The following is a 45,192-nucleotide window of genomic DNA, read 5'->3' on the forward strand; positions in this document are numbered from 1 at the left end:
GGCGAGCAGGGCGGCCGAGGCGAGGGCGAGATGCCGGCGGGTCCCACCGGGCCGCGGCCGGGTCCCTCTGCGGGCCGCGGAAGTGGTCAGGTCGTCGTGCGTCATGAGCGGTCTCCTGTCACCAAGCGTGCTGAGCAAGGAAGAAGCGTTTCCAGAAGTCGAACCGGGGCGGGTCCGCCAGGGGGATCGGGCCGAAGCCCGCACCGACCTCCATGACGGCCGGGGTGTCGGGTGACCACGCGGGCCAGTGCGGCAGGCCCGGGCCGTTGGGGTCACCGGTGGCCGCGAAGTTGGCCCAGTAGCCGCTCATCGTCTCCGCGACGGCGCGGTCCTCGTGGGTCCACTCGGCGTGCCGGGGCTGGAGGTTGCCCCACACGAAGTCGATCTCGGAGCCGTGCGAGGCGCGGCGGGCGCCCTGTCCCGCCGGGGCGGCGTAGGTCCAGAAGTACGTGTACACCGGCCGGACCGCGTGTGCGGTCCAGTCCTTCGCCCACAGCCAGGTGGAGATCCTGGCGTTGTCGCGCACCGCGGCGCAATGGGCGTGCGCCGCTTCGTCGTCCGTGGTCGCGGGGTAGAGCCGGAGGAACTCGTCGGCCATCGCCCCGAACTTGAGCCGGGAGGCGTCGACGTAGTCCTTCCACGTCAGGTGCACCGGCGGCGCGCCCGGCCGCCATGCCTTCCGCCCGAGCGACCGGTACTCCGCGAAGGCGCTCGCGGGCACCGCCCCGCCCTCGTCGAGGTTGTTCCCCGCCAGGTACCAGACGTCGTTCTGCGATCCCTCGGCATACGTCTCCTCGTAGCCGCCCGGAAGCACCCAGCCGTCGACGACCGGACGGAACAACGGGGGTCTGGCGGGGCCGCCCGTGTCGACGGCGCTGTCGACCGCGGAGGCGTCCCCCTCCACCAGCCGCTGCCAGGGCAGCGACCTCAGCTGGTCGAGGGTCCGCGCCCCGCGCCCCGCCGCGTAGCGGGCGCCGGCGGCCTCGGCGTCGGCCAGGGTCCGGTAGGAGGTGCCCAGATACCGCAGGTCGGGGTCGCGTGCGTGGCGGGCGTGGCTCTGCGCGACGGCCCGGTGGAAGAGGCCCTTGGCCAGCGGTGACATGCTCAGGAAGTTCACCGATCCGGCGCCGGCCGACTGCCCGGCGATCGTGACCCGGCCGGGGTCGCCGCCGAAGTGCGCGATGTTGCGCCGGACCCACTTCAGCACCGCGATCTGGTCGAGCAGTCCGTAGTTGCCGGAGGCGCGGTGTCCGGACTCCTCGCTGAGTTCGGGTGTCGCCAGGAAGCCGAAGGCGCCCAGACGGTAGTTGAAGGTGACCACCACGACGCCCTTGCGGGCCAGGGTCTCGCCGTCGTACCGGGCGTCGGCCCCCGTACCGACCCGGAAGCCGCCGCCGTGGATCCACACGAGCACCGGGCGCAGTTGCCCGTCCGGGGGGTTCGCCCCGGTCCAGACGTTGAGGCGCAGGCAGTCCTCGCTCATCGGCAGGCCGTCGCCGTCCGGCCCGGACCCCGGTACCTGCGGGCACATGGGGCCGAATCTGACGGCCTCGTGCACCCCGGACCAGGGCACCGGGGGCCGGGGCGGCCGCCAGCGGAGGTCGCCGACCGGGGGTGCCGCGTAGGGGATGCCGCGGAAGACGGTGATCGACCGGTCCCGCCCCGGTATGCCACCGACCAGTCCCGCTTCGGTCTTCACTGGCTGGTGCATGGTCTCTCTTCCTGGTGGGTGCGGGACGACTCGTCGGTCGGCCCGGCTGGTGGGCCCGGCTGGTGGATCCCGGAGGGTGTCCCAGGTGGCCGGAGGCGCGGCAGGCCGTCGCGGGAGCGCGAGGAGCCGGGCTTCCTCAGCCGTCCGCGGCCGAGGCGGTGCGCTCCTGGTGCGCCCGCAGCAGCAGCGCCCGGCGGGCGGAGGCGACGTGGTGGAACATGGCGGCGACGGCCGCCGGGGGGTTGCGGGTGATGATGGCCAGGAGGATGGCCTGGTGCTCCTCCAGCGATCCGGTGCGCGGGTGCGGGGCGGACAGGTTGCGGTACTGGCGCATCACCAGGGGGTACAGCAGGGTGTCGTAGGCCCGTGCCAGGGTCTGCTGGTGCGCGGCCTCCTTCACCTGCTGGTGGAAGCGCCGGTTTCCTCGGGAGTAACCCGCCGCGTCCCCGCGGGACTTGCAGTCCTCCATCAGCTCCAGCGTCTCGCGCAGCTCGCGGATCTCGTCCTCGGTGGCCCGCTCGGCTGCCTTGCCCGCCAGGGCGGATTCCAGCGTCTCGCGCGCCTCCAGGATGTCCGCGGCCTCCTCGACCGAGAAGCTGCGGGTGCGCACCCCCCGGTTGACCTCACTGGTGACGTAGCCCTCCTGGGTCAGCCGGACCAGGACCGCCCGCATGGTGCTGCGCGAGACGCTGAACATCCGGGTCAGGTCGGCCTCGGTGAGCCGGGTGCCCGGTTCGACGCTGCCCGAGAGCAGCAGCGAGCGCAGCCCTTCGTAGGCCTGGCTCTGCCGGGTCAGCAGCGTCCGGCCCGCGTGGTCGTCGAAACCGTTGGAATCCACCGTGATCACCCTGTAGGTCTGGTCGGAGAGGACGGCTGCCGGCGGGAGGGGTCCGGCGCGTGGCCGGGCCTCGACGACGGCAGGACGGCCGCGGTCGGAGGGTCAGGCGCGGACGAGCCCGGGATACAGTCGCCGGGCCGTGCCCGCGAAGATCTCCTGACGGTCCTGTTCCGGCAGCCCGGCGAGGACGTCCTCGGCGAGGGCGCGAAGTTCGGGCAGGGACTGCTCGGCCGCCGGCAGGTTCGACCCCCAGGCGATCCGCCCCGCGCCGAACGCCTCGACGACCGGCCCGAGGAAGTCACCCGCCCGGTCCCCGGCGTCCCGGAGCCGCTCCAGGTTGCGGTGGGTGAGCTTGAGGTGCAGGCCCGGGTGCACGCCGAGCTCCGCGACCTCGGCGCCGGCGCGGGCGGGCGAGGCGGCGATGTCGGGGTAGCCGATGTGGTCCAGGAGCACCTTGACGCCCGGGAACCGCTCCAGGAGCTCCACCAGTTGCCGGGTGGCCGGGCCGAGGCGCATCTGGAGGCAGACCGGCAGGTCCAGTTCCCCGGCCTGCTCCCAGAAGGGGAACGTCTCCGGGGCGACGAACCACTCGCCCTGGGTGGGTACGGTGCTGCCGCTGGTGAACAGCCGTACCCCGGCCAGGCCGCCCTCGCCGACCGCGGCCTTGAGCGAGGCGGCGGCGTCCGGGCGCAGCGGGTCGACGGTGCCGACGGCGACGAACCGCTCCGGCCGGTGCCGGCTGCTGTCGAGCACGTACGCGTTGTCGTAGCCGTAGTTCGTGGTGGCCTGCACCAGGACGGCCTGGGCTATGCCGGCGTCGTCCATGCGGCTGACCATGCCGTCGGCGGTGACGGGCCGGGTCGCGGCCCACTCCGACTGCTTGCCCCCGATCGGAGCCTTGGGGTAGCGGGTCAGGTCATCGGAGATGATGTGGCAGTGTGCGTCGACGATGTCCACGTCGGGGTGCTCCCTTGTCTTCGGTGGGTGCTGTGCGGGCCGGCTCAGGCGTCCGGGTAGTCGCCCGGCGCGAACAGCGAGGGCAGGTCGGCGGGGAACTCCGGGTCGAGCAGCCCCTGGTCCTTGGCGAAGCGCACCATCGCCGTGAGGCTGGGCTCGTTGGCCGCGATGCCGTAGGGGACGGGGTCGCCGCCGATCTGCTGCCCCTGGCGGGCCAGTCGGGGCACCGCGGACCACGCGGGCTGGGCGGAGAGGTGGCGGCGCTTGCTCTCCGCGAACGCCGCGTACAGCGCGGTCGCCAGAGCGGGGTCGCGTTCCACGAGCTCGGAGCGGAGCGCGATCAGCGAGTGCAGCGGGTAGACGCCGGTGCGCAGGTAGTGGTCCACGGCGAGCGTGCCGGCCTCGGGGAAGAGCGGGTACGGGCCGTCGTCGCCACCGGCCTCCGGTTCGGCCGACGCCGTCCAGCCGGCCCGGGGTGCGCCCGCCCGGCCGGTCCCGGCGTTGCCGGTCAGCGCGGCGTCGATCTCCCCGGCGCGCAGCAGCTCGCCCAACGAGCGCCCGTCGGTGACCCGTTCGACGTTGGCGGGGACACGGCCCTCGACGTGGTCGTCGTCGTCGACCACCCAGGTGATCTTGTCGATGTCGACGCCGTACTCGTCGCGCAGCACGCCGCGCACCCATACGCCGGTGCTGACCGAGTAGGCGCGCACGCCGACCCGGCGTCCCTCCAGGTCGCGCGGCACACGGATGCGGGAGCCGGCGGCGCACTGCACGTCGCCGTGGTGGAAGCGCCGGTTGAGGAACACCGGGACCGCCGTCAGCGCCACGCCCGCCTGGCGTGCCATCAGATAGGAGACCGGTGCCAGTTCGCAGACGTCGAACTCCAGGTCCCGGATCATCCTCCGGTAGGCGCCGATGACCGGTGCGACCTGCACCGGCTCCACCGGGTACCCGTCGATCGCGACGTCGCCGTCCAGCAGCGGCCGCGCGTGCGGGTAGTCTCCGAGAACCACTGTGAGCTTGTCCATGCCTTGTCCTCTTACGTGTGTGTCGTGGGGTCCGGCCGTCCGTGCCGCGGTCGTCAGCCGCCGAGCCGGGACGGCGGCACGCCGAGTGCCGTGCAGGTCCGCTCGACGAGTTCGTCGTAGTCCACCGGCCGCGGGATCACGTCCTGCTCCAGCGCGTAGGCGGCGGCCTTGGTGAACGCGCCGCGCAGTGCTGCGAAGCCCACGGGGTGCGGGGCGACCGGGCCGCCCTCCTCCTGGGCGGTGAGCAGCGACCGCATCGCGTCGTACGCGGCGAGGATCGCGGGACCGTGCTCCGCGGCGGCCGCCTCGGACACCCCGACGACGTGGTTGACCGGGACGAACCCCTGGTCCTTCGACCACTGTTCGGCGACCGCCCGCGCGTCGTCGACGGCGGTGCGGATGCGGTCGTCGGCGGGCAGTTCGTTGCCCATGATCCCGAAGTCCACGTTGCCGGCCAGGAAGTCCGCCGGCAGCTTGGTGCCCTCCGGCGCCCGCCGCACCCAGGACGGGTCCTCGGCGCCCTCCACGTGGTGGCCCTCGTAGGTCGTCCAGTGCGCCTTGCGCAGGTCGATGCCGTACTGCTCGGTGAGGAAGCCGCGCACCCACACGCCGGTGGTCTGGCTCCAGGCGCGGACTCCGACGCTGTGTCCCTCCACGTCGGCGACCGACAGCCCGCCGAGGGTCACCAGGGTCTGGTGCTGGTGGCGTCCGAGGGTGGTGACGGGCAGCAGCAGCACCGGCTTGCCGTGGGCGACGGCTTGCAGGACGGTCACGATGGCCAGTTCGCACAGATCCACGTCCGACGCGTTCACGAAACCGCGGGAGGCCTTGTGCACCGGCTTGATGCCGACCCGCTCCGGGTCCGCGCCCGCTTCGCGGGTCGCCGCCAGGGCGGCCGCCGCGAGATCGTCGCGGCCGAGCACCAACTTCATGTCTCTCTCCTCTTGCGTAGGTACCGGCGTCTCAGGCCTGCCGGCCGGGGTGCGCCGGGCGCGTCCCGTGGTGGCGTTCGTGGTGCTGACGCAGCAGGTCGACGCCGAAGTCGTTGCCGTTGGGGGTACGGACGACGGTGTGGATGTGCCGGCGCGAGTGGTAGTCGTTGTCGAAGAGCACGCCGGGCATGTGCTCGAACTCGACGAGGATCACCGGGCTGTGGAAGCGGTAGTAGAAGGTGCCGTCGGGGTCACCGACCCAGGCGAAACGGGTGTCGCCCTCGTGGGCGCGTACCTCCTCCATGCGCACCCGGGCGTGGTGGTCGCCGGCCCGGTTCACGTAGAGCCCTAGGAGGCGCAGTGCCGTGTCCCTCTGACCGGGCGCCATCTCGCTCAGCCGCAGTCCCTGGTGGTCGAGCTCGAAGTTGTCCCGGAAGGCCCCGACGAACAGTTCCGCCGGCATCGTGTCCGCGATGACCGCCTGTTCCCGCTGCCGGCCGTCGAGCTGGGTGAACAGCTCGTGGCCCAGTGCCTCCTCACCGCGGAAGGCCATGGTCCCGGCGTACTTCCCGGATCCGGCGATCACCGGCTCGGCGCCGAGGAAGGTGGGGGTGAGGACCATCTGGTCCCCGACGAACACGCAGTTGATGTTGACGTGGTGCCCGTCGAGCTGCCAGCCCCACGGGCCGCCGTTCTCCGGCTCGCCGTAGAGGGAGAACCAGTACAGCCACTCGTTGAGGCCGTCCGTGTTGCCGCTCAGTTCACCGATGGTGAGGTTGAGGCGCATCAGGTCGACCATCTGGCGGTACCCGTCCGCGCTGAGGCTCTCGCGGATGACGGTCAGGGCCCGCTCGCGCTGCGCGTCGTCGAACTCCTCGAGCAGCATGCCGTGCCGCAGGAAGTACCGGGCGCCGTTGTTCCAGTGGCGCCAGCTCACGTCGTCCATCGGGAACCGGCCCTCGGCGAGCTGCTTCTCCGTCAGGCCCGCCAGGTAGTCCTCCGCCGCCCGGTACACCGGGCGGACGTCCGCGCCGGTGCCGCGCAGCGGGAACAGTCCCGGCCGGATGCCGTCCGGCGTGGCCACTCCGCGGAAGGGCTCGTTCGCCGCCTTCACCCGCCAGGCGACCTTGTCGAGCAGGTCGGGTGTCCATGTCTCCGGCTTGCGCGTGGGCGGGTTGCCCCGCTTGCGCAGCCCTACCGGCTCTCCCACCGCTGTTCCTCTCTCGATGTTCCTTCACGGGTGCGCCGCCGGGCGGCGCACCGTCGCCGATCGCCTCCTCAGGTGTCGAGGAAGGCCGTCTCCCGCTCGATCGCCGCGACGTCCACCGGCTTGCCGATGAGGTCCTGTTCCAGGGCGTACCGTCCGGCGGTCTCCAGGCAGGCGGTCAGCGACGCGCTCCATCCGGCCGCGACCGCGCGTCCGGCCGGCGAGTCGTCCCGCAGGTGCGCGGTGTCCGCGATCGCCCGCTTCAGGGCCCGGTACACGGCGTGCACGGCATGGGGGCGGTCGCGCAGGACGTCGTCGCGCACCACCACCAGGTGGTTGGCCGGGATCGTCCCGTGCCGCTCGATCCACGCCTCCCCGGCGCCCCGCGCGTCCGCCACGAGCGGGACCAGTCCCGCGCCCTGTCCGCCGATCGCCTTCGGACCGAGCACCGCCGCGCAGACGTCGTGGGAGCGCAGCAGGTCCCCGACCCGCCCGGCCGCCGACCGCTCCACGTACGGGGGGTTGGCGTACTGGGCGACATGGACGTCCTCGGTGGTCACCCAGGTGATGTCGGAGGACTCGACGCCGTACTCCTCGCGCAGCCAGCCGCGCACCCACAGACCGGTGGTCTGGCCGTACGCGCGGACCCCCACGCGCCGGCCGGCGAGGTCCCCGGGGCCGATCGCCGGATCTTCCGGGAGCCGGGTCAGGGAACGGTGGTGGGTGCTTCCCACCAGCACCACCGGCAGCAGCGTCAGCGGGATGCCGGCGTCGCGGGCCTGGAGGTAGGTGGCCATCGGCATCTCGCAGACGTCGTAGGCCAGCTCACGGACCATGCGGGCGAAGGCGGGGGGCAGGGGGGAGGACTCCAGGTGGCGGACGTCCACTCCGTCCACGGGAACGGTCCCGTCCTTCAGCGGCCGGGTGTGCGGGTAGTCGCCCAGCAGGACGGTCAGCGGTGCGCTCGGGTGCCTGTCGCTCATGCCGCTCACACGTCCTCGCCGTACTGGATGCGCCGGTACGGGGTGCTCAGCACCTCACGGGTGATGCGGACGTCGATGACGGTCGGCCGGGGGGCGCGCACGTACTCCGCCAGCGCGTCGCGCAGTTCCTGCGCGGTGCGGACCGTGGCCCCGCCGCCGCCGAGCGCCTGGGCGACCGTGCCCAGTTCGGGGGTGGAGATGGTCGCCAGTTCCGGGTCCAGGCCCTTCGCCTTCGCCTTGTGGTACTCGGCGCCCAGGCCCTGGTCGTTCATCACGACGACCAGCAGCGGGACGTCGTACCGGCACGCCGTCTCGAACTCGGACAGGTGCATGATGAAGCTGGCGTCGCCCTCGACCACGAAGCCGGGCCTGTTGCCCTGCGCGATCAGCTGGCCGAGGGCGATCAGCGGGGCCTGGCCGATGGCGCCGAACATGCCGTAGTTGGAGAGCACGTCACGGGAGCGCTGGAAGAGCATGGTGCCGAAGTCGGTCTGGTGCCCGCTGCCCAGCACCAGTCCCATCTCGCCGGGCAGTTCGTGGTCGAGGATCCAGATCGCCTCGCGCGGGTCGAGGCGTCCGGGCTCGCGGACGTACTCGGCCGGCGGCTGGAGCCGGGCGGTCAGGTGCTGTCGGACGGCGTCGGTGTGGAAGCCCTCCAGCCGGACGGACCGCTCCCGCAGGGCCCGGGTCAGCTCGGTGAGGGCGGTGACCGCGTCGGCCTGGAGGTAGCAGTCCGCGGTCCTGCCGTTCCCCATCACCAGGTGCGGGGCGGTGTCGATCTGGATGTACTTGGCCTCGGGGTAGAGGTAGCCGCTCTCGATGGTGTAGTGGTTCAGGCTGGCGCCCACCGCGATGACGCAGTCGGCCTCCTGGAGCAGCTCCATCGACACCTTGTCGCCGAACAGACCCGACAGGCCGACGTGGAAGTCGGTGCGGTCGCACAGCCAGTTCTTCGCCTGGAGGGTGGTGGCCAGCAGCGCGCCGGTCTGCTCCTGGAGGGCGAGGATCTGCTCGCCCGCGTCCGCCTTGCGCGCGCCCCGCCCCGCGATGACGACCACGCGCTTGGCGTTCTGGACGAGGGCGCAGGCGGCCTCGATGCCGGCCGGGTCCGGCAGCAGCCGCGGCGTCCGGATCAGGGCCGTGGACGGCACGTAGTCCTCGTCGTAGTCGTCGAGTTCGGCGACCTGCACGTCGAAGGGCGCGCTGATCATGACCGGCTTGGACTCGGTGCGGGCCAGGTAGAACGCCTGGCGCACGGTCTCCTGGGCGTTCTCGGGACGGGTCACGTGGAGGAACTCGCACTCGATCGCGGCGGCGAAGCGCCGCTGGTCGAGGTACTGGGTGGCGCCCTCGTCACCGAGGGGGGTCTCACCGCAGAAGGCGACCAGGGGGGTGCCCGCCCGGCTCGCCACGATCATCGAGGTGGCCAGCTGGGAGACGCCGGGACCGCTGGTCGTGGTGACCACGCCGGGCTGTCCGGCGCCGCGGGCCCAGCCGTCCGCCATGCCGAGGCCGGAGCCCTCGTGCCGCACCTCGTACAGCCGCACGCCGCGGTCGGCGAGCGCGGCCATCCAGTGCATGTTGGCGTCGCCCATCATGCCGAAGACATCGGTGGTGCCTTCCTTGACGAACGCCTCGGCGAGTGCTTCGTAGACCTTCACTTCGTGGACTCCTTCACGTTCGCGGCGGCCGTCACGTTCGCGGCGGCCGTCGTCCGCGCCTTCAGGACGCCGTCGAGCCGTGCGAAGACCCGCAGCGCGTTGCCTCCGTAGACCGCCTGCCGGTCGGTGTCGCTCAGGCTGTCGATGGAGTCGAGGGTGTATTTGGTGTCGTCGAACCGACGCCCGGTCTCCGGGTCCACGCTGCGGACGGCGCCGATCATCTCCGAGGCGAACAGCACGTTGCGGGCCGGGATGACGTCCAGCAGCAGTTCCATGCCGCGCTTGTGGTACACGCAGGTGTCGAAGTACACGTTGCGCAGGATCGACTCCTCCAGCGGCGGCCGGCCGCGGTCCTGCATCATGCCGCGGTAGCGGCCCCAGTGGTACGGGACGGCGCCGCCGCCGTGCGGCAGGATCAGCCTCAGCGTCGGGAAGTCCTCGAACAGGTCGGACTCGCACAGCTGCATGAACGCCGCGGTGTCACCGGCGAGGTAGTGGGCGCAGGTCCCCTGCAACGCGGGGTTCCGCGACATCGCGACATGGACCATCGCGGGGACGTCGAGCTCGACCATCTTCTCGTACAGCGGGTAGTACACCCGGTCGGTCAGCGGCGGCGCCTGGTAGTACCCGTCCGAGGGGTCCGGGTTCAGCAGACAGCCGACGAAGCCCAGCTCCTCGACACAGCGCTCCAGTTCGGCCACGGAGTTGCGTACGGAGGCGGCGAGGGCGTCGCCCGGCGACTGCGGGAGCTGGCACACGCCCGCGAACCGCTCGGGGAAGAGCCCGCACACCCGGGAGATCAGGTCGTTGCTGACGCGCGACCAGTCGAGGCTGGTGCGCTCGTCACCGTAGTGGTGGGCCATCTTGCCCGCGCCCGGCGAGAAGACCGTCAGGTCGGTGCCCCGCTCGATCTGGAGCTTCAGCTGCCCGTTCTCGATGGCGGCGCGGATCTCGTCGTCGGTGATGTGCAGTTCGTCGGGCGAGACGCGGGCGCCCGACTCCTCGAACGCCTGGATCTGCCTCTGTCGCCACTCGCCCAGCGCGGGGGGCGCCGTAGTGAAGTGACCATGGCAGTCGATGATCATGAAGTGCTCCGAGACGTGCGTAGCGGTGGTGGCGTGGGGTGCGCCCGGGTCGGCCGGGCGCCGTCGTCAGTCGCGGCCGGTCAGCTCGCGGGCCCTGTCCAGGCCGGGGTAGGTGCGCACCGGCGCCGACATCAGGAACCGGTATCCGTCGTCGAGCACCTGCTTGACGTTGCCGGCCGTGACATGGGGGTGGCCCACGGCGACCCCGCGCTCTCCGCAGATGTCGAGGATCCGGCGCTTGCACTCCAGGACGCGCGGGTGCTCGTACTGGCGGGGAACTCCCAGTTCCTGGCTCATGTCGCCCTCGCCGACGAGGATCAGCCCGATCCCCGGCACCTGGTCGAGGATGTCCGGCAGGTTCTCGATGCCGAGCTGGTCCTCGATCATGAGGCCGACGAGGATCTCCCCGTCCGGGGCGAGCGGCCACACGTCGGCCCTGGAGTAGTACTCGATGTTGGAGATGCCCCAGTAGCGCGTCGCCGCGTGCGGGCCGTCCCCGCGCAGACCGGCGGGTTCGTGGAGCGGGGCGTCGGGCAGTCGGGGGTAGCGGCAGGCGGCGACGGCGTTGCGGGCCTCCTCCACCGTGGCGATGTGCGGCCAGATGATGCCGAACGCGCCCAGGTCCAAGGCCTGCTTGGCGTGCCACTGCGCCTTCTCCGCGCCGTTGGCGGGGATGCGCACGAGCGGGGTGACGGCCGGCGCGAGGCTGTCCGCCTCGAAGATCTGACGTCGGCTCAGCAGATACTGGAAGCTGTCCTTCAGGGCGTTGATGTCCCAGGGCTTGTGCTCCATCTCGAACACCACCGCGTCGTAGTCCGAGGTGCTCAGCTCGGTCGCGGACGCCGGGTCGGCCGCCGAGAAGGTCGCGAAGACGTGCTGTCCCGCGTCCAGAGCGCCGATCACCTTGTTGAACCTGGTCGTTGTCATCGCCGACCTCCTCGGCCGAGAGCGTCACCGGACGTGTTCACCGGGCGGGCCGCCGTCTGCGGCTCCCCTCCTTGGCGCCTGGCGCGCCGCCCTGCCCACCAGGCGCGCAGGCGGGCGAGCAGACCGGCCGGGCGGGACGCGGCCGTGCGCGCACCGGCGGGCGCCGCGGGGCGCGACGCGGTGGAGGCCGAGGGGAGCGCCTCGGTGGACGCCGGGGGGAGCGGCCCGGTGGCTGCCGGCGTGAGGGGCTCGGAGGCTGCTGCCGTGAGGGGCTCGGAGGGCGCCGCGCACAGCGTGACGAGTTCGTCGGTGAACTCCTTCGTCATTCGGGAGACCACCATCCCCGCACCCGACTCGATCAGCTTGGCGAGCTTGCCGTTGAGCTTGATCTCGCCGTCGCAGTAGACCCGTGAGCTGCCGGGGGTCTGCCCCTCGGCGACCCGGAAGGTGGCGCCGGCGCCGAAGCGGGTGGCGCCCTGCCCGTCCGCGCCCCGCGCGGTCAGACGGCCCTCACGTGTGGTTTCGTCCAGGTCCAGGGCGACCCGGGCGGCGAACCTGACCCGGAGACCGCCGAATCTGACGGCCAGGGTCCCGTCGAAGGACCCGTCGTCGTGCGACGCTCCGAGCTCAGCGCCGCCGATGCAGGAAACGACGGCTGAGGGGTCCGAGATGACCTCCCAGACGCGTGCGGGAGGACTCGGTACGGCGATCTCTTCCTTGATCGATATCAAAATCGTGAACCTTACTCGGCGGGGGCATGACGTCACGGGAACCTGGAGGAAGGCATGACGGCATGGCGGCATGGCGGCTTCGGGGTGTGGGCGGATGACCGCGGGTGTCGGACCGGTGGGCCCGCGCGAAGGACGGTTGTCTCCGTGGCAGGCGGCTGCGCTGCGCGGCGGAGCGCGGCTCGGCCGCGTTACGCGGCGGACTTCCGCTCGGCGGCGAAGAGACCCCAGAGGTCGTTGTACAGCTCGGAGAACTCGGGCGATTCGACGAGCGAGCCGATCTGGCGTGGGCGTTCGAAGGGGACGGGGATGATACGGCGGACCGTGCCGGGGCCCTTCGACATCACGATCACCTCGTCGGCCAGGTAGATGGCCTCGTTGAGATCGTGCGTGACGAAGATGAGGGTCCCGTTCTGTTCCCGCCAGATGTTGAGCAGTTCCTGCTGGAGTTCGAGCCGGGTGATGGCGTCGAGCGGCCCGAACGGCTCGTCCATCAACACGATGGACGGGTTGTAGATCAGGGCACGCGCGATCGCGCAGCGCTTCTGCATGCCGCCGGACAGCTCCCGGGGGAAGTGGTTCTCGAAGCCGGCCAGCCCGACGAGGTCGACCCAGTGCGCGACGCGTTCTTCGCGTTCGTCCTTGGCGACCTTGCGGAACTTCAGCGCCAGGCCGATGTTGGCCTTGACGCTCAGCCAGGGCAGCAGGTGCGAATGCTGTGTGACGTACGCGGCGTCGGAGTTGACGCCGGTGACGCGCTCGCCGGCGTAGTGGACCTCGCCCTGGGTGGGGGTGAGCAGTCCGGCGGCCAGGTTGAGGATGGTGCTCTTCCCGCACCCGCTGGGCCCGATCACGGCGACGACCTTGCCGCGATCGACCTTGAACGACACGCCTTCGATCGCCGGCTGATGAGTGCCGGGGAACCGCAGGGTGACGTCGTCGAGGCGGAGTGCCTCCGAGTGAAAGGTGCGCTGACTGGTCGACATAGCTGTCTCCTCGGCTCCCTCACCGCGAAGGGACGAAGTGGGGGCCGTGCGCTCGTGCCGGTGGTGGCGTTGGTGTGTGACGGTGCGTGAATCGCTGACGGCGGGGTGACTGACGCCCTGCGAAGAGCGGCCGGGGTCGGCTGGAACCTTCCGGTGAGACAGCCTCGGCGACACCGTGCGACTCCGAGATTGTCCGACAAGCGGTAATGGGAACGTAACACCACCGACTCCAACGGACAAGAACGCTGCGGAAAAACATCCCGCCCCAGCGAACGGCACCTTCCCTCACCTCGTCATTGTTGGACAACCTGTGTTCGCACCTCGCCGCACAGCCCATGCTGCGGGTGGCCCGAAGCCGCACCCTCGGCCTCAGCCGGCCGATGCGCCCCGCGAGGCGTCGATCCCGCCGGGTGAGGTGGCCACGGCGTCCGGGCCACGGCGTCGGAGGTCGGCGGCAGTTTGCACATACGGGACGCCTGCATGGCTGATTGCCGGACAATGCATCCATGGGAGGCACCGGCCACGCCCCGGCACTTCGAGCTTTTCTGCCGTACTTCTTGCCTGGGCGAGTCTCGCGGGCTATGTTCCCGGCACATCTTGTCGGACAACGTGCGGTTTTCCTGGTGGGCGTGGCCATCACGCGCACCCTCAACGGCGTGTTCCCCGCCTCGACTCGTACGCCCCCGGGCTCCTCGGCCCGGCGGGCCGTCGCCGGCACGGCCACAGGGCTGGAACGCCGGCACCCTGCTCATGAGAAGGGCGTCCTTCGATGAACGATCTCCCCCGGCCCCACCCGCGTACCGACCCGGTCGGCAGCCCGTCCGCACGCCCCTCCCGGAGAACCGTGCTGGCAGCCATGACGGTGTCGCTCGGAGCGGCGGCGCCCCTGCTCTCCGGCGCTCCGGCCACGGCCGCGTCCGGTCTGCGGGAGGACCTGCTCTACATCGGTACCTGGGGACAGGGGCAGGTGCACGCGGTGAGGTTCGACCCCGAGCACGGGACCCTGACCTCCCTGGGGTCCGTGGCCCAGGTCAGCTCGAACTGGGTCGCCGCACACCCCACACGCCCGGTCCTCTACGTCGCGGGCGGTGACCAGGGCGGGCACATACGCGTGTTCCGGATCGACGACGCCTCCGGAGCGCTGCGGCAACTCGACGACGTCGCGACCGAGACCGTCCCGACGGGCAGCGGCGGCCTGTCGTACATCGGCTTGACCGGGGAAGCGGACACCTTGCTGGTCGCCGACTTCGCGGCCGGCTCCGCGGCGACCGTCCCGGTGGACCCGGACGGCCGCCTGCGGGGTGTGGCCTCGGTCGTCCAGGACGTCGGGTCCGGCCCTTCTCCGCGCCAGCTGGGCCCGCACCCTCACCACGTGGTCGTCGACCCGAGCGGCCGGTACGCGTTGGTCGCGGACTTCGGCGCGGACCGGGTGTTCGTCTACGACTACGACCGGGCCACGCACCGCATGTCGGCCGGCTCACCCGACGGGCCGGGTTCCTACGCGACCGCGGCGGGCTCGGGTCCGCGGCGGCTGGCCTTCCATCCGAACGGCCGGACGCTCTATCTGCTGAACGAACTCACCGCGGACATCCAGGTGCTGGGGTGGGACGCGGCAGGGGGCACGTTGACAGCTCGGCAGGTCCTTCCGACCAATGCCCCCGACCACACGGGAGCGACAAGCGCCGCCGAGCTGGCCATCAGCCGCGACGGCCGGCATGTGTACACGTCCAACCGCGGCGAGAACGCCCTGGTCGTCTTCTCCGCGGACCCCGCGACCGGTCTGCTCACCGAGGTCCAGCGCGTCCCCTGCGCCGGCGTCACACCGTGGAGCTTCGCCCTGCACCCCGGCGGACGGTGGCTGTTCGTCGCCAACGAGGCGAGCGGGAGCGTGCACCTCTTCGCGGTCGACCGGGCGTCCGGGCACCTCACGGACACGGGTGCTTCCGTCGCCGTGCCCTACCCCGACTGCATCGCCTTCCGCACCCGGGAGTCCTCTGCCCCGCCCCGGCTCGTGTGACGCACCGGCTGGGAGAGGACGCCCCTGCGGTCGCCAGCCATACTGCTCGGCAGGCGGCAGACATCCCTTCCGAGCCACAGGTGATCATGTGAACCCGAAGCACCACGACGACACGGGCGTCTCCGACAAGAGCCCGTCGACGCGGCACAGTCAGGCCTATGAAGGTCTGCGCTCACTCCTTCAGTCGGGAACCTTCGCACCGGGCACCCGCCTCACCGAAGCGGACCTGACCCAGAGGTTCGGTGTCTCCCGCAGCACCATGCGGGCCGTACTCGTGCAGTTGACGCAGGAGGGGTACGTCACCAGCGAGGTCAACCGGGGTGTCCGTACACGGAACTTCACGGTCGAAGAGGCTCTGGACATCCTGGAGGCGCGGGAAACGCTCGAATCCGCCCTGGCCGGCAAAGCCGCCGAACGCGCGACCGAGGAGGAGGTGGAGGCTCTGCGCCGTACGCTGCAATTCATGGCGGACTGCCAGGCGAGCGGCGACCAGGCGGGATACTCCCAAGGCAACCGGACCTTCCACCAGCAGATCAAGCGCGCCGCTCACCAGCAGACTCTGGCCCGTGCCTACGACACGCTGCTCTACCCCCTCGTCATGAGGCAGTACCGCGACCTCACCGCGCCCCATCCGCGGACCGGGTCGCTCGAGGAACACCAGGCCATCTTCCTGGCGGTGCTCACCCGCAACCCCGACGCGGCCGTCGCCGCGATGCGCCATCACGTCGGCTCCGCCCGCAGGGCTCTGCTGCTGCGGTCGACGCAGGGGGTCGCCGAGTGAGCGGGGACCGCGGCCCGCGGAAGGAGAGCGAACGCGGCCGGCGGCATGCACGTCGAACGCCCGACAGGCGGCCGCCAGCACCCCCCTCGCCGCGATGAGTCGGCGCTGCCGCCGGGCGCAGTGCGCTCGGACGGCGACGCGCCCGCCGTCGCCGGGGACCACCGCGCCGTGCACGAAACTGGACCGCTCGGTAGGTGGGCCCAGGACCGCCCCGCACCGAGGGGACGGCAGCCGGAGGCGGGCCCGGCCCCCCGGCTCCGGCACCGCGTGGACCCCGCTGCCCCGGGCCGCGGCCCGGCACCCGGCGGGCGGGACGCGGGCCCGGCACCCGGGGGCCGGGGCGCCTGTGGCCTCGGCCGGGTGGCCGCGACCATACCGGCCCGGCGGTGCGGATCACCGGCACCGGACCCGCGTTGCCCGCGCCGACCGGCTCCCGCTCCCGTCCGGTCGGCACCAGATCGCCGTACCTGCGACCACGTCACGCCCCGGGCCGGCTCCGCCACCGACGCCCTTCCGGCGTCGGACGCACCCGGGCGGGCGGGTTCAGGCGCCGGTGCGCTCCGCGGTGACCGCCACCGTCGCGTAGTGCATCGGGAAGCTGCCGCCGATGGCGTCGATGGCGGCCCCGGTGGCTTCCAGCACCTCCGCCGTCTTGTCCGCCGGGAGCCGGGGGAAGGCGCCCAGCGTGGGCATCTGGTCCAGCCAGGCCTCGCGGCTGTAGGTCCACTCCCAGTCGAAGCGCCACTGCTCCGGCTCACCGAAGCCGCCCGCCTCATGCCTCGTCGGGGTCGACCCCGAGCACATCGCAGCCGGCCTGCTGGAACTGCCGGGCCACGATGCCGGTGCCGGTGCCGACGTCGAGGACCTCGCGTCCGGAGCTCTTCCCGACGATCCGCTCCACCAGCTTCTGGGGGTAGCGGGCCGGGCCCGGTCGTAGCGTTCGGCGTCCGCGCCGAACGACTCCGCGACCTGCCGCTGCCGGTGGCTTTCGCTCTCCGCAGGAGTGGGCATGCGCCCACTCCAAGTGGGCGCATGCCCACGTATGGCGGTCCCTGGCTGCACGGCAACCGGGAGCCAGGCCTGCGCGGAAAGGGAGGGGCGACGGTGCCGACCGGCACAGCGATCCGTGACGTCTCCCCGCGCCACCGCGGCCGGGCGACGCGGCGTCGCCTGGCTCTGCGTCGACGTGACGGACCAGGGCCTGCGTGGAGGAGTGCTCCGCGGACCGCGGTGCGGCATGCCTCGTCCTGGGAGAACGCTCGCCACGATCTGCGGGTGGACAGTGCCACCGAACGGGACCGGGACGAGTCCGAGACCCAGCGGGTGATCACCGCCGCCCTCGGTCCCACCGCGCGGATCACGTCACTGCACGAGTGCACCGACGGGTTCTTGCACGCCGTCCACGGCGTCGATCTCGCCGACGGCACCCGACTCGCCCTCGAAGCCGCGCCGGCCCCGGATCCGAGCTGCCGCGGTGCGAGGTCGGCCTCATGCGCACCGCGCACGAGTTCTTCCGGCGCGCCGCGGAGGCGGGCGTACCGCTGCCCGCCCTCCGCTGCGCCGACCCCGACGCGGGCTGCCTCCGGCTCGACCGGCTGAACGGCACCAGCCACTCGCACCCGGGTCAGCGGCCTGCCGGCGCCCTGCCGGCCGGCGCTGTGCCGGCACCGGTCGTGGCGGGCAGAAGGGGCACGTCCAGGCGGCCTGCGAGGTCGTCGACGGTGGTGCCGAAGGTCTCCCGCACCGTGACGCCCTGCGGGGTGATGTCGAAGACGGCGAGATCGGTGTAGACGCGGTCGACACAGCCCGGTCCGGTCAGCGGGTAGGTGCACCGGGGCACCAGCTTGGGCGCGCCGGTCTTGGTGAACAGCGTCATCATGACGAAGACCTTCTTGGCGCCGATCGCCAGGTCCATGGCGCCGCCGACGGCGGGGATGGCGTCGGGTGCGCCGGTGTGCCAGTTGGCGAGGTCGCCGGCCGCGGAGACCTGGAAGGCTCCCAGCACGCAGATGTCCAGGTGGCCGCCGCGCATCATGGCGAAGGAGTCGGCGTGGTGGAAGTACGCCGCCCCGGGCGGTTCGGTCACGGGGATCTTGCCGGCGTTGGTGAGATCGGGGTCGATCTCGTCGCCCCGGGCCGCGGGGCCCATGTTGAGCATGCCGTTCTCGGTGTGGAGCACCACGCCGGAGTCGGCCGGCAGGTGGTCGGCGACGAGTGTGGGCTGGCCGATGCCGAGGTTGACGAAGGCGCCGGGCGGGATGTCACGGGCTATGAGGGCGGCGATGCCGTGCTTGTCCAGCGGGGTGCGCGCGGTGCCCGCGGAGGGCCGGTCGGGATTCATGCGGTCGCCTCCTGCACGACGCGGTCGACGTAGATGCTCGGCGTCACCACGGTTTCCGGATCGATCGTGCCGGTCTCGACGATCTCGCGGACCTGTGCGATCACGGTGGCCGCGGCGGTGGCCATGACCGGCCCGAAGTTGCGGGCGGTCTTGCGGTAGACGAGGTTGCCCATGCGGTCGGCCCGGTGGGCGCCGATCAGCGCCACGTCGCCCCTGATCGGGTACTCCAGGACGTAGGTGCGGCCGTCGATGACCCGGGTCTCCTTGCCCTCGGCCAGCAGGGTGCCGACTCCGGTGGGGCAGTAGAAGGCGCCGATGCCGGCCCCGGCCGCCCGGATCCGTTCGGCGAGGTTGCCCTGGGGCACGACCTCCAGCTCGATCCTGCCGGCCCGGTACAGGCCGTCGAAGACGTAGGAGTCGGCCTGGCGGGGGAAGGAGCAGATCACTTTGCGGACCCGTCCCTCGGCCAGCAGCGCGGCGAGCCCGGTGTCGCCGTTGCCGGCGTTGTTGGACACCACGGTCAGGTCCTTGGCGCCCTGGCGGATGAGCGCGTCGATCAGGTCGACCGGCATGCCGGCCATTCCGAAGCCGCCGACGAGCACCGTCGAGCCGTCCTCGATCCCGGCCACCGCCTCGTCGGCGTGGGCGCACAGCTGCGTGGTCATCGGCTCGTCCCCGTGACGTTCTCCAGGACCACGGCGAGCGCCTGGCCCACTCCGATGCAGATGGCCGCGACGCCCCACCGCTCGCCGGACTCCTCGAGCCGGTGGGCCAGCGTGCCGAGGAGCCTGCCGCCGGAGGCGCCCAGCGGGTGGCCGAGCGCGATGGCACCGCCCTTGGCGTTGACGATCCCGGGGTCGATGTCCCAGGCGTCCGCGCAGGCCAGTGCCTGCACGGCGAACGCCTCGTTGAGCTCGACCGCACCGACGTCGGACCAGGTGACGCCCGCGCGCTTCAGGGCCCGGTTCGCCGCCTCCACCGGCGCGAAGCCGAACATCTGCGGGTCCAGCGCGAACACTCCGCGCCCCGCGACACGGGCGAGCGGATCGGCGCCGATGCGCGCCGCGGCGGCCTGCGAGCCGAGCAGCACGGCCGACGCGCCGTCGCTGAGCGGTGAGGCGTTGCCCGCGGTGATCACCCCGTCGGTGCGGAACACCGGCTTGAGCGCGGCGAGCTTGTCGGGGGTGGAGCCGGGCCGGACTCCCTCGTCCCGGGTGAGGGTCGCGCCCTTGTCGTCCACCGCGACCGGTACCACGAGATCGTCGTAGAAGCCGGCGGTCCAGGCGGCGTCGGCGAGGTTGTGGGACCGTGCGGCGAACTCGTCCTGCCGCCGGCGGGGGATGGCGAACCGGTCGGCGAGCTGCTCGTTGGCCTCCCCCAGGGAGACCGTCCACTCCTCCGGCATGCGCTCGTTGACCAGCCGCCAGCCCAGCGTGGTGGACACGGCGGTCACATGGCCGGCGGGGAAGGCGCGGTCGGGCTTGGGCAGCACCCAGGGAGCCCGGGTCATCGACTCCACCCCGCCGGTCAGCACGATGTCGGCGTCACCGCTCTCGATGGCGCGCGAGGCGATGATCGCCGCGTCCAGGGAGGAGCCGCACAGCCGGTTGACGGTCGTGGCGGGAACGGAGGTGGGCAGACCGGCCAGCAGAACGGCCATCCTGCCGACGTTGCGGTTGTCCTCGCCCGCGCCGTTGGCGTTGCCCCACACGACGTCGTCGATCTCGCCCGGGTCGAGCGCCGGCGCCTTGGCCAGGACCCCGTCGACGGCGAGTGCCGCGAGGTCGTCGGGGCGTACGCCGGCGAGGGCGCCGGAGAACCGTCCGAAGGGCGTTCTTGCCGCTGCGTATACGTAGCTGTCGGTCACGCCGTCACGGTAGGGTCGCCCTCTTCATCATGTCCAAGACCTAATGCGACTGCATCAATAAGGGCAGCTTATAAAATGGGGGGATGGAACTCCGTCAGGTCCGTTACTTCCTCGCTCTCGCGGAAGAGTGCCACTTCGGGCGTGCGGCGGCCCGCCTGCATGTCGCCCAGCCCGCTCTGTCCCAGCAGATCAAGCAGCTGGAGCACGAACTGGGCACCGCCCTGTTCCACCGGTCCACCCGGCATGTCGAACTCACCGAGGCCGGCCGGCACCTGACCGGGTACGCCCGCACCCTGGTCGCCGAAGCCGAGCGCGCACGCGTCCACATGACGGAGCTGGCGACCGGCCACTCGGGCCGGGTCTCCGTCGGCTTCATCGGCACCGCCACCTACGACGTACTCCCCCACGTCGCCCGCACCGTGCGGGCCCAGCTGCCCCGCATCACCCTGGACCTGCACGGCGAGCTGCTGACCCCGCGGCTCGTGGACGGCCTGCTCGCCGGCACCTACGACCTGGCGGTGTTCCGCTCCGGCCTCACCGGCACCGAGGGGGTGAGCATCACGCCGCTGCGCACCGAGCCGCTGGTCGCCGTGGTACCGACGCATCATCCGCTGGCCGCCCGCGAGCGGATCTCGCTGCGAGCGCTGGCCGACGAATCCTTCGTCATCCATCCGTCGCAGACCCGGTCCGCCATGTACGACCGTGTCCTGTCGGCCTGCGACCGGGCCGGTTTCCGGCCCTCGTCCCTCGTCGAAGTCGGCGAGACCGCCACCCTCGTCGTCCTCGTGGCCGCCGGACACGGCGTGGCCCTCGTGCCGCAGTCGGTGCGAAGCCTGCGCCTCGACGGCGTGACGTACCTGCCGCTCACCGAGACGGAATCCGTCGACCTCGTCCTGGCCCGCCGGACGGAGCGCAACTCACCGGCGACGCAGCAGGTCGCCTCGGTGATCGAGCAGTGCGTCCACGGTTGAGGCAGCGGTCCCCGACGATCCGGCGAACGGTCAGGCCACCGGGCCCGCCCCGGCACCGTCGGCCGAGCGAGCGGCACCGGGGGGTGCCCGGGGCTCAGGCCTCCGCCACCGGCATGACGACGGTCAGGACACCGCGGTGGTACTCCGCCCTCGCCTCGCCGCCCTTCGCCCCGGCCGGCAGCGGGGTGCAGTGGCCGTAGCGGACGGTGGGGCCGCGTTTCCCCGCGGTCGCCCCGACGCCTCGCTCGGCACGCACGGTCAGGAACCGTTCCGTGACGGTGACCTCCATGTCCTGGGCGGAACTCATCCCCGGCAGCTCCGCCCGCAGCACATACGTCCCGTCCGTCAGGCGTTCCTCGACATGGACGCCGTGCGTCTCCGGAACCGTGTCCATCACGGTGAATCCCGCCTCCGCCCAGTCGGACGGGTCGGGCGGTGCGGGCATCACGGGCGGTGCGGGCCGGCTGGGGAGCCGCTCGATCGTGCTACTCATGGCTTGCCCCTCTGCTTCTCGACTTCCAGTGTCGTCCGGCCGGAGTCCGGGAGCACATGGGCCGTTCGGCCCCCTTCAGCATGCCGTCGGCCCTTGCAGGCTGCTGGACGGACTCGGGCTCGGGCGGCGTGCGGCACAAGAGCCCGCCGAGACCGATCACCTGACCGGCCACCGCACACGGCCATCGGCGGGGGCTGTCCTGGCCGGCAATGACCCTGACACGGGCATAACTACCCTTCGCGACTTGACAATTACTCTAAGTCACCATGTGCTGTGCGGGCCGGTCGCGTCTGTCGCTCGAGCGGTACCTCCTCGATCGGTTCATCTGACTGGTTCGGTGTGCATCGCCTGTGTGCCCACGACGGTCAGCAGCGCGAGCTTCTCGGCGGTGTCGGTCCCGGCGCGTGGGGTGAACCAGAGCAACCGCTGGCGGCCGTCCTCGCTGAAGAGGCTGAGGCAGTTGAGGTCGAGCATGCCCATGGTGGGGTGGACGATCCGCTTGCGCTCGTCTCTGCGCACCCCCACGTCCTGGTCGGCCCAGAGCGCCCGGAACTCCGGCGACTGCTGTAGCAGTTCGTCCACCAGCTCGGTCGCCTCGGCGTCGCCCGGGCTGCGTCGCCCGACTGCCGCGCGCAGGTCGGCGACGAACGAGCGTGACTGCGGAGCGAGGTCCTCCTGCGGGTAGATCCGCCGCGAGGCCGGGTCGGTGAACCATCGGTAGATGAAGCTCGCCGCGCGTCCGTGGTGCGCGGACAGGTCGCCGAGCATCGCGATGGCGAGCGGGTTCTGGACCAGAACGGTGTGCAGGTCGGTGCTCACCATCGCCGGGGTCCCGTCGATCCGTGTCAGCAGGTCGAGCATCGCGGGGTGGACGTGTGACGCCGTCCCGCCCTGGTGCGGGATCGAGCGGTTCGCCAACCGGTACAGATGGTCGCGTTCGTCGCGGCTGAGGCGCAGGGCGCGGGCGAGCGCGGCGAGCATCTGGTCGGAGGGCTGCGAGCCGGCACCGCGCTCGAGCTCGGTGTAGTACTCCACCGAGGCGCCGGCCAGAACGGCGACCTCGTCGCGACGCAGACCGGGGACGCGGCGCCGCGGGCCGGGCGCGAGCCCGACCTCCTCGGGGCGGATCCGCTCGCGTCGCGAACGCAGGAAGCCACCGAGTTCGGAGTACCTCGTGTTCGGCATGGGCACAGCCTCCCCGGGCGGCGCCGTCGGCGCCAGGGGATGTCGTCCCCACCTTCGGCAGCAACTGTCACCGGCCCGCGCCGCGCCACAGAGTGGACGCCATGAACACCGCACTCACTGACACACCCACTGACTCCGGCGCATCGCCGGCCGCCGGAAAGACGGTCCTGATCACCGGTGGCACGAGCGGGATCGGCGCCGCGACCGCTCGGCTCCTGCTCGGGCGTGGCCACCGGGTCGCCGTCACCGGGCGCGACCCTGGTCGGCTCAAGGCCTTCCTCGACGAAGTCGGCCACGCGGACCGCGTCCTGGGGCTGGTAGCAGATGCCTCCGACTGGGACGCCACGAACACGGCGGTCACCAGCGCGGTGGAGCGCTTCGGGTCGCTGGACGCGGCCATCGCGAACGCGGGCGGCGCGTCCGCGGATCACTTCCGGACGGGCGGTGCCGGCGTCCTCGACGACGGCGATCCGGAGCTGTGGGCACCGATGGTGCTCGCCAACGTGCTCGGCCCGGCTCTGCTGGCCAAGGCGACCCTGCCCCACCTCGAGCAGTCCCGCGGCCGGCTGGTGCTCATCGGCAGCGTGGCCGGAATCAAGAACAGCCCGGGCAACCTCTACTCCGCCACGAAGTGGGCAGTGGTCGGCTTCGCCGAGAACCTCCGCCTGCACGCCACGACCCGCGGCATCGGAGTCACGGTCGTGAACCCAGGCATGATCGACACCGCGTTCTGGCACGGCCAGGCTCCCCCCGTCGCGATGAGCCCGGATTCGGTGGCCGAGGCGATCGGCTTCGCGCTCGACCAGCCGGCAGGCGTCGACCTCAACACGGTGACGATCCGTCCGATCGGCCAGCCCGTCTGACCTCGGTCGGGCGGCGTGCTCCGCTCGCGGTGCCGGCCGCGTCCCGCAGGGGCCGGCACCACGTGCCGTGCCACCCCGCCGGACGCTCCGTCAGCCGGCCCCGTCCGTCCCGCTGCCCGTCTTCTCCCGGCCCACGGACGACAGGTGTCGGCGCAGGAAGGCCACTGCCTCGGCACGCTCTCCGGCCAGCGGGAGATCGGCTGGGCGCACGTGCTCGGCGCAGCGCAGGGCGGCGCGGTCGCGTCGGAGGGAGCGCAGGGCGTGGGCTGGAACTCCCAGCCGTATCCGGGGAGCCGTTCGATCCAGCCCTCCACCGCGATGCGGCGCAGGACGTGGGCGAGCTGTCCGGGCATGAGGTCGTAGCGGCGGGCGAGGGCGTTCCCGGTGACCCGGTCGGGGAGCCGGCCGTCGAGGCGGCCGGCCGCGATGCGCAGGCAGACGTCCTCGGTGGCGTCCTCGCCCGGCGGGCACAAGGACGCCCCGGTGAGCTCCGGGCCGGTGAGGGCGACGGTGCAGCCGCCCCGCTCGGCGGCGACCCCCACGCCTTCGTCCGCCGGCAGCCGCAGGGCCTCGCGGACCGGCGAGCGGGACACCTTCAGCTGTTCGGCCAGGGCACGTTCGACCAGGCGGGTGCCGGCGGACAGCCCGTCCGACGCCATGTGCTCCACGATGCGGGCGGCCGTCCGGCGGGTGAGCGGGGTGGGGCCTTGGGCCGTGGGCGCTGTCATCCTCCGGTGCCTCCGCGGGGGACGGAGCCGGACGGAACCGGCCCGCGTCGGCCGGGACCCGGTCGGTCCCGGCCGGCGACGTCAGGGTGCGAGGACGGAGTGTACGTGCTCGACCTGCGGCGGAGCGGCGAAGTGCGGTCCGGCCAGGGCCCGCCACCGGGCGAAGTTCTCCGAGCCGCGGAAGGTGACGGTGTGGTGCTCGACGGTCTCCCAGCGGACCGTCAGCCGGTAGCGCGCGGGGTGTTCGACGCTGCGGTGCAGGTCGACCCCGTGGCAGCCGTCGGCGGCGAGGAAGTACGGCAGGGCCTTGGCGACGGCCTCCTCGAACTCCCGCTCCTGGCCCGGGTGGACTTCGATCTGGGCGATCTCGGTGATCACGTGGTGCTTCTTCCTGGTGTCAGCCGCGCTGGTCGGCGGCGGCCTCGGCGTGTTCGGCGTCGACCCGTGCGGTGACGCCGGTCTCGACGATGGTGCGCGTGGCGTCGACGGTGGCGTAGATCCACAGGATGCGCATCGGCTCGATGGCGGAGGCGTTGCGGAACCGGTGGGGCGTGCCGGCGGGGACGTACGTGGTGTCGAAGCGGGTCACATGGTGCTCGGTGCCGTCGATCTCCACGATGGCGTCGCCTTCGAGGATGGTGACGGACTCCGGGCAGTTGTGGGTGTGCAGGGCGATGCCCGCGCCGCCGTCGAAGAGGGTCTGGCCGGTGAGGAAGACCTCGGCGCCGGCCGCCTTGGTCACCAGGGGGATGGTGCGGGCGCCGCCGCCGCGGCTGAAGGCGGTCAGCTCGGCCGGGCGCAGCACGGCGGGCGGGAAGGAGGCGAAGCAGGGCTCGTCGGTGGGGTGGTCGTGCACGGTGTTCCTCCAGGTGGGCCGGTGTCGGGGGTGGTCAGGCGGCGGGGCCGATCCAGACGGTCTTGGTGTTGACGAACTCGCGGATGCCCTCGGCGCCGAGTTCGCGGCCGTAGCCGGACTTCTTGATGCCGCCGAAGGGCGGGCGCGGGCCAGCGCGAACGCGGTCCGGGCGACCCGTTCGCCGGCCTTCGCGGTGACCTTGCGGATCGAGAATGCGGAGTCCTCGTCGGGCATGAACTCCCCCGCGCCCGCGAACATGTTGCGGTCCGAGTAGAAGCCCTCGGTGTTCTCCCGGACGATGACCAGGTCCATCGGGTCGCGCAGGATGCTCAGGTCGGGGTGGGAGCGGCAGGGGCGGATGTTGGCGTAGAGCTCGAAGCGGGTGCGCAGTTCGGCCGAGGGGTTGACGCCGCCCTCGGCGCGGGGCGGGTAGTCAAGGTGCGAGACCGGGCCGAGGAGTACGCCGTCGGCCTGCGGGACGCGTTCCAGTACGGCGTCCGGCAGGGTCGAACCGGATGCGGCGAGCGACGCGAAACCGACCGCGGCGGGTGCGCGCGAGGGCGCGTGCTCGGCGGAGGCGGAGCGTGCGAGGTCGGACATGGGGCGTCCTCAGGGCGGCTCAGAGGGGATGGGGCGAGGTCGCTGACGGAGATACGGGGCGGCCGTCCCGGACCGTCCAGGGCGAGTGATCGCCGGAGCGGACGGTGATCGCGCCGTGCCCCGGCACGTCACCGCCCGGGATACGTTAAGCACATCGTTTGGTTTTTTGGAAGAGCGTTGTACCAAACGGTGACCGCCGAGTACCGCCCGAGCGCGGCACGTCCGCCACCCCGCCCCCAGCTCGCGCGAGGAGCCGGCACGCCCGCACCGGCACACCCCCGCACCGTCCAGGTCCTCGGCGTCCGGCACAGCCCCGGTCCCGCACTCCCGGACGGCGCCTGCGACACCCACGTACACCTGTTCGGTCCCGCCGACCGCTACCCGTACGCGGCCGGCCGCGGTTACCTGCCGCCCGACACGCTCCCCGCCGACCTGCGGGCACTCCATCGGCACCTGGGGATCAGCCGCACCGCGCTGGTCCAGCCCAGCCCGTACGGCACCGACAACACACGCCTCCCGGACGGCCTGCGCACGCTGGGCCCGTCGGCGCGCGGTGTCGCGGCGATCGCTCCCGACGCCGGTCCCGACGAGCTGCGCGCGATGGACCGGGCCGGTGTCCGCGGAGTCCGCGTCAACCTCGGCGCGCACGCCGTCAACGACCTGACCGGGCGCGCGAGCGCATCGAGGCCACGGGCACGGCGATCGCGCCGCTCGGCCGGCACCTGGACCCGCATCTGGACGCCGCCGCCCTGGCGGCTTTCGAGGGCCTCGTCCCCCGCCTCCCCGTCCCGGTGGTGCTCGACCACTTCGCCGGCTACCGAGCCCGGGCCGGCTCCGGCACCGGGACCGGGTGGCAACACACAGGCTTCTGTGACCTCTCCGCAACACCGCCAGCCCAAAGCCTCCTGCTGCACCGAGACGTCCTGACGCAGTAAAAGAGAAATCTCTCGCGTTTGGCGAGAGGGGTTCTGCCAGGGCCAGGAAGAGGTCGCCCGGCGCGGGCGATACTCGGGCGCATGAGCACGCAAGCGGACGGGCACGCCTCCGCCCCGCAGGCCGAAGCCTGTACCGCCACGGACAGCCGTCCGGACCTCGGCGACATCGGGGAGTTCCTCCGCTCCCGGCGCGCCCGCATCAAGCCCGCCGACGTGGGCCTGCCCGCCCTGGGCCGACGGCGCGTGCCCGGACTGCGGCGCGAGGAACTCGCCCAGCTCGCCGGGGTGAGCATCGACTACTACACCCGCCTGGAACGCGGCCGCGCGCGCAATGTCTCCGACGCCGTCCTCGACGCCGTCGCCGGCGTCCTCCGTCTCGACGACACCGAGCGCGGCCACCTGCGCAATCCGGCCCGGCCCGCACCGTCCCGCCCCCGGCCCCGCACCGCGGACGTCGCTGTCCGGCCGGGGGTGCGGAGGCTGCTGGAGATGATGGAGACCGTCCCGGCATGCGTCCTCGGCCGCCGGACCGACGTCCTGGCCTGGAACGCCCTGGCCGACGCGCTGTACGGCTTCTCGGCCATGCCGCCCGAGCACCGCAACGCGGCCCGGCACACCTTCCTGCACCCCGACGCCGAGACCTTCTACCAGGACCGGCCCGAGGTCGCCGCTTGATGAGCGGCTGCGGCATGCGCAACGGCGAAGCCGCCGCGGTCAACCTGCGCAACATCGTCGCCGACGACGTCTACCGCATCACCGAACAGGTCAACCAGACCACCGGCCGCTATGCCCGGCTCAAGCACAGAAAGACGGGCGACTACCGCGACGTGCCCCTGCCCGCACACGTCAGGCAGAACATCGAGCAGTACGCCGCCACGCACGGCACCGTCGACGGCTACCTGCTCCGCCACCCCCTCGACCCGTCACGAACGTTCCCGCTCTACTACCTCAACAACCAGTGGCGACGGATCAAGAAGCAGGACGGCATCGACATCCCGCAGGGGATGGTCCTCTACAGCTTCCGGCACTTCTTCGCGTCCAACTGCCTCACCCATGGCATCGCCATCACCGACGTCGCCGAATGGATGGGACACAAGAACATCGAAGTCACCTTCGAGATCTACCGACACCTCATGCCCGGGTCCATGAGCAAAGCGGCCACCATCCTCAGCCTGAGCCTCACCACGTAAGCAACGGCCCCCTGACTGCATCCGACCCCGGGTCTTGTGGGCCCGCATGTTGCGGTGTCCGTATTCGCGCTCGACGTCGATGCCGACCGTGGTGCCGTGATCGACGACAGGGTCCTCCGACCGCCCGGCCTTCTCGCGGACCTGCCAGCGCAGCAGGTCGTTCATCTTCACGTCCGCGCCGTCGTCGCGCCAGGGCGCAAAGTAGTCGTACACGGCCGACTCCGGCGGCAGGTCGTGCGGGAGGTGGTCCCACTGGCAGCCGGTCCGGTCCTGGTACAGGAGCGCGTTCACGACTCCCGCAGCTCGTAACGGCCCTGATGTCCCGTCGGGGACGGATGGCCGGCCTTCCATGGCGAGATCGCGGGCTCGGTCAGCTCCCACCGCTCATGAGATCAGTCGCTCTTGTAAGGCTTGCGGTCGCTCACCCAGCCAGCTCAGCAGGACCGAGGAGCCCGACCGGCCGGAACCGCCCGAACCTCCTACACATCATCCGGTCGCAGGTACATCCGATGCCGCACCCTCGCATGCTTCAGCCAGCACCTGCTGTGGCAGCGCAACTGCTAGGGCCTGTTGCGAAAGTCCCGCCTGCCCGACGACGCCATGCACGCACTCTCGCCGCACCGGCCCCTGACCCAAGTACATCCAGTACGAGGGCCAGGGGCCGGCACGCCGAGAGCACGCACCTGACGCCGCCAGGCCCGCCCTCCGGGCGGACGACGGGACTTTCGCAACAGGCCCTAGTGGCTGCAACGGGGATGCACCGAAGGAAGCTTCCAAGATGAGATCGAACCCAGGGCCCTCAGTCACGTTCGGGAGGGGCGTCGAGGGCGGGCCCGGTGGTCGTGGTGGCCGACGGCTGCTGGGCTGTGGTTTCGTGCTTGTGGCGGCCGCGGAGGCTGCGGATCCAGCCTGCCACCGCCACGCACACGGCGGTGATCGCGATCAGCATGTGCCGCCTCCCGCCTGCGCGGGTCGGGGACGCAGACGGCCCTCGGCCCAGTCGCGGGCGGCCGTCGCGTCATCGAACGCCGCTGCCGGGCAACCGAGGATCAGCGGGGCCGCCTTGACGAGCTTCCCCGCCCGCCGCAGGACCGAGGGGTCGGCGACGATCGCCACGCCCCGGCACCGTTCGCCCATCTGCGCGCGATGCCCGCGCAGGAAGCGCACGAGTCCCGACTTGGGAGCCCGCACGGGCTCGTCCTTGGCCACCGCGGGCTGGACGACGACCAAGGCGAAGGGTCCGCTTCGGTCGAGCGCGGTGCGCAGTGCGTCGAGTACGGCGGCGTGGTGCTCAGCCTTCGAGGCGGTCTCTCCGTGCACTTCCACGAGAGGCCACCGGTCCCAGCGGATCTCGGTCGGCATGCGTCACCCGTTTTCCACACTGTCACTGAGAAGGTTAGGCAAACCTAATCTAGCAGACACTGTCCGCAAGTTTGCCCGTCACGACTCCGGCCCCTTCGGCAGGGGCGAGTTGGTCGACGATGGCGGTGTGCCCGGCGGAACCGCCCACGCCGACGCCCCAGAAGTCGCGCAGCAGCGCGCGATGGGCGGGCGACCGGTCGCCGGGCTGGGCGCTGAGGTTCACCGGCATACCCAGCGCCGTGCATCGCCGTTTCAGTTCGGCGGCGTTGTCGAGCAGTTCGACGGCAGGTGACGCGTCCGGTGCGTAGGCCGCGAGGAAGTAGCGCTGCATGTCCTGGACCAGCAGGGCGGCGCGCCGCGGATCGGGGCGCCAGTCGGCGACGTCGGCGGGCAGGTCGGCGGCTTCGGGCATGGGATAGGGCCTGATCGGGGGGATGGGCATGGATCAGTCCCTTTCGAGGTCCTCGGCGGCCGGTCCCCGTTCGAGGTCTTCCGTGGCCAACCCCAGTGCGTCGAGGAGCGTGCGGAACTTCGCTGTGGTCTCGGCGAGTTCACCGGCCGGCGTCGAACCGGGCACGATGCCCGCGCCGGCGTACAGCCGCAGCGACCCGTCCTCGACCTCGGCGCAGCGGAGGGTTACGGCCCATTCCCCGTCGCCGCTCGCGTCGCACCAGCCGACTGCTCCCGCGTAGAAGCCGCGGTCGAAGGGCTCCAGCTCGGCGATCAGGTCCCGTGCCGGGTCGGCGGGGGTGCCGCACACGGCCGGGGTGGGGTGGAGTGCGGTGGCCAGTTCCAGGGACGAGGTCGCGGGGTTGCGCAGGGTCGCGCGCACGGGGGTGCCGAGGTGCCACAGCGTCTCGGTGCGGGTGAGCGAGGGGCGGGCGGGGGTGTGAACGTCCTTGCAGTAGGGGAGCAGGGCGGCGGTGACCGCCTCGACCACGAGTGCGTGTTCGTGGAGGTTCTTCGCCGACGCGAGCAGGGCCTCGGCGCGACGCGCGTCCTCGGCCGGATCGGCGCTGCGGGCCACGGTGCCGGCGAGCGGATGCGAGAGGACTGTACCGCCCTTCTTCGCGACCAGCAGCTCGGGACTCGCGCCGACCAGGGTCCTGGGCCCCGGCAGCGGGGCGGCGAAGACGAACCCGTGGGGGTTTCGGTGCCGTAACGAGGCGACCAGGGCGGGCAGGTCCACAGGGGCGTCGGCGACCAGGCGCAGGGTCCGCGCCAGGACGACCTTGTCCAGCTTCCCGTCGCGCAGCCTGCCCAGTGCTTCCTGGACGGCGGCGAGATAGCGCTCCTCGGGCGGTTCGGGCCGGGCGGTGTGGAAGCGGGGCCGGGGTACGGAAACGGCGGTGGGCGAGTGCGCCGTGGCCGCCCGGAACTTGCGGAGGCTGGCCGTCACGGCGAGCCGGGGCGGTGTGTCGGGGCGGAAGGGCAGCAAGCCGACGGCGGTCGTCTCCGGCCGCCCGGCCTCGGCGGCGGCCCGCAGCCGCTCGACGACCGCGGCGACGGATCGGAGGCCGGTGCCGGAACCGGTGACAGACCGGACGCGGGAACCGATGACAGGCTCGGTGGCGGACCTCGCGCCGGGGCCGATGGTGAAATCGGTGGTGACATCGCCCGCGGGCTCGATCTCGGGCAGTTCGGTCACATGGGTCATCAGTTCCGCGTCGGGCGAGGCGAAGGAGAAGGTCGTCCGGGCGGAGGCGAGGGTTCGAGGGGTCCGGGTATCCCGGACGCGGTCGCCGGGCAGTGGCTTTCCTGGTGCGGACACGGGTCCCTTTCCGGTGGCGGCCGGCTGGCGTCGGCCTGTCGTGCGACGGCCGTTCCGGAGCGCGGGGCGACGCCCCGGAACGGCGTGTCAGGCGCGCAGGGTGGCCCCGCCGTCGACGTACAGGTCGTGCAGGGTGATGTGGCGGGCGCGCACCATGACGACGCGGTCGGTGAACTCGCCGTGGAGACCGTCCGCCGGCGGCGCGCACGCGACGGCCCGTCCGTCCGTCATGGTGCCGCCTGCCCGGCCGAAGCGGCCCCGCCCGGAGCGAGTCGGCGCAGCACCTCGCCCACGAGCCGCTCCTGCTCCTCGACCAGGTAGAAGTGGCCGCCGGGGAAGGTGAACAGCTCGAAGGAGGACGCGGTGTACGACCGCCAGCGTCGGACGCTGTCGAGCGGCGCCTCGGGATCGTCCCGCCCGGTCAGGGCCATGACCGGGGAACGCAGGAGGCGGCCCTCGGCATACCGGTAGGTGTCGAGGAGCCGGAAGTCCCGGCGGATGTCGGGCAGCCAGACCGAGCGCAGCTCCGGGTCTTCGAGGATCTCCGCCGCCGTGCCGCCCAACCGGCGCAGCACGCGGACGAGGTCGTCCTCCGGCCGCAGGTGCAGGCCGTCGGGGCGGTGGTCGCCGGGGGACGGCGCGCCGGAGACGAACAGGGGAAGCGGGGGGTGACCGAGCGCTTCCCAGGAGCGGGCCGTCTCGTAGGCCACCACGGCTCCCAGGCTGTGTCCGAACAGGGCGGAGGGACGCCTGGGGAGGGCGCTCAGTTCCCGGGCGGCGCGGGAGGCGAGGTCGGTCAGGTTCTCCTCGGGACGCGGCGTGTAGCGGACCGTGACGAGTTCGACGTGGGCCGGGAGGGCGTGGGCCCAGGACGAGAAGAAGGTGCCGGGCGCGCCCGCGTGCGGGAAGCAGACGAGCCTCGTCCTGGGCGGCGGCCCGTGGTGGGTGTGGCAGGTCAGCAGGCGTGGGACGGTGGACGCCGACACGGTCATCGCCCGGCCTCCGTCCCGAGTGCGGCCAGACCGGCGACCGTGGTGCGGTCCATCAGGGCCCGCAGCAGGGTGTCGAAGTCGTGCCCGGCGAGTTCGGGAACGTCGGCGCGCAGGCGGCCGACCAGCCGGGTCACCAGCAGTGAGTCACCGCCGAGGGAGAAGAAGTCCCGGTCGCGGGGCACCTCGTGGACCCCCAGGCTGTCGGCCCACAGCGCGGCGACACGTATCTCCAGGTCACCCCTGGGCGGCGTGTGCCTGCGGTCGTCCCCGCCCGCTGCCCCGGCAGCCAGGCGGGCACGCAGCGCGGCGTGGTCGACCTTGCCGTTGGCGGTGAGCGGGATCGCGTCGAGGATCTCCAGCCGTTCGGGGACCATGTGGCCGGGCAGGTGCCGTGCCAGGTGCTCCGACAGCCCGTCCGCCGACAGCTGTGCCCGGTCGGCCTTGAAGCGGGCCGCCAGCATGCTCTGGCCGAGCTGGGCGAGGCCGTCGGACTCGCCGGGGAGGCTGAACACGCCGGTGCCGTCGGCGCGGGCCAGCAGGTCCCGCCACTCGGTGCGGGAGAACAGGAAGCGGTCCGAGCCGGCGCGGACGTCCGTGAAGTCGCCCCCGTGGTCCGCGGCCCCGGCCAGGAACTCCATGGAGATGAGCATCTCCGGTATCTCGTCGGTGAGTTCGGTGAACACGAGGTGGCCCTGCGGGGCGAGCAACTCCCTGAGTCTTACGAGGAGTGCGTCGGCGTCGCGGGTGTTGTGCAGGACGTTCGCGGCCACGACGACGTCGTACGAGCCCGTCCGCAGGCCCTGTGTCCAGGGATCCCGCTCCATGTCGTAGAGCGCGTAGTGCACGAAGTCCCGGTCCGAGAAACGCTGTCGGGCCTCGTCGAGGAAGAACGGCGAGACGTCGGTGAACAGGTACTCGACGTCGTGTCCCGACAGTGCCTCGAAGGCGTCCGCGCTGGTGCCGCCGACGCCGGCTCCGATCTCCAGGATCCGCAGCGGCCCCGGCCCCTCGTGGCGTCGGGCCAGTTCACCGAGGACGGTGGCCACGGCCCGGTTCAGATAGCGGACGATCAGGCTCTCGGTGAAGGCGGCGATCGCGGTCCGTGAACTGCCTTCCGGGAACAGCAGGTGCACCTGGTCGACCTCGCCCCGCATCAGGGCGGGCAGATGACCCGCGCTGGTCCGGAAGAGGCGCAGCACCTCCTCGGGCCACAGCCTCAGGTCGGGAGCCTTCAGTACCTGCTGCCACGCCGCCTCGGCGTCCCGCTCCGACACCGCGCGCAGCGTGTGGTAGCGGCCGTCCTTCTCTTCCCGGAGGAGTACTCCGGCGCGGGTGAGCGCGGCCAGCCAGCGGCGCAGCAGCCGGTGGTGGCGGGGGTCTGCGCCCGACCGTCCGGCTGCCTCGTCGCCGGTGAGCCCCGAAGCTCCGGGGGCGAACTCGCCCGGCAGCAGCTGATTCAGGGCCTCGGCGATGGACAGCAGCACCGCCTTCTTGAGGGTCCGCGCGAAGGTGCGCAGCCCGTCCGTGTCGGTCAGGGACGCGACCCGGGACGCCTCGGTGTGCGCCGTCGTACACAGGGTCGTACTCAGGTCGGTCCCGGTGGCCGCGGCGGCACCGGGCGCCCGCGCCGGTGTCACGAACGCGGCGAGTCGGCGGTCGAAGGCGTCCGTGCCGTCGACCACGAGCCGGGCCTCGGCGACATCGGGGTGCCGTTCGAGTACGGCCTCGATCTCGGCGAGTTCGATACGGTGCCCGCGGATCTTCACCTGGGAGTCGGTACGGCCCAGGAACTCGATGGTCCCGTCGGGCAGATAGCGCCCCAGGTCGCCCGTGCGGTAGAGGCGTTCACCGGTGACCGGGTGGTCCAGGAACCGCTCGGCGGTCTTCTCCGGGTCGCCGAGGTAGCCGAGGGCGACTCCGGTGCCGGCGATGAACAGCTCGCCGGGCACCCACTCAGGGCTGTGCCGCAGCCGGTCGTCCAGGACGTGGAAGCGCTGGTTGGCGAGCGGCTTGCCGTAGGGGATGCTGCGCCAGTCGCGGTCGACCTTGCCGATGGGGTGCTCGATGGACCAGATGGCCGCCTCCGTGGCACCGCCGAGACTGTACAGCGCGAGGGACGGCACCTTGGCGCGGATCGAGTCGGGCAGGGTGACCGGGATCCAGTCGCCGCTGAGGAGCGCCACCCTCGGGCTCGGCAGGATCACTTCGGGGGTGTCGTCGAGGAAGCGGTCGAGCATCAGGAGCTGGGCGGGGACCGAGTTCCACAGCGTGACGCCGTGACGGGATATCAGGTCGGCCCAGTGGGAGGGGTCGCCGCGGCGCTCGGGGTCGGGCAGGACGAGGGCGGCGCCGACCGCGAGCGGGCCGAAGACGTCGTAGACGGACAGGTCGAAGCCGAGTCCGGCGAGGCCGAGCACGCGGTCCTGTCCGTCCACGCCGTAGCGCCGGTTGATGTCCTCGATCGTGTTGACCGCGCTGCGGTGCGAGATCATCACGCCCTTGGGCGTGCCGGTCGAGCCGGAGGTGTAGATCACGTAGGCGAGGTCGTCGGGGGAACATCGGCGGGCGGGCGTGGCCGCGAGGGCGGCCGGGTTCCCGAGGTCGGCCGGGGCGACGGTATCGACCGGTAGGAGCGAACATCGTTCCAGCGCATCGCTGTCGGGGACGGGGAGCCAGGACTGGGTGAGGAGCTGCCGGATCCCGGCGTCGGTGAGCATCCGGTCCCGCCGCTCGGGCGGCTGCTCCGGACCGAGCGGGACGTAGGCGCCGCCCGCCGCGAGGACACCGAGCACCGCGACGACCTGTTCCCAGCCCTTGTCCATGAGGACGCCGATCCGGTCGCCCGGGGCGCAGCCGCCCGCCCGGAGGTGCTCGGCCACGCCCGCCGCCCGCGCCGCCAGTTCGCCGTACGTCAGCACCCGGTCGCCGCTGATCACGGCGGGCCGGTCGGGGGTGTGCCGCGCCTGGGCGAGGACGCCCTCGTGCAGGAGCGCCGAGGGGACGGGGGCGGCGGTGGCGTTGGCCTCCTCGCGCACCCGGAGCTGCCGCTGCGGAAGGGTGGGTACCACGGGGTGGTCCCAGTTCGCGTCCTCGGCGGCCAGTTGCCGCAGCAGGCGCAGATAGGCGTCGAACATGTCGTCGAGGAGGCCCTGGGGGAAGAGTGCGTCGACCGCGTCCCAGACCGCCTCCATGCCCTCGTCGTCCTCGTAGAGCTGGTGGTCCAGCCAGCACTGCGGGGTCTGGGAGATCATCCAGTCGAGCTCGCCGAGGTGGGTGCGGAACCGTTCGTCGACCAGTTCCCGTCCGAGGTTGCTGGCGAACACGACGGGCGCGGTGAACGTGCCGCCATGGCTGCGGGCCAGGTCGCGCAGCACGTCGATGCCGGAGTAGTCGGCGTGGGCGGTGTTCTCCTGGAAGCGCTCCTGTACGCGCCGGGCCTGGCCGGCGAAGCCGTCGTCGCCGGAGAGGTCGATGTCGAGCAGGACCAGGTCGGTGAAGTCGGCCACCATGTGCGGCACCCCGGGGTGGCTGCTGCGCCGGTTGAACAGGGGAAGGTTCAGCAGCAGCCGGGGCCGGCCGCTCCACACCGCGAGGACGTGGGCGAAGGCCGTGGCCACCGCCATGGAGGGGGTGAGGCCGTGGGCACGGGCCCGCTCGCGCAGGCGGTACCACTCGTCCGCCGTCAGCCGGCCCGACCGCCGCACGAACCGGGGCTCGGTGATCCGCCCGGGATCCGTCGCCAGGGGCAGCTGCGGGGCCTGCGGCAGTTCGGGCAGCCGCCGCTGCCAGAAGGCGCGGGCCTTCCCGGGATCGCGCCGGGTCCGCTGGTCCGCCAGGTAAGCGGGGAAGGTGATGCCGATCTCGGGCAGGGCCGTGTCCGGAGCCGCGTACAGGCTCGCCAGGTCGGACAGCACGATCTGCACGCTGAGCACATCGGCCACGAGCAGGTCGACGTCGACGTAGAGCCGGCTGCGGCCCTCGGGCAGCAGGGCGAGCCGCACGCCGAAGACCTCGCCGCGCTCCACCGCCGGGCGCCGGTGGGAGAGCTCGTCGCGCAACTCCGTCAGCCACTGGTCCCGCCGGACCTCGTCGAGGTCGCGCAGGTCGTCGACGGTCAGCCCGGGCCACCGGCCGGGCGGCAGGATCTGCTGCCGCCCGTCGTCGAGGAACGCGGCCCGCAGCATGTCGTGCCGGTCCATCAGCGCGGCCACCGCCCGGTCGAGCCGCTCGGGGTCCACGTCCTGGCAGATGAACTCGAAGTAGGCGTGACAGCCGACTCCGCCCATCTCGACCCCGTCGCGGCGCCCGATCCAGTACGCCTGCTGTACCGGTGTGAGGGGGAAGGGCGCCGCCCGATCCACGTCCTCCCGCGGACCCTCGGGTTCCGCGTCGCCGCTGGTCAGCCGGTGCAGCACCTCGGCCCAGCCGCGCGGGGTGGGCCGCGCCGCCAGGTCCGAGAAGGCGACCTCGATGCCCTGGTTCTGCCAGTGCGCGGCCACCCGCATCATCGCCAGTGAGTCCAGGCCGAGGCCGATGAAGCTGTCGTCGGGCCCGGCGTCGTCGACCGCGCCGTCCACGTACTCGGCCACGGCCCGGCGGACCACGTCCTCCCATGCGGCCCGGTCCCGGGGCATGCTCTGGGTCATATACGTCACTCCAGGGGTACGTCAGGTGGGTGGAGGGGGATGCGCCATCGGCACGAGGGCGCACGGCTCCACGCGGCGGGTGGTGGGGCGGGCGGCGGCCGCGTCGTGGAGCGCGATCCGGGCAAGGCAGGCGGAGGGGAGGAGCAGCTCGGGCGTCGGAAGGGCCGGACGGCAGCTCGGGAGCGGACGGCGGGGCCGTCGGCTCAGCTGTGGTGCGGAGGGGCCGCCGGCGACGTGGTCAGATCGCCTCGCGGCACAACTCGCTTCCGTCCGGGGCCAGTTCGACGCCGTGGGCGCGCAGCCGTGCCAGCTGGACGCGCACCTCGTGAGCGGCCCGGTCGAGGTCGTCGTGGTCCCGGGGGGCCATGGCGAGCCGATCGACGGCCTTCTCCACCGCGATGTTGGTCCACCGGTCGCGGTCGGGCATCAGCTCGTGCTGGTACTGGCGCTGCCACAGCAGGTACACCGCCTTGTCGTTGCGCAGGCGAACCTGGTCCAGCGTGTCGGCCTGCAAACGGTCGGCCTGCGCACTCTCCATCCCGATGTGGGACCACGCCGACGCCGGATCGCTGGGATCGTCGGCCTCGATCCGCAGTTCCTGACGGTCCTGCCACAACGGCATCGTCTCGTCCGTGATGGAGAACCGGCTCAGCTGGAAGTACCCGACGAATTCGTCCACGAGATACGCACGGGTGTCCTCGAACATCTCCGGGGTCTCACCCGGATATCCGACGATGAAGAAGATCTCGTACGACAGCCCACTGCTGCTGAGCAGTTCCATCGCCCGGCGATTCTGTTTGACGCTCACCCGCTTGCTCATCCGTTTGAGCGTGTCGTCGTTCATGGACTCGAAACCGAGATGCAGCTGGACACAGTTCGACTCGACGAGGCTGTCCACGAGTTCGGCCGAACTGATGGTGTTCGCCCTGCTGTATCCCTCCCATCGGGGAACTCCGGAGCCCGGCAGTATTTCCAGGAGCCGGCGCAACCGGGTGGGCGGAATGGTGAACGTCGAGTCCATGGCCGAGATCATGCGGGCGCCGTTCTTGTCGCCGTAGGAGATCCAGTCGTCGCGGATCTTCTCGGCGGATTTGTAACGCCATTTCGGGGAGGCCGCGGGGAAAGAACAGAACTTGCAGTCGAACGGGCAGCCCCGCATGGACTCGTAAGGGACGATCGGCGCCTTTCCCGGAAATCCCGGTGAGGGGAAGGCGTCGATGTCCACGTATTCGACGGGGTTGACTCGGACGCGGTCGCCGTCCCGCCAGACGACGTTGGGGACCAAGGCGAGTCCATCACGGCGCTCCAAGGCGTCGAGGATGTGCGGCAGTGCCTCCTCGCCGTCCCCGCGCACCACGGCGGCGATCTCCGGATGGTCCCTCATCGCCTGCATGAACTTGAGGTTGGTGAATTGGCCGCCGACGATGACGGGCACGTCCGGAAGGTTTTGGGTGATCCAGCGCATGGCGGCGGACAGGATGGACGCGTTCCAGATGTACGTGGTCGACAGCAGAACGGCGTCGAAGTCGCCGGGGGGCGGTTCGGCTTTCTGCTGCCAGACGTCCTGGAGGTTCACGGACGCGAAATCGTGGGCGGAGTCCTGGAGAATGGAGTCGAGCGTGAAGGTGGTGAGATGTGGGATGGAGGTGCGCTGCGGGCGCAGTAGCGCGTACTGCTTTCCGTCACGCGCGAAGGTCAGGTCATCCAGGGAGATGTCCGGATGACCAGCCCTGCGCACCACTTCCTTCACCCGGTCGTTCCGGAGGGATTCGAAGAGTGAACCCCGCAGATAGGCGGAATTGATGTAGGCAGGCCCGAGCCCGCTCAGGAGCAACACACGCATTGCAGGCTCCCCGTATCGACGACGGCGCGAAGGAAAGCGAGAACAGAGCTGAAGATCCGTGAGAACGGGAAGGGAGACGGCCGCGCACCCGGGGCATCCCCGTCCCGAAGCCGGCAACCTGCCGCATGATCGCCGCTCCTGACTCACGGTGGAGGGCTTCACGGGACGAGGAGGAGAGACGTCCGGCGAGCGGCAACGCGTAGTGGGTTGACTGGGGGTGTGCCATCACCGCGGGCAAATCTACGAGATGTGGACGCCGTCCGCAAGTTGCTCGAAGAGCTCTTCCGCCGGACGGATGGTGGCGCCCCCTGACCCGTGTCCGCCCCAGGGGGCGCCCCGCGTCGGCCGGTCGGGTACGTTCCACTTCATGGACCGGCAGGAACATACGCATACCCGAGCCCCACTGCCGTGGGGCACGCTGAACCGGGATCAGATCGTGGTCGCGGCGCTCGGCATCGCCCGGGACGAAGGCCTGGAAGCGCTCAGCATTCGTCGACTGGCGGACCGGCTCGGCGTCTCCCGCATGGCGCTGTACCGCCACATCTCCGACAAGGACGACCTGCTCGACCTGGTGGCCGACGCGATCGCCGACCGCGACCTTGCGGTGCCGGAGGCCCACGAGGGTTCCTGGGAGGAACGGCTGCGCGCGCTGGCCCGCGCGATGCGCTCCCAACTGCTGGCCTACAAAGGTCTGACGGATCTGATCGTCACGCGCGGCAACCGCGGCCCCAGCGTGCTGAAGCTGACCGAGGCGATCCTGTCCATCCTCGACGAGGCGGGCTTCGACGCGCACTGGTCCGCCCGCTACTACCAGTCCGTCGTGGACGTCCTCGTCGGGCGCGTCCACCGCGAGCTGCACTCCGCCCTGACCAGCCCGGAGCGGGCCGAGCGGATGACGGCCGCCGCGCTGGCCCAGCCCGCGGAGGCGTGGCCGCGACTGCGGGAGGTCGGCTCGCATCTCCAGACGGTCACCGCGGACGAGATCTACGAGACGGAGATCGAACTTCTCATCGGAGGCCTGCGCTCGGCCCCCCAGCGCCGCGCCCGCTCCGCCGGGTCCGGCCCGGCCCCGGCCGACCCGGAGCCCCACGATCCCCTCGGCTGTCCGTTGTGCGAGGGCACCTGACCCGACCGTGCGGGAGCGGCGCCCACCGACGACTTCAGACCCGCGTCGTCCCGGGTTCCGCCGTCGGCGCGGTGGCCCTGCGCGGCATGGCCAGGGTGGCGACGAGCGCGGCCACGGCGACGAGCGCGAACAGGACGAAGCCGCGCGTGTAGCCGGACACGTCGGGCAGGGCGGGGACCCTCGGTGAGGGCGAGGCCGCGAGCATCGCTGAGGCGATCTGCGCGCCGAGGGCGCCTCCGACCGTACGGACGATGGTGTTGACGCCGACGGCTACGCCTGTGTGGCGGGGCTCGACCGATTCGACCACCAGATTGCCCAGGGCCGCGAACGCCAGCCCGTAGCCCGCGCCGACCAGCACACCTGTCAGGTAGAAGTCCCACACGCTGCCATGGGCGGCGGCGAGCCAGGCGAACGCCACAGCGGCGCATCCGGCCCCGGCACACAGCGGCACCCGGGGTCCGAACCGCTCGGTCAGCCGGCCGGACAGCGGGCTTGCGATCAGGGTGAGCACACCCACGGGAAGCATCACGAGGCCCGCACCGGCGGCGGAGAGGGTGAAGCCGTAGCCGCTCACCTCGGGCGTCTCGACGAAACGCGGGATCAGCGTGATGGAGCCGAACATCGCGGCGCCGATGATGAAGGCGATCAGGTTGGCGGCGGCGAACGCGCGCACCTTGAGCAGCCGGAGGTCGATCAGCGGGTCCGCCGAGCGAAGTTCGACGGCCGCGAACACACCGAGCAGGACGACCGCGGCGACGAACAGGGACAGGATTCCGGCCGACTTCCAGCCCCAGGTGTTGCCCTCGCTGATACCGAGGAGCAGGCAGACCAGGGCACCCGAGAGGACCACGGCTCCGGCCAGGTCGATCCGGCCGCCGGCCACTCCCCCGGCGGCCGGCAGGGACCGGACCCCCGCGAGCGCGGCAGCCGCGAGACAGACGGTCAGCCAGGACAGCGACTCCGTGCCGAAGGCCTCGACGAGCGGGCCGGCGATCACCATGCCGGCGGCGCCGCCGACGCCGAACATCGCGCTGAGCACGGCCACCACGCGCGGGATGCGGACGGGGTCGACGGCGGTCCGGACGATGCCCATGGCCAGCGGGAAGACACCGCCCGCGACACCCTGGAGAACCCGCCCGGTGATGACCACGCCGAGCGATCCCACGTGGGTGCCCAGCGCCGCCACCAGCGCGCCGACCGCGAACGAGGTCAGACAGCCGGCCAGAACCCGCCGGTAGCCGCGGGCGTCCCCGAGCCGGCCGGCGATCGGCACGGCGATGGCGCTGGCCAGCATGAACGAGGTCAGCACCCAGGCCACGCCGGTCGACGAGGTACCGAGGTCCACCTGCAGGCCGGGCAGGACCGCGACCACCACCGTCTGCGCCAGGCTGGCACCGAACGCCGCCAGCAGCAGCGCGGCCACCACGGCGCGTCCGCCCGACCCGGCTCCGGCCGGGCTCTCCACCTCTGTCCGCTCGGTGCTCACGTCACGTCCTCGATCTCTTGTGCGGCTGTCGGCTCTTCGGCACAGTACGAGGTTGCGGACACTGTCCGCAACCTCGTGTTCAAGCCAGGACGATCAACCGACCCCGTTGCCGCCACGACCGACCGCCGTCAAGGTGTGGCCCGGCTGCACCGTCCCGGCGGGAGAACCGCTTCGACGTCCGGCCGACAGAACCGCCCCGTGCCGTCACGGCCGGGAAGCCGCCCCGTACCCTCCCCGGCCCGCGCGACACGGCGGACCCCGCGCGAAGCGGCCGGGCGTCGCCGACTCCCCCACCCCCAACACCTTCGAGGAGCACGCCATGCGTACCGACGAGAACCCGGGCGAGCGTTTCGCCCACGCCTTCGGCGCCCCCGAGGAGGGAGACCTGCTGGCCCGCCTCTACGCCCTGTCCGACGTCGCCACCCCGTTCGCCGTACGGGTCCTGGCCACCCTGCGGATTCCGGATCTGCTCGACGGCGGGAGCGCTCCGGCCGTCGACCTCGCCGCCCGGACCGGCGCCGACCGCGACGCGCTGGAGCGCGTGCTGCGCCACCTGGTGACCCGGAGGCTGCTGACCGAGCCCGAGCCCGGCGTCTTCGCCATGACCGAGCTCGGCGAACCGCTGCGCGCCGGGCATGCCTCGGGGCTGCGGGACTGGCTCGACCTACGGGGCGGGCTCGGCCGCTCGGACCAGGCGTTCAGCGCTCTGCTCGACTCGGTCCTGACCGGCGGGCCGGCCTTCGACGGGCTCTTCGGCCGCGACTTCTGGCAGGACCTCGCCGCCGAGCCCGAGCGCGGCGCCGCCTTCGCCGCCCTGATGAGCACGCAGTTGCGGGTGGGCGCCGACGAGGTGGCCAAGGCGTACGCCTGGGACGGCGTGCAGCATGTGGTCGACGTCGGCGGCGGCAACGGCCGCCAACTGGCCGCGATCCTGCGGGCCCACCCCGCCCTGCGCGGCACCCTGCTGGACCTGCCCGAGACGACCGCCCAGGCCGCACCCGTGCTGGCCGAGGCCGGGGTGACGGACCGCATCAGCGTCCACCCCGGCAGCTTCTTCGACCCGCTGCCTTCCGGCGCGGACGTCTACCTGCTCTCCCGCGTCCTGCACGACTGGAACGACGAGAAGGCGGCCCAGATCCTCGAACGCTGTGCCCAGGCCCTGGGCGAGGGCGGGAAGCTGCTGATCGTCGAGCCGGTCCTGGACGACGAAGAGGTGGCCTATCCACGCACCGACGTGGACCTGCGCATGCTGGTCACGCTCGGCGGACGGGAGCGTTCACTCGCCGACTTCACCGCGCTGGCGGCGTCGGCCGGCCTGCGGGCCGAGGCGGTGGGGCGTACCCCTTCCGGACGCCAGCTCATGGAATGTACGCCCGAGCCGGTCTCCACAGCCACAACGCCCCTGTGACCGGTCCGGTAGCTGTCCGCCATTGACCGTGTACAGCCAGCTCGCTAAGGTGAACCTGCCATCACCACCTCCCGAGGTCGACGTCGATCTCGTCCGCCCACATCGCCCCGCTCGTTCGGGGCGGCACGGACAAGAGGTGATGCGAGTGCTTCCCGGCTGTCCCAGCTGGCCGCAGGAATTCGCCGAGCGCTACCGGTCAGCAGGATTCTGGGGTGACGACACCCTGGGTTCGGTACTGCGCGACCAAGCCCGGCACCATGGTTCGAAGACGGCCGTGGTGTGCGGGAACCGCAGAGTGTCGTACGCCCGACTCGACCGGCGCGCAGATCAGCTGGCCACCGGACTGCGGCGGCTGGGCGTACGCAGGGAAGACCGGGTCGTCGTACAGCTGCCCAACGTCGCAGAGTTCCATGACGTGTGCTTCGCCCTGTTCCGCATCGGGGCCGTCCCCGTGCTGGCCCTGCCCGCGCTGCGCAGCAGCGAGATCATCCATCTGTCCGCCTCCACCGAGGCGGTCGCCTACGTGGTGGCCGCCTCGGACGGGGCGTTCGACTTCCTCGCGCTGGCCGAGCAGGTGCGGACCGCCGTACCGACCCTCAAGTGGGTGCTCGCCACGGGCGGTTCGCCCGACGACGACCGATGCCGTCCCCTGGAGGACCTGTACGACGACCCCGCGCCGGACGACATGGAGGGCCCCGCCCCGCGTGACGTGGCACTGCTCCAACTCTCCGGCGGCACCACGGCCTTGCCCAAACTCATCCCCCGCACCCACGCCGACTACCTCTACACTGCCCGGGCCTGCGCGGACGCCGCCGGTTTCGACGAGGACAGCGTCTACCTCGCCGCCCTGCCCATGGCCCACAACTTCCCCCTCGTCTCACCGGGTGTCATCGGCGCCGTGGCCGTCGGCGCGACCTGTGTCCTCGCCCCACTGCCCAGCCCGGACGTGGCGTTCGCGCTCATCGCCGCCGAAGGCGTCACCCATACCTCGGTCGTCCCTCCACTGGCCCTGATCTGGCTGGAGGCCGTCTCCGACCGGCACGACCTGTCCAGCCTGCGGGTCCTCCAGGTGGGCGGCGCCAAGTGCAGCGCGGAGGTCGCCCAACGGATCCGGCCCACACTGGGGTGCACCCTGCAGCAGGCGTTCGGCATGGCGGAGGGGCTGATCTGCTTCACACGCCTGGACGACCCCGACGAGGTCATCGTGCACACCCAGGGCCGGCCCATCTCACCGGGCGACGAGTTCCGCGTCGTCGACCCGGAGGGCGGGGAAGTGCCCGAGGGCGAGACCGGCGAGCTTCTGGCCCGGGGTCCGTACACCATCCGCGGCTACTACCGTGCCGAGGAGCACAACGCCAGGGCCTTCACCCCGGACGGCTTCTACCGTACGGGAGACCTGGTCCGGCTGCGTCCCGACGGCTATCTCGTCGTCGAGGGCCGGGCCAAGGACCAGATCAACCGCGGCGGCGAGAAGATCGCCGCCGAGGAGGTGGAGAACCACCTGCTCGCCCACCCCGCCGTGCACGACGCCGCCCTGGTCGCCCTGCCCGACCCCTTCCTCGGCGAGCGCTCCTGCGCCTACGTCATCCCCAGCGGCGCCGCCCCGAGCGCCGCCGACCTCATCGCGTTCCTGCACGCGCGCGGCATCGCCGCCTACAAGGTCCCCGACCGCTTCAAGTTCGTCGACACCTTCCCGCTGACCGGCGTCGGCAAGGTGTCCAAGAAGGACCTGGGCACGCGCACCGTGTCCTCGTAAGGACACCCCGCACCCCGCACCCCGCACCCCGTGTCCTCGTAGGGCACGCCGCACCCCGCACCCCGGCTTCGGCCCTCAGCTCCAGGGAGAGCTCATATGCCCCTGCCCGAAAACCCCTCCTTCGACGTCGTCGTGGTCGGCGGCGGTCCCGGCGGCTCCACCACGGCCGCCCTGGTCGCGATGGCAGGCCACCGCGTGCTGCTGCTGGAGAAGGAGTCCTTCCCCCGCCACCAGATCGGCGAGTCGCTGCTCCCGGCGACGATCCACGGGATCTGCCGCTTCCTCGGCGTCCACGAGGAGATGGAGAAGGCCGGGTTCATGCCCAAGCGCGGCGGGACCTTCCGCTGGGGCTCCAACCCCGAGCCCTGGAACTTCCTGTTCGCCTACTCCCCCCTGATGTCCGGCCCCGCCTCCACGGCCTACCAGGTCGAGCGGATGAAGTTCGACAAGATCCTGCTCGACAACGCCCGCAGGGTCGGCGTCGACGTACGCGAACAATGCGCGGCGGTGGCCACCCTGACCGAGGGCGACCGGGTGACCGGCCTGCGCTGGTCGGACGCGGACGGCCGATTCCACGAAACCACCGCCAGGTTCGTCGTCGACGCCTCCGGCAGCAACAGCAGGCTCGCCCGCGCGGTCGGCAGGCGCAACTACTCCGACTTCTTCCGCAACGTGGCCCTCTACGGCTACTACGAGGGCGGCAAGCGCCTGCCCGGACCCGACGCCGGCAACATCCTGTGCTGCGCGTGGGACGACGGCTGGTTCTGGTACATCCCCCTCACCGACACCCTCACCAGCGTCGGCGCGGTCGTCAACCGCTCCCAGGCCGGCGTCCTCTCGCGTGACCCCGAGGCCGCCATGGACCGGTTCATCGAGCGCGCCCCCATGATCAAGGACTATCTGGCGGACGCCCGGCGGGTCACCGAGGGGCC

Annotated in this window: 40 protein-coding genes and 6 pseudogenes (1 of these 46 only partly in view); 12 read left to right on the top strand and 34 right to left on the bottom strand. The window is 71.8% G+C overall.

Going from position 1 to position 45,192, the window contains the following annotated elements; genetic code table 11:
- The 13 genes from ACZ3KJ_RS19775 to ACZ3KJ_RS19835 all read right to left on the bottom strand — a co-directional run.
- Positions 1-105, bottom strand: the start of a protein-coding gene (locus ACZ3KJ_RS19775; protein WP_467528540.1) for an ABC transporter substrate-binding protein. 990 nt of this gene lie to the left of the window's left edge; only the first 105 of its 1,095 coding nucleotides appear in the window; the start codon lies at positions 103-105; its stop codon lies off the left edge, out of view.
- 13 nt (positions 106-118) lie between these two features.
- A complete protein-coding gene (locus ACZ3KJ_RS19780) occupies positions 119-1,711 on the bottom strand; it encodes a carboxylesterase/lipase family protein (RefSeq protein WP_467528542.1) in 1,593 nt (530 codons plus the stop codon).
- Positions 1,712-1,847: 136 nt separating this feature from the next.
- Positions 1,848-2,549: a GntR family transcriptional regulator gene (locus tag ACZ3KJ_RS19785; protein WP_467528544.1), complete on the bottom strand. Its 702-nt coding sequence runs from the start codon at positions 2,547-2,549 to the stop codon at positions 1,848-1,850.
- 102 nt (positions 2,550-2,651) lie between these two features.
- Positions 2,652-3,506, bottom strand: a complete 855-nt coding sequence (locus ACZ3KJ_RS19790) for an amidohydrolase family protein (RefSeq protein WP_467528546.1) — start codon at positions 3,504-3,506, stop codon at positions 2,652-2,654.
- A 44-nt stretch (positions 3,507-3,550) separates the two neighbouring features.
- Entirely contained in the window at positions 3,551-4,534 is a 984-nt protein-coding gene (locus tag ACZ3KJ_RS19795; RefSeq protein WP_467528548.1) for a substrate-binding domain-containing protein, read from the bottom strand.
- Positions 4,535-4,587: 53 nt separating this feature from the next.
- Positions 4,588-5,466 carry a substrate-binding domain-containing protein gene (locus ACZ3KJ_RS19800; RefSeq protein ID WP_467528550.1) on the bottom strand — a complete coding sequence of 293 codons (879 nt, stop codon included), beginning with the start codon at positions 5,464-5,466 and terminating at the stop codon, positions 4,588-4,590.
- Positions 5,467-5,497: 31 nt separating this feature from the next.
- Positions 5,498-6,676, bottom strand: a complete 1,179-nt coding sequence (locus ACZ3KJ_RS19805; protein ID WP_467528552.1) for a DUF3500 domain-containing protein — start codon at positions 6,674-6,676, stop codon at positions 5,498-5,500.
- Between the two features lie 68 nt (positions 6,677-6,744).
- Positions 6,745-7,656, bottom strand: a complete 912-nt coding sequence (locus ACZ3KJ_RS19810) for a substrate-binding domain-containing protein (RefSeq protein ID WP_467528554.1) — start codon at positions 7,654-7,656, stop codon at positions 6,745-6,747.
- Between the two features lie 5 nt (positions 7,657-7,661).
- Positions 7,662-9,317 carry a thiamine pyrophosphate-binding protein gene (locus tag ACZ3KJ_RS19815; RefSeq protein ID WP_467528556.1) on the bottom strand — a complete coding sequence of 552 codons (1,656 nt, stop codon included), beginning with the start codon at positions 9,315-9,317 and terminating at the stop codon, positions 7,662-7,664.
- Positions 9,314-10,402 carry an amidohydrolase family protein gene (locus ACZ3KJ_RS19820; protein ID WP_467528558.1) on the bottom strand — a complete coding sequence of 363 codons (1,089 nt, stop codon included), beginning with the start codon at positions 10,400-10,402 and terminating at the stop codon, positions 9,314-9,316. The genes ACZ3KJ_RS19815 and ACZ3KJ_RS19820 overlap by 4 nt, the downstream gene beginning before the upstream one ends.
- Before the next feature lie 66 nt (positions 10,403-10,468).
- Positions 10,469-11,329 carry an HpcH/HpaI aldolase family protein gene (locus tag ACZ3KJ_RS19825; protein ID WP_467528559.1) on the bottom strand — a complete coding sequence of 287 codons (861 nt, stop codon included), beginning with the start codon at positions 11,327-11,329 and terminating at the stop codon, positions 10,469-10,471.
- Positions 11,326-12,060, bottom strand: a complete 735-nt coding sequence (locus ACZ3KJ_RS19830) for an SRPBCC domain-containing protein (RefSeq protein ID WP_467528560.1) — start codon at positions 12,058-12,060, stop codon at positions 11,326-11,328. Before ACZ3KJ_RS19830 ends, ACZ3KJ_RS19825 begins: the two co-directional genes overlap by 4 nt.
- 188 nt (positions 12,061-12,248) lie before the next feature.
- Positions 12,249-13,043 carry an ABC transporter ATP-binding protein gene (locus tag ACZ3KJ_RS19835; protein ID WP_467528562.1) on the bottom strand — a complete coding sequence of 265 codons (795 nt, stop codon included), beginning with the start codon at positions 13,041-13,043 and terminating at the stop codon, positions 12,249-12,251.
- A 769-nt stretch (positions 13,044-13,812) separates the two neighbouring features.
- Between ACZ3KJ_RS19835 and ACZ3KJ_RS19840 the strand changes: the two genes are divergently transcribed.
- Positions 13,813-15,060 (top strand): lactonase family protein, encoded by a 1,248-nt coding sequence (locus ACZ3KJ_RS19840; RefSeq protein ID WP_467528564.1) that lies wholly within the window; start codon positions 13,813-13,815, stop codon positions 15,058-15,060.
- 88 nt (positions 15,061-15,148) lie between these two features.
- The gene (locus tag ACZ3KJ_RS19845) at positions 15,149-15,841 is read left to right on the top strand and encodes a GntR family transcriptional regulator (protein WP_389516934.1); all 693 of its coding nucleotides are present in this window, start codon (positions 15,149-15,151) and stop codon (positions 15,839-15,841) included.
- Between the two features lie 543 nt (positions 15,842-16,384).
- Here ACZ3KJ_RS19845 and ACZ3KJ_RS19850 read toward each other — a convergent pair.
- The 4 genes and pseudogenes from ACZ3KJ_RS19850 to ACZ3KJ_RS19865 all read right to left on the bottom strand — a co-directional run bounded on the left by ACZ3KJ_RS19850 (position 16,385) and on the right by ACZ3KJ_RS19865 (position 20,049).
- A pseudogene (locus tag ACZ3KJ_RS19850) lies at positions 16,385-16,852 on the bottom strand (methyltransferase domain-containing protein).
- Positions 16,853-17,465: 613 nt separating this feature from the next.
- Positions 17,466-18,182 carry a 3-oxoacid CoA-transferase subunit B gene (locus ACZ3KJ_RS19855; RefSeq protein WP_467528567.1) on the bottom strand — a complete coding sequence of 239 codons (717 nt, stop codon included), beginning with the start codon at positions 18,180-18,182 and terminating at the stop codon, positions 17,466-17,468.
- Positions 18,179-18,847: a 3-oxoacid CoA-transferase subunit A gene (locus ACZ3KJ_RS19860; RefSeq protein ID WP_389516941.1), complete on the bottom strand. Its 669-nt coding sequence runs from the start codon at positions 18,845-18,847 to the stop codon at positions 18,179-18,181. Before ACZ3KJ_RS19860 ends, ACZ3KJ_RS19855 begins: the two co-directional genes overlap by 4 nt.
- On the bottom strand, positions 18,844-20,049 hold the full coding sequence (locus ACZ3KJ_RS19865; protein ID WP_467528569.1) for a thiolase family protein: 1,206 nt from the start codon (positions 20,047-20,049) through the stop codon (positions 18,844-18,846). Before ACZ3KJ_RS19865 ends, ACZ3KJ_RS19860 begins: the two co-directional genes overlap by 4 nt.
- Before the next feature lie 83 nt (positions 20,050-20,132).
- Between ACZ3KJ_RS19865 and ACZ3KJ_RS19870 the strand changes: the two genes are divergently transcribed.
- Positions 20,133-21,020 carry a LysR substrate-binding domain-containing protein gene (locus ACZ3KJ_RS19870; RefSeq protein WP_467528571.1) on the top strand — a complete coding sequence of 296 codons (888 nt, stop codon included), beginning with the start codon at positions 20,133-20,135 and terminating at the stop codon, positions 21,018-21,020.
- Positions 21,021-21,114: 94 nt separating this feature from the next.
- Here ACZ3KJ_RS19870 and ACZ3KJ_RS19875 read toward each other — a convergent pair whose 3' ends face one another.
- Positions 21,115-21,513, bottom strand: coding sequence for an Hsp20/alpha crystallin family protein (locus ACZ3KJ_RS19875; RefSeq protein WP_467528573.1), 399 nt, complete (start codon positions 21,511-21,513; stop codon positions 21,115-21,117).
- 321 nt (positions 21,514-21,834) lie between these two features.
- On the bottom strand, positions 21,835-22,698 hold the full coding sequence (locus ACZ3KJ_RS19880; protein ID WP_467528574.1) for a helix-turn-helix transcriptional regulator: 864 nt from the start codon (positions 22,696-22,698) through the stop codon (positions 21,835-21,837).
- 101 nt (positions 22,699-22,799) lie between these two features.
- Here ACZ3KJ_RS19880 and ACZ3KJ_RS19885 point away from each other — a divergent pair, with 101 nt between their 5' ends.
- Positions 22,800-23,561: an SDR family oxidoreductase gene (locus ACZ3KJ_RS19885; protein WP_467528576.1), complete on the top strand. Its 762-nt coding sequence runs from the start codon at positions 22,800-22,802 to the stop codon at positions 23,559-23,561.
- Positions 23,562-23,705: 144 nt separating this feature from the next.
- A complete protein-coding gene (locus tag ACZ3KJ_RS19890; protein WP_467528627.1) occupies positions 23,706-23,924 on the top strand; it encodes a hypothetical protein in 219 nt (72 codons plus the stop codon).
- Positions 23,925-24,127: 203 nt separating this feature from the next.
- On the opposite strand, the pseudogene ACZ3KJ_RS19895 reads toward ACZ3KJ_RS19890, so the two are convergent.
- From ACZ3KJ_RS19895 to ACZ3KJ_RS19915, 5 genes and pseudogenes are all read right to left on the bottom strand, one after another.
- Positions 24,128-24,289: pseudogene (locus ACZ3KJ_RS19895) on the bottom strand (GntR family transcriptional regulator); the annotation flags it as partial.
- Between the two features lie 81 nt (positions 24,290-24,370).
- The gene (locus tag ACZ3KJ_RS19900) at positions 24,371-24,667 is read right to left on the bottom strand and encodes an antibiotic biosynthesis monooxygenase family protein (RefSeq protein ID WP_467528578.1); all 297 of its coding nucleotides are present in this window, start codon (positions 24,665-24,667) and stop codon (positions 24,371-24,373) included.
- A 19-nt stretch (positions 24,668-24,686) separates the two neighbouring features.
- Positions 24,687-25,145 (bottom strand): cupin domain-containing protein, encoded by a 459-nt coding sequence (locus ACZ3KJ_RS19905; protein ID WP_467528623.1) that lies wholly within the window; start codon positions 25,143-25,145, stop codon positions 24,687-24,689.
- A gap of 34 nt (positions 25,146-25,179) precedes the next feature.
- Positions 25,180-25,293: pseudogene (locus ACZ3KJ_RS19910) on the bottom strand (aldehyde dehydrogenase family protein); the annotation flags it as partial.
- Between the two features lie 44 nt (positions 25,294-25,337).
- Positions 25,338-25,745 (bottom strand): annotated as a pseudogene (locus tag ACZ3KJ_RS19915) (isocitrate/isopropylmalate family dehydrogenase); the annotation flags it as partial.
- Positions 25,746-25,934: 189 nt separating this feature from the next.
- On the opposite strand from ACZ3KJ_RS19915, the gene ACZ3KJ_RS19920 reads away from it, so the two are divergent.
- The 3 genes and pseudogenes from ACZ3KJ_RS19920 to ACZ3KJ_RS19930 all read left to right on the top strand — a co-directional run bounded on the left by ACZ3KJ_RS19920 (position 25,935) and on the right by ACZ3KJ_RS19930 (position 27,870).
- Complete coding sequence (locus ACZ3KJ_RS19920) at positions 25,935-26,672, top strand: amidohydrolase family protein (protein WP_467528580.1); 738 nt, start codon at positions 25,935-25,937, stop codon at positions 26,670-26,672.
- Positions 26,673-26,761: 89 nt separating this feature from the next.
- Positions 26,762-27,352: pseudogene (locus tag ACZ3KJ_RS19925) on the top strand (helix-turn-helix transcriptional regulator); the annotation flags it as partial.
- A 17-nt stretch (positions 27,353-27,369) separates the two neighbouring features.
- Positions 27,370-27,870 carry a tyrosine-type recombinase/integrase gene (locus ACZ3KJ_RS19930; protein WP_467528581.1) on the top strand — a complete coding sequence of 167 codons (501 nt, stop codon included), beginning with the start codon at positions 27,370-27,372 and terminating at the stop codon, positions 27,868-27,870.
- Positions 27,871-28,104: 234 nt separating this feature from the next.
- Here the strand turns inward: ACZ3KJ_RS19930 and ACZ3KJ_RS19935 are convergent.
- The 9 genes and pseudogenes from ACZ3KJ_RS19935 to ACZ3KJ_RS19975 form a co-directional block, all read right to left on the bottom strand.
- Positions 28,105-28,221 (bottom strand): annotated as a pseudogene (locus ACZ3KJ_RS19935) (IS5/IS1182 family transposase); the annotation flags it as partial.
- Positions 28,222-28,669: 448 nt separating this feature from the next.
- Positions 28,670-28,819, bottom strand: coding sequence for a hypothetical protein (locus tag ACZ3KJ_RS19940; RefSeq protein ID WP_467528583.1), 150 nt, complete (start codon positions 28,817-28,819; stop codon positions 28,670-28,672).
- Positions 28,813-29,232: a hypothetical protein gene (locus tag ACZ3KJ_RS19945; RefSeq protein ID WP_467528584.1), complete on the bottom strand. Its 420-nt coding sequence runs from the start codon at positions 29,230-29,232 to the stop codon at positions 28,813-28,815. The genes ACZ3KJ_RS19940 and ACZ3KJ_RS19945 overlap by 7 nt, the downstream gene beginning before the upstream one ends.
- Before the next feature lie 49 nt (positions 29,233-29,281).
- A complete protein-coding gene (locus tag ACZ3KJ_RS19950; RefSeq protein ID WP_467528585.1) occupies positions 29,282-29,674 on the bottom strand; it encodes an isochorismatase family protein in 393 nt (130 codons plus the stop codon).
- 3 nt (positions 29,675-29,677) lie between these two features.
- A complete protein-coding gene (locus ACZ3KJ_RS19955; RefSeq protein WP_467528587.1) occupies positions 29,678-31,003 on the bottom strand; it encodes an isochorismate synthase in 1,326 nt (441 codons plus the stop codon).
- Between the two features lie 87 nt (positions 31,004-31,090).
- Positions 31,091-31,234: a hypothetical protein gene (locus ACZ3KJ_RS19960; RefSeq protein ID WP_467528589.1), complete on the bottom strand. Its 144-nt coding sequence runs from the start codon at positions 31,232-31,234 to the stop codon at positions 31,091-31,093.
- Positions 31,231-31,995: a thioesterase II family protein gene (locus ACZ3KJ_RS19965; protein WP_467528590.1), complete on the bottom strand. Its 765-nt coding sequence runs from the start codon at positions 31,993-31,995 to the stop codon at positions 31,231-31,233. Before ACZ3KJ_RS19965 ends, ACZ3KJ_RS19960 begins: the two co-directional genes overlap by 4 nt.
- On the bottom strand, positions 31,992-36,641 hold the full coding sequence (locus tag ACZ3KJ_RS19970) for a non-ribosomal peptide synthetase (protein WP_467528592.1): 4,650 nt from the start codon (positions 36,639-36,641) through the stop codon (positions 31,992-31,994). The genes ACZ3KJ_RS19965 and ACZ3KJ_RS19970 overlap by 4 nt, the downstream gene beginning before the upstream one ends.
- Before the next feature lie 238 nt (positions 36,642-36,879).
- Positions 36,880-38,484: a B12-binding domain-containing radical SAM protein gene (locus ACZ3KJ_RS19975; protein ID WP_467528594.1), complete on the bottom strand. Its 1,605-nt coding sequence runs from the start codon at positions 38,482-38,484 to the stop codon at positions 36,880-36,882.
- A gap of 367 nt (positions 38,485-38,851) precedes the next feature.
- Here ACZ3KJ_RS19975 and ACZ3KJ_RS19980 point away from each other — a divergent pair, with 367 nt between their 5' ends.
- Entirely contained in the window at positions 38,852-39,610 is a 759-nt protein-coding gene (locus tag ACZ3KJ_RS19980) for a TetR/AcrR family transcriptional regulator (RefSeq protein WP_467528595.1), read from the top strand.
- Between the two features lie 34 nt (positions 39,611-39,644).
- Here the strand turns inward: ACZ3KJ_RS19980 and ACZ3KJ_RS19985 are convergent, their stop codons facing one another.
- The gene (locus ACZ3KJ_RS19985) at positions 39,645-41,096 is read right to left on the bottom strand and encodes an MFS transporter (protein ID WP_467528596.1); all 1,452 of its coding nucleotides are present in this window, start codon (positions 41,094-41,096) and stop codon (positions 39,645-39,647) included.
- Positions 41,097-41,415: 319 nt separating this feature from the next.
- Here ACZ3KJ_RS19985 and ACZ3KJ_RS19990 point away from each other — a divergent pair, with 319 nt between their 5' ends.
- The 3 genes from ACZ3KJ_RS19990 to ACZ3KJ_RS20000 all read left to right on the top strand — a co-directional run.
- Positions 41,416-42,504, top strand: a complete 1,089-nt coding sequence (locus tag ACZ3KJ_RS19990) for a methyltransferase (RefSeq protein WP_467528597.1) — start codon at positions 41,416-41,418, stop codon at positions 42,502-42,504.
- A 139-nt stretch (positions 42,505-42,643) separates the two neighbouring features.
- Positions 42,644-44,260, top strand: coding sequence for a (2,3-dihydroxybenzoyl)adenylate synthase (locus ACZ3KJ_RS19995; RefSeq protein WP_467528599.1), 1,617 nt, complete (start codon positions 42,644-42,646; stop codon positions 44,258-44,260).
- A gap of 96 nt (positions 44,261-44,356) precedes the next feature.
- Positions 44,357-45,192, top strand: an 836-nt coding sequence (locus tag ACZ3KJ_RS20000) for a tryptophan 7-halogenase (RefSeq protein WP_467528600.1), incomplete at its 3' end; no start/stop codon positions are given.

The organism is Streptomyces sp. NPDC003248, from assembly GCF_055563235.1.

What these genes read in the sequence shown, in the direction of transcription:
- ACZ3KJ_RS19780 (WP_467528542.1), bottom strand. Translation starts at nt 1,711, where the DNA reads ATGCACCAGCCAGTGAAGACCGAAGCGGGACTGGTCGGTGGCATACCG.
- ACZ3KJ_RS19795 (WP_467528548.1), bottom strand. Translation starts at nt 4,534, where the DNA reads ATGGACAAGCTCACAGTGGTTCTCGGAGACTACCCGCACGCGCGGCCG.
- ACZ3KJ_RS19800 (WP_467528550.1), bottom strand. Translation starts at nt 5,466, where the DNA reads ATGAAGTTGGTGCTCGGCCGCGACGATCTCGCGGCGGCCGCCCTGGCG.
- ACZ3KJ_RS19810 (WP_467528554.1), bottom strand. Translation starts at nt 7,656, where the DNA reads ATGAGCGACAGGCACCCGAGCGCACCGCTGACCGTCCTGCTGGGCGAC.
- ACZ3KJ_RS19820 (WP_467528558.1), bottom strand. Translation starts at nt 10,402, where the DNA reads ATGATCATCGACTGCCATGGTCACTTCACTACGGCGCCCCCCGCGCTG.
- ACZ3KJ_RS19825 (WP_467528559.1), bottom strand. Translation starts at nt 11,329, where the DNA reads ATGACAACGACCAGGTTCAACAAGGTGATCGGCGCTCTGGACGCGGGA.
- ACZ3KJ_RS19835 (WP_467528562.1), bottom strand. Translation starts at nt 13,043, where the DNA reads ATGTCGACCAGTCAGCGCACCTTTCACTCGGAGGCACTCCGCCTCGAC.
- ACZ3KJ_RS19840 (WP_467528564.1), top strand. Translation starts at nt 13,813, where the DNA reads ATGAACGATCTCCCCCGGCCCCACCCGCGTACCGACCCGGTCGGCAGC.
- ACZ3KJ_RS19855 (WP_467528567.1), bottom strand. Translation starts at nt 18,182, where the DNA reads ATGAATCCCGACCGGCCCTCCGCGGGCACCGCGCGCACCCCGCTGGAC.
- ACZ3KJ_RS19860 (WP_389516941.1), bottom strand. Translation starts at nt 18,847, where the DNA reads ATGACCACGCAGCTGTGCGCCCACGCCGACGAGGCGGTGGCCGGGATC.
- ACZ3KJ_RS19870 (WP_467528571.1), top strand. Translation starts at nt 20,133, where the DNA reads ATGGAACTCCGTCAGGTCCGTTACTTCCTCGCTCTCGCGGAAGAGTGC.
- ACZ3KJ_RS19875 (WP_467528573.1), bottom strand. Translation starts at nt 21,513, where the DNA reads ATGAGTAGCACGATCGAGCGGCTCCCCAGCCGGCCCGCACCGCCCGTG.
- ACZ3KJ_RS19880 (WP_467528574.1), bottom strand. Translation starts at nt 22,698, where the DNA reads ATGCCGAACACGAGGTACTCCGAACTCGGTGGCTTCCTGCGTTCGCGA.
- ACZ3KJ_RS19885 (WP_467528576.1), top strand. Translation starts at nt 22,800, where the DNA reads ATGAACACCGCACTCACTGACACACCCACTGACTCCGGCGCATCGCCG.
- ACZ3KJ_RS19930 (WP_467528581.1), top strand. Translation starts at nt 27,370, where the DNA reads ATGCGCAACGGCGAAGCCGCCGCGGTCAACCTGCGCAACATCGTCGCC.
- ACZ3KJ_RS19940 (WP_467528583.1), bottom strand. Translation starts at nt 28,819, where the DNA reads ATGCTGATCGCGATCACCGCCGTGTGCGTGGCGGTGGCAGGCTGGATC.
- ACZ3KJ_RS19945 (WP_467528584.1), bottom strand. Translation starts at nt 29,232, where the DNA reads ATGCCGACCGAGATCCGCTGGGACCGGTGGCCTCTCGTGGAAGTGCAC.
- ACZ3KJ_RS19950 (WP_467528585.1), bottom strand. Translation starts at nt 29,674, where the DNA reads ATGCCCATCCCCCCGATCAGGCCCTATCCCATGCCCGAAGCCGCCGAC.
- ACZ3KJ_RS19960 (WP_467528589.1), bottom strand. Translation starts at nt 31,234, where the DNA reads ATGACGGACGGACGGGCCGTCGCGTGCGCGCCGCCGGCGGACGGTCTC.
- ACZ3KJ_RS19965 (WP_467528590.1), bottom strand. Translation starts at nt 31,995, where the DNA reads ATGACCGTGTCGGCGTCCACCGTCCCACGCCTGCTGACCTGCCACACC.
- ACZ3KJ_RS19970 (WP_467528592.1), bottom strand. Translation starts at nt 36,641, where the DNA reads ATGACCCAGAGCATGCCCCGGGACCGGGCCGCATGGGAGGACGTGGTC.
- ACZ3KJ_RS19975 (WP_467528594.1), bottom strand. Translation starts at nt 38,484, where the DNA reads ATGCGTGTGTTGCTCCTGAGCGGGCTCGGGCCTGCCTACATCAATTCC.
- ACZ3KJ_RS19980 (WP_467528595.1), top strand. Translation starts at nt 38,852, where the DNA reads ATGGACCGGCAGGAACATACGCATACCCGAGCCCCACTGCCGTGGGGC.
- ACZ3KJ_RS19990 (WP_467528597.1), top strand. Translation starts at nt 41,416, where the DNA reads ATGCGTACCGACGAGAACCCGGGCGAGCGTTTCGCCCACGCCTTCGGC.
- ACZ3KJ_RS19995 (WP_467528599.1), top strand. Translation starts at nt 42,644, where the DNA reads ATGCGAGTGCTTCCCGGCTGTCCCAGCTGGCCGCAGGAATTCGCCGAG.